The 57,671-nt window shown below is 49.5% G+C and carries 52 protein-coding genes and 1 pseudogene (2 of these 53 cut by a window edge); 24 read left to right on the top strand and 29 right to left on the bottom strand.

The window, feature by feature from the left end:
• The 3 genes from N5E87_RS19675 to speF form a co-directional block, all read right to left on the bottom strand.
• Positions 1-27, bottom strand: the 5' end (the start) of a protein-coding gene (locus N5E87_RS19675) for a porin (RefSeq protein WP_011624392.1). It extends 1,128 nt beyond the left edge of the window; the window shows 27 of its 1,155 coding nt (coding positions 1-27); its start codon is at positions 25-27; the stop codon falls past the left edge of the window.
• 124 nt (positions 28-151) lie between these two features.
• Entirely contained in the window at positions 152-1,471 is a 1,320-nt protein-coding gene (gene potE / locus N5E87_RS19670) for a putrescine-ornithine antiporter (protein ID WP_086904100.1), read from the bottom strand.
• An 85-nt stretch (positions 1,472-1,556) separates the two neighbouring features.
• Positions 1,557-3,719: an ornithine decarboxylase SpeF gene (speF, locus tag N5E87_RS19665; protein ID WP_279775773.1), complete on the bottom strand. Its 2,163-nt coding sequence runs from the start codon at positions 3,717-3,719 to the stop codon at positions 1,557-1,559.
• 897 nt (positions 3,720-4,616) lie between these two features.
• Here speF and N5E87_RS19660 point away from each other — a divergent pair.
• From N5E87_RS19660 to N5E87_RS19635, 6 genes are all read left to right on the top strand, one after another.
• A complete protein-coding gene (locus N5E87_RS19660) occupies positions 4,617-5,165 on the top strand; it encodes a YbhB/YbcL family Raf kinase inhibitor-like protein (protein ID WP_086903014.1) in 549 nt (182 codons plus the stop codon).
• Positions 5,166-5,182: 17 nt separating this feature from the next.
• A complete protein-coding gene (locus N5E87_RS19655; RefSeq protein ID WP_086903015.1) occupies positions 5,183-5,941 on the top strand; it encodes an AraC family transcriptional regulator in 759 nt (252 codons plus the stop codon).
• Between the two features lie 31 nt (positions 5,942-5,972).
• Positions 5,973-6,323, top strand: a complete 351-nt coding sequence (locus N5E87_RS19650; RefSeq protein ID WP_011718601.1) for a YkvA family protein — start codon at positions 5,973-5,975, stop codon at positions 6,321-6,323.
• A 178-nt stretch (positions 6,324-6,501) separates the two neighbouring features.
• Positions 6,502-7,899: a hypothetical protein gene (locus tag N5E87_RS19645; RefSeq protein WP_086903016.1), complete on the top strand. Its 1,398-nt coding sequence runs from the start codon at positions 6,502-6,504 to the stop codon at positions 7,897-7,899.
• 1 nt (position 7,900) lies between these two features.
• Complete coding sequence (locus N5E87_RS19640; RefSeq protein WP_086903017.1) at positions 7,901-8,938, top strand: acyltransferase; 1,038 nt, start codon at positions 7,901-7,903, stop codon at positions 8,936-8,938.
• Between the two features lie 74 nt (positions 8,939-9,012).
• Complete coding sequence (locus N5E87_RS19635) at positions 9,013-9,627, top strand: hypothetical protein (protein ID WP_176370302.1); 615 nt, start codon at positions 9,013-9,015, stop codon at positions 9,625-9,627.
• Between the two features lie 77 nt (positions 9,628-9,704).
• Here the strand turns inward: N5E87_RS19635 and N5E87_RS19630 are convergent, their stop codons facing one another.
• From N5E87_RS19630 to N5E87_RS19615, 4 genes are all read right to left on the bottom strand, one after another.
• The gene (locus N5E87_RS19630) at positions 9,705-10,286 is read right to left on the bottom strand and encodes a lipid-binding SYLF domain-containing protein (protein WP_086903019.1); all 582 of its coding nucleotides are present in this window, start codon (positions 10,284-10,286) and stop codon (positions 9,705-9,707) included.
• Between the two features lie 138 nt (positions 10,287-10,424).
• Complete coding sequence (locus N5E87_RS19625) at positions 10,425-11,357, bottom strand: hypothetical protein (protein ID WP_086903020.1); 933 nt, start codon at positions 11,355-11,357, stop codon at positions 10,425-10,427.
• A gap of 55 nt (positions 11,358-11,412) precedes the next feature.
• Entirely contained in the window at positions 11,413-11,814 is a 402-nt protein-coding gene (locus N5E87_RS19620) for a nitrous oxide-stimulated promoter family protein (RefSeq protein WP_011718580.1), read from the bottom strand.
• Between the two features lie 104 nt (positions 11,815-11,918).
• A complete protein-coding gene (locus N5E87_RS19615; protein WP_086903021.1) occupies positions 11,919-12,278 on the bottom strand; it encodes a DsrE family protein in 360 nt (119 codons plus the stop codon).
• Positions 12,279-12,530: 252 nt separating this feature from the next.
• On the opposite strand from N5E87_RS19615, the gene N5E87_RS19610 reads away from it, so the two are divergent.
• The 7 genes from N5E87_RS19610 (at position 12,531) to N5E87_RS19580 (ending at position 18,210) form a co-directional block, all read left to right on the top strand.
• Positions 12,531-13,448 (top strand): hypothetical protein, encoded by a 918-nt coding sequence (locus N5E87_RS19610; RefSeq protein WP_086903022.1) that lies wholly within the window; start codon positions 12,531-12,533, stop codon positions 13,446-13,448.
• Positions 13,449-13,665: 217 nt separating this feature from the next.
• The gene (locus N5E87_RS19605; protein WP_176370303.1) at positions 13,666-13,977 is read left to right on the top strand and encodes a hypothetical protein; all 312 of its coding nucleotides are present in this window, start codon (positions 13,666-13,668) and stop codon (positions 13,975-13,977) included.
• An 11-nt stretch (positions 13,978-13,988) separates the two neighbouring features.
• Positions 13,989-15,443: a protein adenylyltransferase SelO gene (locus N5E87_RS19600; RefSeq protein WP_086903024.1), complete on the top strand. Its 1,455-nt coding sequence runs from the start codon at positions 13,989-13,991 to the stop codon at positions 15,441-15,443.
• An 11-nt stretch (positions 15,444-15,454) separates the two neighbouring features.
• A complete protein-coding gene (locus N5E87_RS19595; RefSeq protein WP_086903025.1) occupies positions 15,455-15,748 on the top strand; it encodes a DUF3630 family protein in 294 nt (97 codons plus the stop codon).
• Positions 15,749-15,758: 10 nt separating this feature from the next.
• Entirely contained in the window at positions 15,759-16,796 is a 1,038-nt protein-coding gene (locus N5E87_RS19590) for a serine/threonine protein kinase (RefSeq protein WP_086903026.1), read from the top strand.
• Between the two features lie 127 nt (positions 16,797-16,923).
• Positions 16,924-17,535, top strand: coding sequence for a thiol:disulfide interchange protein DsbA/DsbL (locus N5E87_RS19585; RefSeq protein ID WP_086903027.1), 612 nt, complete (start codon positions 16,924-16,926; stop codon positions 17,533-17,535).
• A 462-nt stretch (positions 17,536-17,997) separates the two neighbouring features.
• Positions 17,998-18,210 carry a DUF1107 domain-containing protein gene (locus N5E87_RS19580; protein ID WP_011624366.1) on the top strand — a complete coding sequence of 71 codons (213 nt, stop codon included), beginning with the start codon at positions 17,998-18,000 and terminating at the stop codon, positions 18,208-18,210.
• Here N5E87_RS19580 and N5E87_RS19575 read toward each other — a convergent pair.
• The gene (locus N5E87_RS19575) at positions 18,207-18,428 is read right to left on the bottom strand and encodes a cell division protein ZapB (RefSeq protein ID WP_086903028.1); all 222 of its coding nucleotides are present in this window, start codon (positions 18,426-18,428) and stop codon (positions 18,207-18,209) included. The genes N5E87_RS19580 and N5E87_RS19575 overlap by 4 nt on opposite strands.
• Positions 18,429-18,607: 179 nt before the next feature.
• Between N5E87_RS19575 and N5E87_RS19570 the strand changes: the two genes are divergently transcribed.
• Both N5E87_RS19570 and N5E87_RS19565 read left to right on the top strand, forming a co-directional pair.
• Positions 18,608-20,113, top strand: a complete 1,506-nt coding sequence (locus N5E87_RS19570; RefSeq protein ID WP_279775771.1) for a Na+/H+ antiporter NhaC family protein — start codon at positions 18,608-18,610, stop codon at positions 20,111-20,113.
• Positions 20,114-20,169: 56 nt separating this feature from the next.
• Entirely contained in the window at positions 20,170-20,526 is a 357-nt protein-coding gene (locus tag N5E87_RS19565; RefSeq protein WP_220054082.1) for a RidA family protein, read from the top strand.
• Positions 20,527-20,686: 160 nt separating this feature from the next.
• On the opposite strand, the gene N5E87_RS19560 is transcribed toward N5E87_RS19565, so the two are convergent.
• Together N5E87_RS19560 and N5E87_RS19555 are read right to left on the bottom strand one after the other, a co-directional pair.
• Positions 20,687-21,022 (bottom strand): hypothetical protein, encoded by a 336-nt coding sequence (locus tag N5E87_RS19560; RefSeq protein ID WP_279775770.1) that lies wholly within the window; start codon positions 21,020-21,022, stop codon positions 20,687-20,689.
• A gap of 17 nt (positions 21,023-21,039) precedes the next feature.
• Positions 21,040-21,295 (bottom strand): annotated as a pseudogene (locus N5E87_RS19555) (Rho-binding antiterminator).
• A gap of 70 nt (positions 21,296-21,365) precedes the next feature.
• Between N5E87_RS19555 and N5E87_RS19550 the strand changes: the two are divergent.
• The gene (locus tag N5E87_RS19550) at positions 21,366-22,181 is read left to right on the top strand and encodes a DUF1223 domain-containing protein (RefSeq protein ID WP_279775769.1); all 816 of its coding nucleotides are present in this window, start codon (positions 21,366-21,368) and stop codon (positions 22,179-22,181) included.
• 156 nt (positions 22,182-22,337) lie between these two features.
• A complete protein-coding gene (locus N5E87_RS19545) occupies positions 22,338-23,429 on the top strand; it encodes a branched-chain amino acid aminotransferase (RefSeq protein ID WP_088212265.1) in 1,092 nt (363 codons plus the stop codon).
• 58 nt (positions 23,430-23,487) lie between these two features.
• Here N5E87_RS19545 and N5E87_RS19540 read toward each other — a convergent pair whose 3' ends face one another.
• The 6 genes from N5E87_RS19540 to N5E87_RS19515 all read right to left on the bottom strand — a co-directional run bounded on the left by N5E87_RS19540 (position 23,488) and on the right by N5E87_RS19515 (position 35,435).
• Positions 23,488-28,005 carry an EAL domain-containing protein gene (locus N5E87_RS19540; protein WP_279775768.1) on the bottom strand — a complete coding sequence of 1,506 codons (4,518 nt, stop codon included), beginning with the start codon at positions 28,003-28,005 and terminating at the stop codon, positions 23,488-23,490.
• A gap of 287 nt (positions 28,006-28,292) precedes the next feature.
• A complete protein-coding gene (prpF, locus tag N5E87_RS19535; protein ID WP_279775767.1) occupies positions 28,293-29,486 on the bottom strand; it encodes a 2-methylaconitate cis-trans isomerase PrpF in 1,194 nt (397 codons plus the stop codon).
• Positions 29,487-29,615: 129 nt separating this feature from the next.
• A complete protein-coding gene (acnD, locus tag N5E87_RS19530) occupies positions 29,616-32,219 on the bottom strand; it encodes a Fe/S-dependent 2-methylisocitrate dehydratase AcnD (RefSeq protein ID WP_279775765.1) in 2,604 nt (867 codons plus the stop codon).
• A gap of 121 nt (positions 32,220-32,340) precedes the next feature.
• Positions 32,341-33,468, bottom strand: coding sequence for a 2-methylcitrate synthase (prpC, locus tag N5E87_RS19525; RefSeq protein ID WP_249556381.1), 1,128 nt, complete (start codon positions 33,466-33,468; stop codon positions 32,341-32,343).
• Between the two features lie 233 nt (positions 33,469-33,701).
• A complete protein-coding gene (gene prpB / locus N5E87_RS19520; protein WP_086903080.1) occupies positions 33,702-34,580 on the bottom strand; it encodes a methylisocitrate lyase in 879 nt (292 codons plus the stop codon).
• A 66-nt stretch (positions 34,581-34,646) separates the two neighbouring features.
• Complete coding sequence (locus tag N5E87_RS19515; protein ID WP_086903037.1) at positions 34,647-35,435, bottom strand: GntR family transcriptional regulator; 789 nt, start codon at positions 35,433-35,435, stop codon at positions 34,647-34,649.
• Between the two features lie 349 nt (positions 35,436-35,784).
• On the opposite strand from N5E87_RS19515, the gene N5E87_RS19510 reads away from it, so the two are divergent.
• Positions 35,785-36,258, top strand: a complete 474-nt coding sequence (locus N5E87_RS19510) for a DUF523 domain-containing protein (protein ID WP_086903038.1) — start codon at positions 35,785-35,787, stop codon at positions 36,256-36,258.
• A 60-nt stretch (positions 36,259-36,318) separates the two neighbouring features.
• On the opposite strand, the gene N5E87_RS19505 is transcribed toward N5E87_RS19510, so the two are convergent.
• The 3 genes from N5E87_RS19505 to N5E87_RS19495 all read right to left on the bottom strand — a co-directional run bounded on the left by N5E87_RS19505 (position 36,319) and on the right by N5E87_RS19495 (position 39,797).
• Positions 36,319-37,260 (bottom strand): acyltransferase, encoded by a 942-nt coding sequence (locus tag N5E87_RS19505; protein WP_086903039.1) that lies wholly within the window; start codon positions 37,258-37,260, stop codon positions 36,319-36,321.
• A gap of 7 nt (positions 37,261-37,267) precedes the next feature.
• Positions 37,268-38,170, bottom strand: coding sequence for an acyltransferase (locus N5E87_RS19500; RefSeq protein WP_086903040.1), 903 nt, complete (start codon positions 38,168-38,170; stop codon positions 37,268-37,270).
• Positions 38,171-38,270: 100 nt separating this feature from the next.
• Positions 38,271-39,797 carry a YifB family Mg chelatase-like AAA ATPase gene (locus N5E87_RS19495; RefSeq protein ID WP_086903041.1) on the bottom strand — a complete coding sequence of 509 codons (1,527 nt, stop codon included), beginning with the start codon at positions 39,795-39,797 and terminating at the stop codon, positions 38,271-38,273.
• A 216-nt stretch (positions 39,798-40,013) separates the two neighbouring features.
• Between N5E87_RS19495 and N5E87_RS19490 the strand changes: the two genes are divergently transcribed.
• On the top strand, positions 40,014-41,132 hold the full coding sequence (locus N5E87_RS19490; protein ID WP_279775763.1) for a DUF1963 domain-containing protein: 1,119 nt from the start codon (positions 40,014-40,016) through the stop codon (positions 41,130-41,132).
• Between the two features lie 5 nt (positions 41,133-41,137).
• Here the strand turns inward: N5E87_RS19490 and N5E87_RS19485 are convergent, their stop codons facing one another.
• The 9 genes from N5E87_RS19485 to gmk all read right to left on the bottom strand — a co-directional run bounded on the left by N5E87_RS19485 (position 41,138) and on the right by gmk (position 50,310).
• A complete protein-coding gene (locus tag N5E87_RS19485) occupies positions 41,138-41,734 on the bottom strand; it encodes a response regulator transcription factor (RefSeq protein WP_086903043.1) in 597 nt (198 codons plus the stop codon).
• A complete protein-coding gene (locus N5E87_RS19480) occupies positions 41,734-42,813 on the bottom strand; it encodes a sensor histidine kinase (protein ID WP_086903044.1) in 1,080 nt (359 codons plus the stop codon). Before N5E87_RS19480 ends, N5E87_RS19485 begins: the two co-directional genes overlap by 1 nt.
• 83 nt (positions 42,814-42,896) lie before the next feature.
• The gene (locus tag N5E87_RS19475; protein WP_086903045.1) at positions 42,897-43,601 is read right to left on the bottom strand and encodes a hypothetical protein; all 705 of its coding nucleotides are present in this window, start codon (positions 43,599-43,601) and stop codon (positions 42,897-42,899) included.
• A gap of 178 nt (positions 43,602-43,779) precedes the next feature.
• Positions 43,780-44,730, bottom strand: coding sequence for a calcium/sodium antiporter (locus N5E87_RS19470; RefSeq protein WP_086903046.1), 951 nt, complete (start codon positions 44,728-44,730; stop codon positions 43,780-43,782).
• A gap of 170 nt (positions 44,731-44,900) precedes the next feature.
• Positions 44,901-46,565, bottom strand: a complete 1,665-nt coding sequence (locus N5E87_RS19465) for an AMP-binding protein (protein ID WP_086903047.1) — start codon at positions 46,563-46,565, stop codon at positions 44,901-44,903.
• A 232-nt stretch (positions 46,566-46,797) separates the two neighbouring features.
• Positions 46,798-47,181, bottom strand: a complete 384-nt coding sequence (locus tag N5E87_RS19460; RefSeq protein WP_011624341.1) for a RidA family protein — start codon at positions 47,179-47,181, stop codon at positions 46,798-46,800.
• A gap of 22 nt (positions 47,182-47,203) precedes the next feature.
• Positions 47,204-49,306 (bottom strand): bifunctional GTP diphosphokinase/guanosine-3',5'-bis pyrophosphate 3'-pyrophosphohydrolase, encoded by a 2,103-nt coding sequence (spoT, locus tag N5E87_RS19455; protein WP_011624879.1) that lies wholly within the window; start codon positions 49,304-49,306, stop codon positions 47,204-47,206.
• 43 nt (positions 49,307-49,349) lie between these two features.
• Positions 49,350-49,628, bottom strand: coding sequence for a DNA-directed RNA polymerase subunit omega (gene rpoZ / locus N5E87_RS19450; RefSeq protein ID WP_011624339.1), 279 nt, complete (start codon positions 49,626-49,628; stop codon positions 49,350-49,352).
• 58 nt (positions 49,629-49,686) lie between these two features.
• Positions 49,687-50,310, bottom strand: a complete 624-nt coding sequence (gene gmk / locus N5E87_RS19445) for a guanylate kinase (RefSeq protein ID WP_086903081.1) — start codon at positions 50,308-50,310, stop codon at positions 49,687-49,689.
• A 375-nt stretch (positions 50,311-50,685) separates the two neighbouring features.
• Between gmk and N5E87_RS19440 the strand changes: the two genes are divergently transcribed.
• From N5E87_RS19440 to N5E87_RS19425, 4 genes are all read left to right on the top strand, one after another.
• Complete coding sequence (locus N5E87_RS19440) at positions 50,686-52,182, top strand: hypothetical protein (RefSeq protein ID WP_086903048.1); 1,497 nt, start codon at positions 50,686-50,688, stop codon at positions 52,180-52,182.
• A 145-nt stretch (positions 52,183-52,327) separates the two neighbouring features.
• Positions 52,328-53,209 (top strand): NTP transferase domain-containing protein, encoded by an 882-nt coding sequence (locus N5E87_RS19435; protein WP_279775759.1) that lies wholly within the window; start codon positions 52,328-52,330, stop codon positions 53,207-53,209.
• The gene (locus tag N5E87_RS19430) at positions 53,193-54,257 is read left to right on the top strand and encodes an aminoglycoside phosphotransferase family protein (protein ID WP_279775758.1); all 1,065 of its coding nucleotides are present in this window, start codon (positions 53,193-53,195) and stop codon (positions 54,255-54,257) included. The genes N5E87_RS19435 and N5E87_RS19430 overlap by 17 nt, the downstream gene beginning before the upstream one ends.
• A 115-nt stretch (positions 54,258-54,372) precedes the next feature.
• Positions 54,373-55,797 carry an MFS transporter gene (locus N5E87_RS19425; protein WP_279775757.1) on the top strand — a complete coding sequence of 475 codons (1,425 nt, stop codon included), beginning with the start codon at positions 54,373-54,375 and terminating at the stop codon, positions 55,795-55,797.
• A gap of 20 nt (positions 55,798-55,817) precedes the next feature.
• On the opposite strand, the gene N5E87_RS19420 is transcribed toward N5E87_RS19425, so the two are convergent.
• Positions 55,818-56,636, bottom strand: a complete 819-nt coding sequence (locus N5E87_RS19420; protein WP_279775756.1) for a sulfotransferase — start codon at positions 56,634-56,636, stop codon at positions 55,818-55,820.
• A gap of 304 nt (positions 56,637-56,940) precedes the next feature.
• On the opposite strand from N5E87_RS19420, the gene N5E87_RS19415 reads away from it, so the two are divergent.
• Positions 56,941-57,671, top strand: the 5' portion of a protein-coding gene (locus N5E87_RS19415) for a Fic family protein (RefSeq protein WP_279775755.1). Its footprint extends 385 nt past the window's final position; the window shows 731 of its 1,116 coding nt (coding positions 1-731); the start codon lies at positions 56,941-56,943; its stop codon lies beyond the right edge, outside the window.

Below are 57,671 nucleotides of genomic sequence, written 5' to 3'. Positions count from 1 at the left end.
CATTAACGCGATGCATGTTTTTTTCATAGTTCCACCGAAAATAGGCAAGTTTTGTCTGGGGACCTTAAGCACTGTGGCTTAAGGTCCCTGAAGACGGATTGGTTTTATGTTTCTTATCTAGTAATGGGTGAGAATCGCAGGGGAGACGTGCTCACGCTGCTTTGATCTCAGCTGTTGGTGTTTTATTGGAAATCACCCCGTAGATGGTCCAGCCGAAGAAGGTCGCGATAGCGCCTAACATCACTGCGGTTTCACCAGAGCTATAGAGGGCGTAGAAGCTATACAGGGCGCCGATAACCGCAATCACGTTGGCAACACGGGCCTTGTTCGCTGGTACTTTGAGTTGTTTTTGCATCACACCTAGGGCTGCCATCGATAGTATGTAAGGCACAATGTTAGTCACCACGGCGAGGTTAACGAGGGCTTCAAACTGTTTGCTCAGTGATGGGCTAATAGTCATCAGAGACAGCAGGGTTTGAATCGAAACGATGATGGTCATACCCCAAATTGGTGCATCGGCTTTACTGACCTTAGAGAACACTTTAGGGAAGAAACCTTCATCGGCAGAGGCTTTAAACACCTGCGCGATAGTGAACTGCCAACCCAGCAGTGAGCCAGTACAAGAGATAATGGCGCAGGCCATCACGATTTTACCGACCACAGGGTTAAACATTTGCGCGAAGGCTAGACCGAAAGGTGCGTTTGAGTTGGCAAGGTCGGCGTTAGGCACAATACCGGCAATCACGTTGGTTGAAACGATATAGATAAGCGCTGCACCTAAGGTACCGCCCATTACGGCGATAGGAACGTTTTTCTCTGGGTTATCAACTGTCTCCGAGTTAGCACAAGCTGATTCTAAGCCAAGGAATGCCCATAAAGTCATCGCGATTGAACCGCCTAAGGCTTTAAAGAAAGGCAGTTCGTGTGGGTTCCAAGCACCTTTGTAGAGGTCGATATCGAACCAGAACCAACCGATTAACGACACACCAATCACGGGCAGAATAATCCCCCACACGGTGACGCTACTCACGCGACCCGTAATGCGGGCGCCACCAAAGTTAGCCACTGTCGCTAACCAAAGTACGCCAATGGTGGCAAGACAGATAGCCATTGGGCTTAAGTTCACTTCGAGTAGCACCGCGGCATAACCCACGGCAGAGATAGCGATGGCGACGTTCGCGATTAAAAGCGATACCGCATAGGTGTAGTTCGCCATAAAGTTACCGCTGCGACCGAAGGCATATTCGGCGTAACCGCCCATACCACCTGATTTTTTACTGAACATACCGCATTTGGCAAAGGCATAGGCAAGCGCCGTAGAACCCGCCGCCGTCACTAACCAAGAAAGGATAGAAATAGTACCGACTTGGGCTAATTGGGTAGGCAACATGATAATACCTGAACCCATCATGTTGACTATGGTGATAATAGTTAATTGGACGACACCAATTTTATTTGCTGATTTACTCATAATAATGACCTAATAATGTTATTCATTATAGAAGTTTGAAATTGACTGCAGAGCGGGGTTAATTAACTCTGCAGCCGGGTTTCAATTATTTATTTAATACATAACCTAGGGCTTGAATTTTTCCGTCTGGGGTGTTTTCGAGGTAAACACCTTGTAATTCAGGGGAGAATCCGGGTAATAAGTTGATGCCTTCTTCAAGGGCTAAGAAATAACGTTGTACCGCGCCGCCCCATATTTCACCTGGTACCACACATAACACCCCAGGTGGATAAGGCAATGCACCTTCTGCGGCAATGCGTCCCTCAATTTGTGACAGTGGCACTAACTCCACTTTGCCACGGATAAACTCGAGGTTGGCTTCCTGTGGATCCATCACTTTTGTTGGGAAATGCGCTTGGCGGAACATTTCTTTTTGCAGTTGTTTTACGTCATGGCTGACATAAAGGTTGTGCATTTCTTGGCAGAGTTGGCGAATGGTATAGTCTTTATAACGGGCTTTATTGGCGTTATAGACGTTAGGTAATACTTCAGATAATGGCGCATCTTCATCGACTAATTTTTCGAAGCGAGATATTTGCGACACTAAGTGTTGCATCTTCGCCATATCTTCCGCAGGCGTCATCAGGAATAAAATCGAATTTAAGTCGCACTTCTCGGGAATAATGTTATTTTCACGTAAGAAGTTAGCCAGAATAGTTGCTGGAATACCAAACTCAGTATATTTACCGGTTTCGGCATCGATACCTGGCGTGGTTAATAGGAACTTACAAGGGTCTACGAAATATTGGCCTTTTTCGTAACCGTCGAAGGAGTGCCATTTTTGTCCGGGTTCAAACTCGAAGAAACGTAAATCATCGGCCATTTGTTCGGTTGGATAATCCTGCCATGGGCGTCCCTCGATCATGCTTGGGATAAATGGCTTGATATATTTACATTTTTTGAGCAGTAACTTGCGAGCTTCAATACCGGCTTTAACCGCCTCACGCCACAGATAACGGCCGCTGGCGCCTTCGTGCATCTTAGCGTTCACATCCAATGCGGCAAACAGCGGATAGAAGGGGCTGGTAGAGGCGTGCATCATAAAGGCGTTGTTGAAGCGTTTATGGTTGCAGTATCTGGCTTGGCCTTTGATATGTGAGTCTTTTTTGTGAATTTGCGAGGTTTGTGAGAAGCCTGCCTGCTGTTTGTGCACTGACTGAGTCACGATAATACCGGGATCTTCAGGCGTCAGTTCGAGCAGCAGAGGTGAGCAGTCATTCATCATAGGAATAAATTGCTCATAGCCAACCCAAGCTGAGTCAAACAGGATGTAATCACATAGATGTCCAATACGATCAACTACTTGGCGAGCATTGTAGATAGTGCCATCGTAGGTACCTAGCTGGATAATGGCTAAACGGAATGGACGTTGTTCATCGGCACGCTCAGGCGCAACCGCGCGGATCTGCTCCCTTAAATAAGACTCTTGGAAACAGTGGGCGTCAATACCGCCAATAAAGCCGAAGGGGTTACGGGCGGTTTCTAAATAAATCGGTGTCGCACCAGCTTGAATTAACGCGCCATGGTGGTTGGATTTATGGTTGTTACGGTCGAATAATACCAGGTCACCCTTCGCCAGCAGTGCGTTGGTCGCCACTTTATTTGAAGAAGAAGTTCCGTTAAGCACAAAGTAGGTTTTATCGGCGTTAAAGACCTTAGCCGCGTATTTTTGTGCATCCAGTGGCGCGCCTTCATGGATTAACAGATCGCCGAGTTTAACGTCGGCATTACACATATCTGAGCGGAAAATGGTTTCGCCAAAGAAATCGAAAAATTGGCGACCCACAGGATGTTTACGGAAGAATTGACCACCCTGATGGCCTGGACAGGCGAAGGTGGAGTTGCCCATTTCCACGTATTTTTTCAGTGTGCCAAAGAACGGCGGTAATAGGGCTTGCTCATATTTTTGGACGGCGGTTTCGACTTGTTTACCATAGAAATCGGTATTGCTACCGCAGAGTTCAAATACCCCAGTAATAGAAGAGCAAATATCATCTGGGAAGGTTTCTTCACAACAAACGGATACGAAAATAGGCAGTTTTAATCCGGTATTTTTAATTTTTTCAACAATACCATTTTTAACATCATCAACAGAGACTACAGCCGCGCCCACATCGCAAAAATCTGTGGTTAATACATTGACGACTTCTCTGTCTATTTCAAAACATGATCTAACAGATAAGCTAGCGGCAACTTTTAATGATTTCATCGTTAATTTCCCTTTTACTTTAAAAAGTTTTGGATACAACTTTGCCTATACCTAATTAAAAAATATTAATGGCATTAAATTAGATATGGCTATTCCGTGTGCAGATATGATGAGGCTATAAATCGTCCAAGAATAAAATAGATAGATTTATTCCGAGAGAATTATTTGGCCGCAGCTTGGCTGCACTGACTAAAGAATGCTTTGATTTAGATGCGAGATAATAAACCTGCAAAAACAGTACGATAAGTGTATGCACTTACAAGGGCAATACCACTTTAGACCTGTTAATTGGCCTACTACCTACGCGAAGATTAGCGAAGGAAGATGTATGAATGGTCGAAATAGTTGCGTTGGCTAGGCATCATGATATGTCTAGTGCGCCGGATATGTGCCATGATTTTTGATTTCCTCTTCATATACAACTCCATTATGAGATTAGAGAAAATGATTGATACGTTTTATTACGGTATGGAGTTTATCTATGTGTTATCAATAAAAATATGATCTGTGTCTTATTTTTAATTAACTGTAATTATTTATTTCACTATTTTCTATCTATTTAAATACAGTCAATCATCCTTAAGTATCATTATCTAAATAACGAAAGTAAATATTGTCAAATTAATTTAAAAATCAAAAACTGCATAAATTAATAAAGGATAAATATCTAATTTCGCTCTAATCACTGTATTAATTCATTTGGTGTTTTATAAAGTACGGCATATTTGAATAAAAATGCAGATAAAGTCTTTACAAAATCACTTGAGTGCTTAAAGATGACAAAAAGTCGACACTTTTTCTCAATTTTGAGCATTTAGGGAAGAAACTTGGCGTTTTGAGGCAGGTTTGTCACTTAAGACTGACGTAAATTAATCCTGTTACCTAAAGGAGATAAAGATGATGCATTTACATAAGTGGATAGTCGGAGTTGGCTTATTAACGGCGGCATTCGGCTCGGCGCAGGCCATGACCTTATCGAGTAAAGATATTGGTGAAGGTCAGCAATTATCGAATCAATTTGTTTTTAATGGGTTTGGCTGTAATGGTGAGAATCTTTCTCCCGAACTCACTTGGAGCGACGCCCCCAAGGGCACAAAAGCCTATGCGGTGACGGCTTATGATCCCGATGCGCCTACAGGCAGTGGTTGGTGGCACTGGGCCGTTTACAATATTAACGGCGATCAACAACAGCTAGCCCAAGGTGCGGGCTCTAAAGCCAATGCCTTACCTAAAGGAGCGATTGCGCTAAAGAATGACTTTGGCACCACCGACTTTGGTGGCGCTTGCCCGCCGCAGGGGCATGGCATGCACAGATATATATTTACTGTGTGGGCGCTAGCCTCGCCATTAGCGTTACCAAAAGAGGCTTCTCCTGCGCTATTAGGCTTTATGCTCAATGCACAGGCCCTAGGCAGCGCTAAGCTGACCGCTGTGTATCAGCGTTAATAGTGCAGGGCTGATGCATGATCCGCATGTTTGAATACGACTCTAAACTGGCGCAGTCACTTTCGCGGGTGCCAGTGCATCAGCCCTCGATTATCCGTGTGATCCAAGGGGAGAAGTCGCTGCTCTGGCAAGATGATGCTCTCGCCGTGAATGCCGAGCAGCTATTACTGTTACCCGCCGGAAGTCATATCAGCTTCATCAATCGGCCGATGAGTGGACGCTACCGAGCGGTGCAACTCCTCTTGCCCTATGAGTTGCCCTCGGGCGTTATGCTGGCGGCGACCGACAGGGTGATACCTAAACCCACGCAAACGATTTCACGCTCGGTCGATTTTGCCTGGAATGCGCTATTGCACAGCCTGACCTTGGCGCTACCCATGTCGGTGCAGATGCATTATTTAGCCGCCTTGCTGCTCAGTCTGCCGCAGCAAGCGAGCGTCAATTGGCTTTACAGTCATAAACCTGCGAATGTGAGCCAAGCTGTGCTGGGCTTATTGGGACAACATCCTTCAGCCCCATGGCAGCAAGAGGAAATCGCCGACAAATTGCATATGAGCACTGCCAGTTTAAGACGTAAACTGGCGCAGGAAGACACTAGCTTTAGGCAATTGCTCGCCGAAGTGCGTTTGTGTCAGGGCTTAACGCTGTTGCAAAACTCTACGGATTCCGTGCTGCAAATCGCACTGGCCTGCGGCTATTTATCGGCAGAAAAATTCTCGGCACGCTTTAAACAGGCCTTTGGCCTGACACCCGCCGCGTATCGCCGTACACTGTGAGCTACGTTAACCGTCATTACAAGGAGTCGACATGGCAGAAGAACAATTCACTGAGACTGGTTTTTGGAACAAAATCAAACTGTTTGGTCGCCAAGCTGGGCGTGAAGTGGTTGAGCGTGCCCTGTGGCTTTACTATGCGGCGCAAAAGCCCAATACGCCTAAGTGGGCCAAGTCGGTGATTTTTGGGGCCTTGGCTTACTTTATCTCGCCCTTGGATGCGATCCCGGATTTGACACCTTTAGTGGGCTTTACCGATGACTTGGGCGCCTTAGCGGCGGCGCTCACTATGGTTATGCTCTATATTGATGATGAGGTGAAATCCCAAGCGGCGGATAAGTTGGCGCTGTGGTTTGGCGATGAGCCCGCGGAGCCTAAGCCTTAGTCGCGAAAATGGTGGCATCTTTTAGGCTAAAAATATGATTTTATTAATGGTTAATGAATAGGCTTTACCCACGTTTTTTAAGGGTAAAAATATTTTTTGTGAAACGTTTCACTATTGGTTAATTGCGCTATATGCTAGCGCTGTTTTGTGAATCCATTGTGTGTGTTTAGGCAATTAAATGAAAAATATTATGGCGGTGATCCTGTGGTTTTTAGGAGTCTCTGCCGCCACCCCCGTGTTCGCCGATAAGGCCTCGCCAGAACAACTCGCCCGCCTGTACCTCGATTTTATGGCTCAGACCAGTCGCCAGAGTGAAGCCCTGTGGCCAGGATTTCGTCTCGACGATAAAGTGCATCTCTTCAGCTATGCAGGCAACGTTTGGTTGCGCCAACCCGGCGGTGAAATTATCCAAGACAACAGCGTGTTAGAGTCGGTTAACTTGCACTCTGGGCTGTCAATTAACTTTGGTTTTCCCCAATATCAAGGGCAAGCGGGTGTGCTTATCCAGCTCGAGTCGCCGACGATTCAATTCGATAGTACGACTAAAACCGCCGATTTACCTTTTGTGATTTGGGCTGGCAACAGTGTGCACGAAGCATTTCATTTTTATGCCCAATCCGAGTGGCGGGTGTTAGAGGATGCGCGTCGATATGAAGGCGAAGTTTATCCACTTAACCTCGATGCTCGCTATTACCGTTTACAACTGTTTAATGCCTTGATGGCGGCCTTAAAACAACCCGAGCAGCAGGCGCAGTATTTAGGCTATGCCGCTTACTGGCTACAAGTGTGGCGGCAAACGGCGCCTAACGAAGATAAAGTCAGTTATGTGAATGACTTAGTCGAAGGCAGCGCCAGATATGTCGAGTTAATCGCGGGGGCGCGCTTCTTAAGTCAAAACCAGTCCTATCTCGGCTATCAGCAAATCCTGCTGCAGTACGTGCAGGATTATTATCAACAGCAGCAAATGCTTGGCGGCTGGACCGCCGAGGCTGAGAATATTGGCGCGCTGGCTGGCATATTGCTCGATAGCACTCAAGATGCCTATGTGTGGAAGGAGTCAGTGATGTCGGGCATGTTGCCCGTGGATTTACTGCTGAGCCGAATCAAGCCGATTACTCCGCCCGTTGCCCAGAATATGGCGCAGAAGAAACGGCTGCAGGACATGCTGGCCTACTATCCGGCGACGGAGCAAAAACTGACCCAGTTACTTAAGGATGTGCAGGACCCGAAAGTACCGTTATTGGTGATGCCGAGTGTGAGCGATAGCAGCAGTTTTATCGACGTGGGTGAGGTGCGCTCCGGGTTTTATGTGGTGCCCTATCAAGAAGACATGACCCAAGCCTATTTAGGTATGAGTTCACAATTCAGTAACTTAAATGTGAGTGGCAGTCCGTTGCTGGATGTGCCCTTACAGAATTATTGTGAGGGCATTGAAGCCGCAACTCTGTTACCTTTGGGGTTCACCTTTCAGCGCGAAGGTCAGTATTTGGTGTTCAATGAGCCGGAAATCCATGGCACCATCCGGGTTTCTGCAAGTGTTGTTGAGGGAAGAACCCTCTACTGTGCGATGAATTAATATGAGAAAAAATCAGCTCGAATTTACCTACATGCGCGGCATCGCGATTATTTTTATCGTGCTTGGCCACAGTATTTATAACTCTGGGGAAGGGTTTCCTTTATTGCTGGAAAATTTACTCAGGGGGGGCACGGCGTTGTTCGTGTTTATCTCTGGCTATTTTTTCCATCGGATTTTTTATAAGGACTTCGATTACGGCAAGTTTATGAAGAATAAAGTGCAAAACGTACTTTATCCTTTCTTGATCGTCTCTGCCGTTGGCTTGTTCTTCTTGTGTTTACGTTGGTTTTTCTTGGAACATCAGTCGCTTGATAAGCTACTGTTGAGCGTTTTCTATACCGTGCGTAACGGCTATATCCTGTATCCGCACTGGTATATCCCTTTTATCATGGCGGTGTTTTTATTCTCGCCAGTGTTTTTGTGGTTTATCCGCTGCTCGCAGCAGATGCGTTGGACCCTATTCGTGCTGAGTTGTGTGGTGGCGATTCTGCTCCACCGACCCATAGGTAACGTCAACTTTATCCACTCGGTGGTGTATTTTATGCCTTTCTATTTGATTGGTATTTTATATTCCCAAGATGAACATATTGTGACGCGCTATGGCTCGATTTTCAGTGCGTTAGCAGTGATCTTCCTGATTGTGAGTCTGGTCGAGCAAAGCTACATAGTGCAGCACATTGGTAACTACCATAAGGCGCCGTTTGAATATAACGGTATCGACTGGCAGTTTATCCAAAAGCTGAGTCTGTGTGTGCTAGTGCTTAACTTCTGTGATTGGTTGTCGAAACGCAGCCGCATCCCTTGGTTAGTGGAAACCGCCGAGATGAGCTTTGCAATTTTCTTCATCCACCCGTTATTCGACATGTTGTTTAATACGGTCGCCACTGTGTTGCGTTATCGCTTACCGCCAGGGTCTTGGGTCACTAGCATCCTGTTCTCGGCGGCGATTTTTACCTTCCTGATGGTGGGCAGTATTATCACGGCTCGCTTTATCAAAAAACGTTTAGGCAACCGTTCACGTCTGTATATCGGTTGGTAACGCCTCTAAGCTAAACAGGGGAATTAAGTTTAAATTTATTCCCCTGTGTTAGCGTGTTTTTCATCGAATTTTCCATGGAAAACATAATGAAAACTATCACCCTACCACGCCTTGGAATCGTCGGCCTTATGATGGCGACGCCGGCATTTGCCTATGCGGCGACCGAACCAGCACTTACCATAGCGCAAGAGACTTTCTTCAATCAATTAGCATCCCATTGCGGTAAAGCCTTTGCGGGTAAAGTAGTGTCAACGGACAGTGCCGATGCGGCTTTTCGTGATAAAGCGCTGGTGATGCATGTGCGCGAATGCAGTGACACTGAGCTGAAAATCCCCTTTCATGTGGGTGATGACCACTCCCGTACTTGGGTGATCACGAAAACGGCTCAGGGCTTAAGGTTAAAGCATGATCACCGCCATCAAGACGGGACGGAAGATAAAGTGACTATGTATGGCGGCGATACGGCGAGTGTCGGCAGCAGCCAAAAGCAGTCATTCCCCATCGATCAGGCATCGATTGATAACTTTATGCAAAACGGCCTGGCTCAGTCAGTTACCAATGTGTGGCATATGGAGGTTACGCCAAGTACCTTCAGCTACCTGCTGACCCGCGAGAATCGACATTTCCAAGTGGATTTTGATTTGAGCCAACCGCAACCTTTACCGCCAGCCCCTTGGGGACATGAGTAAGCACCATCGAGGATAAAAGAAAACCTCCTAACCCTGTGGGATAGGAGGTTTTTTTATGGGGACGACACGACTAAAGCTTAGTTGCCTCTGGGCTCGAAGGAGAAGGATTGTCCCGCCAGTGCGGCTTCAAACATTAATCCTCCCTTGGCAACGGTAAATACCGCCATACCATTGATATAGGCAGCAGTTGCCGATTGATTGCCACCCGCTTGGCCTGCGCCTGCCGAGTTACCTGTGGTGCCCGCTTTAGCGTTAGCGCCCATGTTAATCGCAACGGCCGAGGCTTGGGCATCGAACTCAAAACTGCCACTGGTGAACTCGTTGTAGGATTTGGCATCCTTAAAGAAGATGATTTCACTGTAGGCTTGTCCGCCTAGCTGAAAACCAATGGAGAGCTGGGTCAGGCTAGAGTCTCCCATATATTGACCCGCTTGAAAGACGCGACCTTTGCCGTAGGCGGCGCCAATACCAATTCCGCCTTTACCGACCGTAGGGAAGAGGGCATAACCATAGGCGGTATCAAAAAATTTGCGGGTTTCCTTTGCTTGGTGAAAATTATTTAAAGCCTCGGTGTAGCTATCGTCGGCCTGCGCTACGGGTGCCATAAAGCTGGCAATCAGGCAGGTTGATGCGGCGATAAGGGATAAAAATGATTTCATGGCGTTCCTCCTTCATTCTTCGGTTCCATCAGACTACCCTTTGTTTTAACAAATGACAGCCTAAAGCTGCATTTGTGTCAGCTCGGGTTCAGTTTATTCAGTGTGGCATATTGCCAGTTTTGATTACCAAGTGCTGATTTAGTTCTGTGGCTTTGGGGGCGTATCGGTCGATTTTTCTTTGTGATCGGTCGATTCCTGCTGCAGTTGTTGCAGGAATTCAAACTCTTCTGGCGTGAGTATCTCAGAAGATTGAGGCTCTGCCTTTGGCTGCGGGGCCGACATATGTCCCCTGAGATAGGCGGTGCGGGTGATCTGCTTGAGGCCATAAGCCGCCAGCAGGTAAAAGCTTAGCAGCAGGCTTAAGCGTGGCAGCGCATGGGATAGGGTCGAGAGTGAATCCCCAAGATAAAAGGGGAGCACTACCACAAATACCCTTAACAACCAGTTAAATAGCATGGCTAAGGTCAGGCCGAACAACCAGCGGAAACGGATCAGCTTTAAGGTTTGCTGCGGTGCATCGTTATTCTGTTGCTGGCGCAGTTTATGCCGTTGGAACAGTCGCCAAAGCGCAACAAAATAGGTTGCCGTTTGGATAAACAGCAGTAGCGGTAAGGCGAGGCTCCAATGGCTGAAATCGATATCTTGCCGATATTTAAAGAATTCCGCCTGAAACCAAATCGCATTTTTGTGTAGATTCAACCGCACCGCGATATCAATCATGGCCAAGCATAGGGTGAGTAGTGCTGGCCAATAATGCCGCGAAAAGCCAATGGGTGAGGTGTTTTGCTCTAGACTGCGTTTGCAGTAGAGGTAGAGCAGCGGCATGAGTAAGAAGTAAATCGGGGTGATCAGGTTAAATAACACATGGATAGGGATAGGCGTGTTATCGCGGTTGAGCATGCCCGTCAGGAAGTACAAGCCGATAAGACTCAAGAAGCCAGCAAGCAGTTTTTGGTTATTGTTTGAGTGGTAGAAGTAGCGAATATAAATAGCTAGCGCGAGGCAATGTAAGCCACCAAATAGGGATAACCACCAATAGGCTTGAGCAAAAAACGTATTAAATTCGTTCATTTTAAGCACCTCGACGCCTTGTTATAACAGGGAATTTCGAGGTGCAAAAGTGTTACTAAAGGTTTTTCTGTGAAATTGCGATGCGTTGATGGCGATTAGATGCCGCCTCAGGTACAGATGCGGGTACTGGCTGACGCTCTGCCAGTAAGTGTTTGATTGCGCGAATGGGATGCGGTAACAGCATTCGTGGGCCAGCGAAAATCATGATCTCTTTGACCTGCGCCTTTTGCGCCGGTTTATAGCAGTGCACAGGGCACTTATTGCAGGTGGGTTTATCTTGTCCGTAGGGGCAGCGATCGAGGCGAACGGCGGCATACTCTAGCAGCGCTAAACATTCTTCACACAGGCCGGATGCCGTTTGGCCTTGGTGCTTAGCTTTGCAATAGATCTTCGCCATCGCGCTAATGGTTTCATGTTCGTAGCGCAGTTTACCTGTGAGTAGTGCCGCTGAGTCCATGGGAATACCTTAGTCTGTTACTCGGATAATCCCATCATAAGCAGCGGCGCGGGCTTGTTCAAAATTGAAGTGTCAATTTATGAAGGTGCGCACAAAATGAGACTTTAAATATGCATCACCTTATCGGCGGCCAGCGTCCAGCGAGTGAGATCCTGTAAAGTGCCAATTTCGGCACCTTCGAGCAACATCTCGGGGTTAACACCCCGCGCTTGGGCGCAGGTTTTACAGAGTAAAATCGGGACTTGCTGAGCGCTTAGGATCTCAAACATCTGTTGTAGGTTGTAACTGAGGTCTGGAGTCGTTTGATGCTTAAGGGCGCCAAACACCGCATCTGACATTAAAAAGATTTTTAAATCAACTTGTTGCTCGGTTTGGTCCTTCAGCGCCAACGCGATACGTAGGCTATTGAAGAGCTTTTCAGTGCCATAGGGGCTGGCGTGGGCAACGATCAGAATGTTTTGCATTAGGCTTTCCTTAATTTTTGCAAATGGTCATAAACCCTAACAGTCTAGCCGAATTGCGCCTATCGATTTGCGTGCAAGATCGGATAAAACGGCATAAATACTTGATTTACACAGACACTATGGACTTTAATAGCGGTTAATCTCTGCTCAACTTTTGGACAGAATCCCTTGCCAGCTTCAGGTTATTGAGTCGCCCTGGCAAGCCAACTGCAATCGCTTCTGATGGGAAGCAGCCATTAAAGGTGAAGAAGAATGAAGGTCGTTGTCGTTTTTATACTGATCGCTATCGGAGTGTTTTTATTTCGTCGTGCCCAGCGCTTGGCGAAGGAAGAACAAGAAGCAATGATGGCGAAGAAATCAACCGAAAAGACAAGGGATACAAGCGCTTCGCCCGATGAGGCTGAACCTACGCCTGACATTGCTCCTGCTGCGGCGAACGAGTCAGCAGCTGCTTCTGAGGCTAAAGCACCCGAAGTTGAATTAATGCCAAGGGACGTTGAGCCGGCGAGTCGGGTCGAGATAAGCGAAGATATTATCGATGTCGACCTCCCAGCCGCTAGTAATGAAAAGAGTGTGATTATCCTTGCCGATGTCCATTCTGCCGATGCCGATAAAGACTCTGCAATCCCTAAGGATGAAGCTCCGGTCACCCAGGCGAGTGAGGCCCAAGAAGAGCCGGTAGTCGTCGACACCCCAGTTAAGGCTAAAGAAAGCGCCGAGAGTTCGCCTGAGGTGGCAAGCACTCGTTTGGCAAAAGACGAACCACTTGCAGCACTAAGTTCATGGGCGAATGTGACCCTGCAACGCGCAGTAGAAGAATACCAAAGTGCAGAGACGGCGCAGGCGCGCTATAACGCGTTACAAAACGTGATTGCCGAGTGCTACAAGCAGCGAAAATCGCCCGAATATTTAACCTATGGTGCAGCGCTGCATGGGTTGTATCTTGCGTTATTCCACAGTGTGAATGCCGAAAAGTCCAAAGATCTTGAGCTTAAAACCCCTGGTTTTATGCAGCTTGCGACCTTGTTAAACGATACCCAAGACTTTGATAAAGCGATTGCACTCTGCCAAGAGGCGATCAAATTTGGTTTAACCGATGGCACAGTCACGGGATTTGAAGGGCGAATTAGCCGTATAGAGAAGGCGCAGGCGAAAGCGGCAACGGCCTAAGGTCGTTGTCTGCTTGCGATTGTAGGATTCTAGCCTTTGGCGCTCCAACGCGATTAACACTGCGCTTGAGATACCCTTAGCCGAAAAGCGGTTATTTAACCGAGTAAAGCCGTGTAGAATCTTGATACTTACCGCGCAAAAGGCGAACTAAGGTTCGCTTTTTTTATGGGCTATTTTTATGAAGTGTGTTGCGAGCTGTTTTAACCGAATCGGCAAAATGAAATTATCCTTGGCCATCTTGTTTGCCAGCCTCAGCCTTGGCTTGAGTGGTTGCACTAAAACCCCAGAATGGACGTTATTCTATTATCCTACGGCGACCTCACTGCCAACGACGCCATTACAAACCGATGATATCAATGGTTATTACGACACTCTCGAACAATGCCAACGCAAAGCCCAAGGGTTACAACGCTTAACGGGATCGGGAGTGAGCGGCTTCGAGGCCAGCGGCGCCGGCGTCTATCAATGCGGCCTGCAGTGCGAGTTTAACGACAAGTCCGTGCTCATGTGTAAGCAGCTCGTTCAATAGGGAAAGCATTGATGAAGTTTAAACAGGATTTTTTTACCCAGTTGCCTGAGTTTTACGCTCAAGTCTATCCACAGGGGATAAGCAATCCCCATTGGCTGGCGTGGAGCGAGGATGCCGCCAAGTTAATCGACTTACAGCAGCCGACGGATGCCTTATTGCAGGGATTATCGGGTAACGCGGCCGTTGAGGGCGCAAGTTATTATGCGCAGGTGTACAGTGGCCATCAGTTTGGTGGCTATACGCCTAGATTAGGCGATGGTCGCTCGATTATTTTGGGTGAGGCATTAGGTCCCCAAGGCGCTTGGGATGTAGCACTCAAAGGCGGCGGGCCGACGCCCTATTCTCGCCATGGCGATGGCAGAGCCGTGATGCGCTCTGCGGTGCGGGAGTTCCTTGTCTCCGAAGCACTGCATCATTTAGGTGTGCCGACGACTCGAGCCCTGGCGGTAATCGGCTCTGATATGCCCGTCTGGCGTGAGAGCCAAGAAACCGCAGCCATTACCGTACGTTTGGCGCGCAGCCATATCCGTTTTGGTCATTTCGAATTTTTCTGCCATAGCGAGCGTGGCCAAGCCGATAAGCTCACGCAGTTACTCAACTTTACCTTGAGGCAGCATTATCCACATTTGAGCTGCGATCTGGCGGGCTATAAAGCCTGGTTTTTGCAGGTGGTGCAAGATACCGCTAAGCTCATCGCCCATTGGCAGGCTATCGGCTTTGCCCACGGGGTGATGAATACCGACAATATGTCGATTCTGGGAGACAGTTTCGATTTTGGCCCGTTTGCCTTCCTCGATACCTTTCAAGAAGACTTTATTTGCAATCATTCCGATCCAGAAGGGCGTTACGCCTTTGGTCAGCAGCCCGGCATTGGCCTGTGGAACCTGCAACGTTTAGCGCAGGCGTTGACGCCTGTGATCCCATCCGATGATCTAATTGCCGCCTTGAATCAATATCAACATGCTCTAGTGCAGCATTATTTGATGCTGATGCGCGCTAAGTTAGGGCTCGCTGCACGAGCGGATTCGACAGCCGAGCAGGATCAGCTGGACTTAGAACTGATTGGCCGCTTTACCGTGCTGATGGAGAAAAATCAGCTGGATTACAGCAACACCTGGCGCCGCTTCGGTCAGCTTGACCCTAGCAGTGTGCACTCTTCGCTGCGGGATGATTTTATCGACCTCAAGGACTTTGATGCTTGGTATCAGACCTATCAGGCGCGGCTGGGTAAAGTTGCCGATGTTGAGGCATGGCAACAGGCGCGTAATAGCGTCAATCCCAAGTACATTCTGCGCAACTATTTGGCTCAAGAGGCCATTATTGCCGTGGAGGAGGGAAATCTTTCGCCGCTAGAGCGTTTGCATCAAGTATTGCGCCAGCCGTTTGCCGAACAAGTTGAGCATGAAGATCTGGCCAAACGTCCACCCGATTGGGGACAAGGGCTGATTATGTCGTGCAGCAGTTGATGGAAGTAAAGATGAAATTAGACGCCATTCAGTTAGATAGAGCCGCGTTAAGCTTAAGTGTGAGCGGCGATATCGATTTTGACCATTTCGAGGCCTTTGCCGAACCATTAGCCCATGCCTTAGACTGCCGAGTGCGCGAGCGCCAATGGGGCGCGGATCGCCATCAATGGCTATTGGAGTTTGAGGGCACCTCGCTTTGGCTCAATTATGAGTTTTACGGCAATATCTGTTGGCTGAGTGTGGAACGTGAGGCCGATTTTGAGGTGCTGGAATACCTTGCCACACTGTTAAAGTCCTATGTATGAGAGAGTCGCAATGAGCCAAGATAAGTTAGCCCCATCTCAGGGTGTCGTTGATGATGCGCATTCGGGCGCAGCCTTTGACTTTCAAGCTTTAACGCCGGATTTGATTTTAGATGCGATCGAGAGTCTTGGGGTGTATCCAGAGACAGGCCTACTCGCGCTCAATAGCTACGAAAACCGCGTGTATCAATTTCGCAGCGATGAAGGGCAACGCTATGTGGTGAAGTTTTATCGCCCCGATCGTTGGACCGATGCGCAGATCCAAGAAGAACACAACTATGCCATCGCGCTTGCCGAGCAGGAAATCCCAATGGCGGTGCCCGCATCTGTGCAAGGGCAGACCTTACATCATTTCCATGGCTTTCGGTTTGCACTGTTTCCCTCCATCGGCGGTCGTCCCTTCGAGGTGGATAATTTAGAGCAGTTGGAATTTGTCGGGCGTTTTATCGGTCGTATACACCAGTACGGTGTTCAGTCGACGTTTAAGGCCCGTGAGCCACTGAATCCCCAGATCTTAGGCGATGAACCTTTAGCTTGGTTAAAGCAGTCAGATCTCGTACCAAACACACTGCGCCCCGCGTTTTTTACCGTGGTAGAGCAAGTGCTGGCGAAGGTGAATCAGCTTTGGGCGCAACAATCCTTTACGCCTATTCGTCTGCATGGGGATTTACACCCGGGGAATATTCTTTGGACACCCGATGGGCCTGGGTTTGTGGATTTAGACGATGCCCGCATGGGACCGGCTATTCAAGATTTATGGATGATGCTGACGGGCGATAGAGCGCAGCAGCAACTGCAACTCGAGGTATTACTCGAGGCCTATGAAGAGTTTTGTGAGTTCGATACTCGGCAGTTGGCGTTGATTGAACCCTTACGCGCATTACGGATGGTGCACTATAACGCTTGGATTGGCAGGCGTTGGCAGGATCCTGCTTTCCCTATGCATTTCCCCTGGTTTGGGGATGAAAAGTATTGGGAGCAGCAGATCTTGGCTTTTAAGGAGCAACTCGCGGCACTCGATGAACCGCCGCTGAGCCTGATCCCCTACTAAATGTGTGAACAGGGTGGAATTACGCACCTCTTAGCCCAAACCGATTGAACTCTCGGCTTGAGTTACACTCAAAAAATGAAATATGTTAGGCTCCAGCTAGTTTTGAAAATTGATTTAAGGAAAATTCATGAAAAAAGCATTACTTATGGTGGCAGCGCTGTTATTGGCTCCATTAACTGTATCGGCAGTTGAGTACAAAGAAGGCGTACACTACACAGTGATTAACGACGGCCCAGCGACAGCTAAGCCTGAAATCACCGAGTTTTTCTCTTTCTATTGCCCACATTGCTTCAACTTCTCTAAAACTGTGGTGCCTAAAATTTTGGCTGAGAAGCCAGAAGGTGTGGCATTCAACCAAGCCCACGTTGACTTTATCGGTAAGGAAATGGGCGTAGAAATGTCACGCGCCTTTGCCGTTGCACACCAATTGAACGTGGACGAGAAAATGGATGCGGCTCTATTTTCTGCCATCCATGAGAAGAAACAGCACTTCACTAACCGTGATGACGTGCGCGCCTTGTTCGTGGCTAACGGCGTAGACGGCAAGGCCTTCGATGCGGCCGCTGACTCTTTTATGGTGAAAGCGCAGATGGCGAAGATGAAGCGTGATACCGAAAACGCGAAGATTTCTGGTGTGCCTGCCTTGGTGGTGAATGGCAAGTACCGCGTCGAAACCGGTGCAATCAAGTCTTACGATGAACTGTTAGATATCGCTTACTACTTAGCCAAGAAACAGTAATGATCACCAGATTGCCGTCGTTTTATCATCATTTTGTAATCTAACTGATTGATACTGCGAGCATAAAATTAAAGGAGCCTAGCGCTCCTTTTTTATTGGCTGAAGCTCGAGCCCTTGGGTGTGACAGTTAAACTCGCCGCTTGCGGACTTAGGTGTTTGGCAAAAAAAGAGTAAAAAAAACCGTACTTCCGATAATCGGAAAGTACGGACTTGAGCCAGAGGGCTCATTTTTACCCTGAGTAACCTAGCTAATTTAACGGCGCGTCAAAATAATGTCAATGGTCAATTTTTTGACGTTTGTTTATTGTAAAATAAACTGAACTGATTATTTAATTAAATCATTTGGTTAAGCTGTTTGGATTGTAAATCTTGAAAAAAATCTATCAGAGATGAAACTCAATAGGTAATGCTTCTGTCAAACAACTGTAATCAATAACAACAAGAATGCATGTAGGGGGTTGTATGAGAGTTTTCCCTGTATACGCACCGAAGCTTATTGCAAAGCATGCGCGTATTTTTCTCACTGGCGTGATATGGGTTAAAGATCTTGGTCGATTAGAATTTGAAAAGGGGCGTTTTTTATTGCCAAGAAAAAGCCTGCCAAAAGTGAAGCAGGCTATCTTAGAGCTGAACGAACTGATTGAATCGCAGAATCATCAAACTAAAACAGCTTAGATTTCACTATTGAGCAGGCCAACAAGTCCAGTGACTTTGTCGTTCCAAGAAGCGAGTTCTTGTTGCAGTTGTTGGTTTTGCTCAGATAATTGTTGATTTTGCTCATTCAAGGTCGACGTCTTTTGCTTCTCTTCCTCTAGCTCCATTTTTAGAAGCTCGATGGTTTCGAGTGTAGCCTGGATCTTGGTTTCCAGTTTGGACAGTAATTCAAGGCTCATCTGGAGAGTCCTATAGTTTCTGGATGGGACTGTGATTCTAGCAGTGCCAAGAGCATAAGGAATAGCAGTCTTTTTCGTTTGGTTAAAAAATGCCCGATAACCGCGTGCGAATTTAAGTTTTTTTGCATTTGTTACTAACTCGTTAGTATTCTTGGGTTTATTTATTATCGGAAAGGCCCATGTCGCCGAATCTGCTTGCGATACTTCCCCTGTTATTAACCCTAGTGTTAGCCCTTTGGCTGCGGCGTACCTTAGTGGCGCTAGGTGTCGGTATCCTCTCGGGCGCCTTAATCATTGCCCAGTTCGATATAGTGCAAAGCTTGGGCTATCTGCTGGAGATAGGCGCTAAGCAGTTTTACAACCAAGGCGCTTGGCAGTGGTGGCATTTAAACGTGCTAATGGCCATGTTACTGCTGGGCAGCATGACGCAGCTCCTCGCCAGAAGCGGTGCGGTAGAGCAATTTGGTGATTGGCTATATCGACGTATTCGCACGGGACGACAGGCGCGTATTGGGGTGGTGCTGTTGGGTTGGCTGGTCTTTATCGACGGTATTTTTAGTTGCCTCGCCGTGGGGCATGTGTGCCAACCTTTGAGCCAGCGTTATGGCATCCGGCAGACACAGCTGGCCTATTTAGTCGACTCTAATGCGTCGCCGCTATGTTCACTCTTGCCTTTTTCTAGCTGGGGGCCCTATGTGATGGCGCTGCTGGCGGGACTCAGCTTTTTACCCGTATCCGCCCTTGAAGCCTTTATCGACGTCGCCTTATCCAATTTTTATGCGATAACCACCTTAGGCTTGTCGCTGATTGTTGCTTGGTTTGGGATGGGGTTTCACCCCATCGAGAAGGCGCTATTGGCGGCTGAACCCGTTGAGCCAAGTTTATCGCCTTCAAAGGGGAATCCTTGGCTGCTTGCGATCCCTATGCTGACCTTACTGGGCGCCTCAGTCGGTTTAACTCTCTGGTCTGGCGCGCAGCAGGTGCCATCATGGGATATTTCGGCCTGGTTAGCCAAGGCCGATATTGGCGCTGCGATGCGTGATGCCTGTCTGTTATCGACCTTAGTGACTCTAGTGTTGTTGGTGTTGCCGGGCCGAAGCATAGGGAAACTGCTGGCGGATTTGGCGCATGGGGTGAGGATGATTGCCTTTGCCATCGCGATTTTACTCTGTACTTGGATGATAGGCGCGGTGATCCAAGATCTGGGCGTGGCGAGTTTGTTGGCGAGTTGGGCTAAATTGTATTTATCCCCGAGTCTGCTGGTGGCGGGGATGTTCCTGCTCTGCGCTATCATGGCCTTTGCTACCGGCTCAAGCTGGGGCACCTTTGCGATTATGATCCCCATCGGCGGGGAAATTGCCCATAATATGGATGCTAGCTTGCTGTTACCTGCATTGAGTGCGGTGATGGCGGGCTCGGTGTTTGGCGATCATTGCTCACCGATTTCCGATACTAGCGTGTTGAGCGCGACGAGCTCAGGCTGCTTACCCCATGACCATGTGGTGACTCAACTGCCCTTTGCGTTAATCGGGGCGGGTGCGGCATTAGTGGGATTTCAGTTAGTCAACTTATCCGTTGCAACCCTATTCGTGTGGTGCGGGGTCATAGGTACTGCGCTTGGGTTATTGGCCTTAATGACACGCTTTTATCCACCTTGGGTGAGCGCACGTTCGCAGACAAACTGAGCCTTTCGGGTTAGAATGCCCGCAGAATTAACCATTTGATTTAAGAGATTATCCCTATGAGCATTACCCGTTTAGATGTTGGTACACGTATGAGCAGCATAGTGATCCACCAAGGCACAGTGTACTTATGTGGCCAAGTGGCAAAGGACAAGTATCAAAACATCACCGAACAAACGACGACTATGCTAGAGGAAGTCGACACCCTGTTAGCGCAGGCGGGCAGTTCTCGGGAGCACTTGTTGTCAGCCACTATCTATTTAAAAGATATGAATGACTACGATGCCATGAATGCCGTTTGGGATGCTTGGGTGCCACAGGGTCATGCGCCAGCCCGTGCCTGTGTGCAGGCGGCGATTGCCGAGCCAGAATACCTGGTTGAAATTTCTGTGATTGCCGCAGTCGCTAAGGCGTAACTCGCTATCTTATCTCAGTAAGTAGTAAAGCTAAGTTGAACTTGGCTTTACTCGTCCTCAACCATTGCAGCCTCAAATGATGCTGCACATCTATCGTGACAAAGTGACGCAACGCAACCTTCAATTAGAACGCGATCTTTAGTTATAACAATCGCTTCAGTTAGAAATAGCGGGCTAAGTTTGCCGGAATATTGGGGCTGTGCGAGGGATACTGCGCCAGCAAGCCTTGGAAAATGGCCTCAATATCCAGCGTTGGTAAACTTTGCTCTATGATGCTCGCAGTCCAAGGTGCGTGGAGCTTGAGTTGATGATAATCCTCAGTTTCGACAAACCGTGCCAACGAATAACGGCTGCCGCCTAATCCGTGTCCCCAACCTTCGCTGACGTCAAAGGGGGAATCGAGCCGCTTGCTATCAAACTCCACCAAGTAGGGGGACTGACCGTGGTGACCTCCAGCCCAATCGCCTAATTCCAGTAACAGTATCATCCTTGTCATTTATTTATGCTCCTTTACTACCAGCTCGCAATCATAACACGGCCAAAACTGGCATGGGGATCCGTGGGCGTGATGGCGATAATGCTATCTAGCCGCAGTGTTTGCTGGCCAGCTTGATGTTCGACGACCAGCCATTCGGTCTTATCGGCGTGGGTCTGGGTCGTAATTGCCCGTGCTTGGCATAGGCTGCCGTCCTGCAGCTCAATGTCGAGGCGATAGCCGTGCATACAAGCTAGCTCAAGGTAGTCGTAGTGGGATTTTGTAGTCAGACATCATCTTTCCTCTGGTGTGAATGATTTGGATGCGATTCAAGGTCTTCTTCTCTATTGAGGGAGGAGAAATTATGAAACGCATCCTATTAGCGAGTATTTTTTTCTGGCAGCTGTTGCAACCCGTGCTTGCTCAAACCTTGGCACCTTTTGAAGCGCAGAGTACCGTGGCTCGCCCCTATATTATCGAACTTTATACGTCACAGGGCTGCAGTAGTTGCCCGCCCGCTGAAGCTTGGTTAGCTGAGCAATTTAATAAGACCGACCTATGGCAGAAATATTTTCCGTTAGCCTTTCATGTGACCTATTGGGATTACCTCGGGTGGAAGGATATTTTTGGCCAAAGGGCTTTCAGTGAGCGCCAATATCAGCATTTAAACCAAAAGCATACGCGGCAAGTGTATACGCCACAGTTTGTGATTAATGCTAAGGAGTGGCGTGGTTGGTTCTCGGGTGAGTTAAACGGGATATTTGCTATGCCTCAGCCTGAGGTCGGTGTGCTTAAGGTGCGCATCGCCAATCAGCAACTTGAGGCGAGTTTTGCACCGCAGCCCAGTTGGGCGCAGGATAAAGACTTACATCAAGCGCGTTTGCACTTGGCCTTGGTCGGTTCGGGGTTCACGACTGAGATAAAGCGCGGCGAGAATCGCCATAAACAATTACCCCATGATTTTGTGGTGCTGAGTTTGCAATCTTTGCCCGCAAGTACTGTGCTTACGGGGGGCACAGACCCCGCGCTGCAGTTTACCCAACCCCTCAATGCCATTCCCGCATCAGCGTTTAACGCGCCCCGTCTGGCGTGGGTGGTCTGGTTAACGCTAAATGAAGAACCCATACAAGCCGTGGGCGGTTGGCTTGAGGCGCTGCGGGGTGAAATCCAAAGTCAATAAGGGGAGGTGAATGAGGCGATTTACCCTAACGGCAAGTTGTTAAGACATCTTTTTAACAGCTTATTTTATCGGCTAAGACTTTTAGATGAATCTCACCTATTGACTTTATTCCTGCCGCTACCTAGTCTGCTTGTTCAGTAATCAAGGTGGTATGCGATGGAAATAAAATACGATTTAAAACCTGCGTCCGAACGCCGTACTGAGCAATTCAAGCCCGAAGGAAATGTGGGCTTCGGTAGCCTCAGAACCGATCATATGTTTTTAATGGATTATCGCGATGGTGAATGGCGCGATCCACGTATTGTGCCCTACGGTCCGTTTGAAATGGCACCGGGTGCGATGGCCCTGCATTATGGTCAGTCAATCTTCGAAGGCGCCAAGGCCTTTATGCATGAAGATGGCGAAATTTACACTTTCCGTATCAACAAAAACGCTGAGCGTATGAATCGCTCTGCGGATATTGTCTGTATTCCTAATATCGATGAGCAGATGCAAATCGATGCGATCAACGCCTTGATCGACGTAGACCGTCTCTGGTTCCCAATGCAAGAAGGTGCCTGTTTATACATTCGCCCCTTTATTTTTGCGACCGAAGATCGTCTGTCTGTGAGTCCTAGTACGCGCTACACCTTCTGCGTGGTGTTAAGCCCAAGTGGTGCTTACTACGCGGCGGGTGTGAATAAAGGCATTCGTCTGCTGATCAGCAAGACTTACCATCGCGCCGTGTCGGGTGGTACTGGTGCCTCTAAAGCGGCGGGTAACTATGCCGCCTCATTACGTGCTGGTAAGGCTGCCGCGCAGTTTGGTGCATCACAGGTGTTGTATTTAGATGCGAACAATCAACAGATTGAAGAAGCGGGCGCCATGAACCACTTCCACATTCTGAAAGACGGCACAGTGATTATTCCAACCTTCACCGATACCATCTTAAAATCCATTACCTCGCAATCCATTATGGAGCTGGGTGAGTTACTCGGCTGCGAAGTGCGCCAAGAGACTGTTATGCTGGATAAGTTTATCGCCGATATCGAATCCGGTGAGATTATCGAAGCGGGTGGTTTTGGTACGGCTGCCGTAGTGTCTGCTGTCGGTTCCTATATTTTTGAAGATGGCCGAGTGGTGACCGTGGGCAACGGTGAGGTGGGTGAGCATATTCAGCGCATCTACAAGCTCTATACCGATATCCAGAAAGGCCATGTTCAAGGCCCTGATGGTTGGGTGAAACGTGTTGAGCGTGTAGCACCTTAATCGTGAAATGATTCAATGAAATAAGGCTCCTTTAGGGAGCCTTATTTTTTATCTGGTTTTATTTTATCCGTTGTTGCAACAGCGCTAAGCAATCTTGGGCACTGAGCGGTTTACTCAGCAGGAAGCCCTGTACCTGATCGCAACCTTGTAGCGCTAAGAAGTTTAGCTGCTCTTGGGTTTCTACCCCTTCCGCCACCACATTTAACTCTAGGCTGTGGGCGAGGGCGATAATCGCACTGGTAATGGCCGCATCGTCGGGGTCATTGGTAATGTCGCGCACAAACTCACGGTCAATCTTTAAGGTATCGATGGGGAAACGTTTTAGATAACTCAAGCTTGAGTAACCAGTACCGAAATCATCCACTGCGATGGTTAAACCCAACGCCTTGAGTTTCGAGAGGATATTTACCGATTCTTGCGGATTACCCATGATCATCGACTCGGTTAATTCCAGCTCGAGCGCCTTGGCGGGCAGGCCCGATACCGCAAGAGCGACTTCGATGGTCGAGATAATATCGGCCTTCAATTGCCGCGCAGACAGGTTCACTGCCATGCTGATATCGCCAAAACCTAACTCACTCCACTCGGCAAGCTGTTGGCAGGCGTGGTTGATCACCCAATGGCCAATCTGGTTAATAATGCCGGTTTCCTCCGCCAGCGGAATAAATTCGGCGGGCGAGATCGGGCCTAATTCGGAATGGTGCCAGCGTAGCAGCGCCTCGAGTCCGGTCAGAGAACCTTTGCGCAGGCAGAATTTGGGCTGATACACCAAACTTAACTCGTTGCGAGAAATGGCCTGCTTAAGCCCCGCCTCGAGTTGCACATGGCGTGTTGCCATCTCATTGAGTTTATTAGTGTAAAACTGGAAGTTATTCCGCCCGAGTGCCTTAGCATGGTACATGGCGGTGTCGGCAAACTTAATCAGCGAATCCACGTCCTCTGCATCGTTGGGATAGAGGCTGATACCAATCGAGGTTGAAATGGTCAGTGACTTATCATCGAGTAAGAAGGGCGCCTGAAAGGCCTTGAGCACTTTTTCGGAGATCAGCGTCGCCGCTTTGGTTTTCGCCACCCCTTCCAAAATAATGGTAAATTCATCGCCACCCAAGCGGGCCACAGTGTCCCCTTCGCGGACGGCATTTTGCAGTCTGTGGGCCACGGCTTTGAGGAGCAGGTCGCCAATATGGTGCCCCATGGAGTCATTGATATGCTTAAAGCGGTCGAGATCTAAAAACAGCAGTGCGACGATATTATTCGACCTATGGGCTTGAGATATGGCGTGGTTGAGCCTGTCCTGGAATAAGGTGCGATTCGGCAGTCCAGTCAAGGTGTCGAAACTGGCGAGGAAGCGAAGATCCTCTTCGGCCTTTTTACGCTCTGTGATATCGGTAAATACCGCCACGAAGTGGCTAGTTTCGCCTTTTACATCGATCACTTGGTTGATCTCAAGCCACACCAGAATCGCCTTACGCGCCCTGTTGCGGATCCAAATTTCACCCGCCCAATGTTTATGGCGTAGCAGTTGCTGCTCAATACTGTTGAACAGATCTCGCTGCTGCCGACTGTAGGCTAAGTGAATTAAATATTTATCACTGATTTGCCGCTCCGAATATCCGGTAATCGCACTAAAGGCGGGGTTTACCGAACGAATACGGTAGTCTAAACCTGCTACCACAACGGCTTCGTTCATGCTGTTAAGCACTTGGGAGGAGAGCACCAGCTCATTCTCGATCAGCTTGCGGGAGGTGATATTACGGGTGGTGCCCGTCATCCGCATGGGCTGTTCCTGGTTATTGGTCTCAACCACTTTGCCGCGCTCGAGGATCCACAGCCAGTTGCCCGGTGAGTGCTCGATGCGATATTCCATTTCAAAAAACGGTGTGCGCCCTTGTAAATGGTCGGTCAAGACTTGTTTAAATCGCTCTCTATCCTCTGGGTGGGCATTGTCGTGCAGCAGCGTGTGGCTGCTCCACTGGGAAACCGGAATATCCGTATGAGTACGATAGACCTGCTGTTCTTGGATATTCCAGTCCCACATGCCATCGCCCGAGGCCCACAGTGCCAGTTTGAGTCGTTCTTCAGAGGCACGGATGCTGGTTTCAAACTCTTGTTGCTGTTCGCGCTTCTGTTTACGCCACAACACTATCCAGCCCAGTAGACCAAGTGCTAGCAGGACATAGAGTGCATAGGCAATTTGCGAGCGATAGAAGGGCGCTTTGACCGTTAAATCGACCAGCAGCGCATAGCTGCCCTCGCTGTTGTACTCCAAAGAATGGCGAACATGGAGCACATAGTGGCCGGGATTGATATTGGTAAAGGTGATTTCATTCCCCGAGGGCAGATCATGCCATTGGTTATCAAACCCTTCGAGATAATAACTAAAGCGATTTTTCCCCGTGTAACTGAAATCGAGGGAAGTGACCTCAAAGCTGACGAGCTGGTCGTCATAGTTCATCAGGATTTTAGGCGGATGGCTAAGATCGAGGATAGTGTGCCTCTTACCCGCAATTTTATAGGCCGTTAGGGCGACTTTGGCTTCGCTTCTTTGGTCGGGTATCGCCTTAGGATTAAAGCGGTTGATGCCGTTAATGCCACCAAACCAGAGGTCGCCATCGCTGTCTTTGAGTTTGACGCCGCCGTTAAACTCCAACGCCTGCAAACCTTCTTGCTCGTTGAAGTTGATGATTTTGCCATTGCTCGGATTCAACTTGCCGATGCCCGCATTGCTGCTGAACCAAATATGGTGCTCATCGTCTTCGAGCAGGGCGTAAATCGTGTCGCTCGGCAGGCCTTGTTCACGGGTGTAATCCCTAAAAACCATATCCTCGGCTTGAGCCGATAGCCTGCTAATACCGCCGTGGGTCGCGAACCAGACGTCGCCATTGCTTGCGACTAAAACGTCTCGAATCCGATTGTTAATAATGGTGTTTTTATTTTCGGGGTCATGGTAAAAGGCTTGGCCTTGACCCGTTTGCATATCGAGTTTAACTAAACCATTGAGTGAACCAATCCACAGAGTATTGCCGTCGGCTCTGAGCATCAGCAGCAGGTTTTGTGTGGGATGAAAATTCTCAATATCTGTGAGTGGAACAGAGGTAAACTCATCCTTTTCAAGCGCTTTTCGATACAAGGCGTGGGAGGTCGCTACCCAGAGTTGGCCCTGAGCATCTAGCTCTAAGCTACGAATATAGTTCGCTTCTGAGGCCGGATCTTGGCTTTGAGTAAGCTTAAGCAGAGTAAATTCACCGCTCGGAGTTAAGCGCCCTAAGCCATAATTGCTGGCAAACCAGAGCACGCCTTGCCTGTCTTGGGTGATCGCACGCAGGACAAGATTTAAATGGCGCGTTTCTTTACCGAGTGCCTTAGCAAAAGCCGAAGTGTAATGTTCATATTGTTTAGCATTGAAGGCTAAGCGCTTGAGGCCCGCGCCCTCGGTACCTATCCACAGTGCTTTATCCTGACTACGAAAAATGGTGCGGATATTATTGCTCTGCTGAGGTAATTCGGTTGTATATTCAAATAGATGTTGGAAGTACTGTCGGCGGGTGTTGATCTTATTCAAGCCAGAATAACTTCCCCCGAGCCAGAGATTGCCGAAGGTGTCTTGCAATAAACAGAGGATATTATTGTCGCTGATACTGTTGGGACGCTGCATATCGTATTTATGGTAAGCCGCAACGAAACGCCCCGCCTCACGCTCTAGCTGGATAAGACCCGCTTCGGGACCGACCACCCAAAACTGTCCTTGGGGTGTTTGAATAAAATCCTTGAGGTAAGGAATATCGTCCTCTGCTTGCCAGAGAATACTTCCTTGGTGTGAAATCAAATCGTAATGCCATAGTTGATTACCCAGCGCTAAGGTGATGGCGCGAGTCGAATTCGCTTTAATCTGGTAGGCGGTTAGATCCTGCGGCACATTCAGCCTAGTGATGGCATTTGAACTCAGCGCAAAGGTGCCGCTGGCCCTTGTTCCCGCAAGGAGATAAGTGTTTTCAACATTGGCGAGGCTAGTGATATGCGGCTCGACGCTGTTGCCGAGGGAGACTTGGGTGATCCGCTGAGTTTTAATTGACAGTGAAAACAACCCGCCTTGGGTGCCAATCCACAACGTATTGCCGACAATATTGAGTTTGGTCACTCTAGGATCGGTTAGACCCTGTTCAAGGCCAAAGCGCTCAAAGGTCCCCGTATTGAGATCGAGCCGATTAACCCCTTGGCTAAAGGTGCCAATCCACAGATAACCTTCAGCATCTTGAATAATGTCGGAAATAAAGCTTTCTGAAATGCTGCTGGGATTATTCGGCGAATGAATAAAGAGATTGAAATTATAGCCATTGTAACTATGTAGGCCGTCCTGAGTCCCAATCCAAAGCATACCCGCACTGTCCATAAACAGGCTGGTAATTGTATTCTGATTTAAGCCTTCTTCGCTGCGGATATGTTCAAATTTCAGCTGTGTGTTAGCCGCATTTAAAGGTAATGCTGAGCCTGTGAGCGGCGCCCCGCACCAGCTTAGTAAGCAGAGCGCGCCGAAGAAAAGTTTAAGGACTGGATGGCTCAAAGTTACCCCTATCAAAACCCATTAACCCATTAACCCATTACTGGGAGGTATTATGCATTTACCTTGGGGATGCCGCGTGTAGTGCAACGAAAGACGCAGCTCAGTTAAAAGTTCAAAATTAATAATCAGTATATTCACGGATTTATAGGACGCAAAATGCTTGTTGTTATTATTTGCTGTCGGGGGGATTTTAGCAGTTTTTACCGTATGTCGACACAAGCTGGTAACACGATGAGACAAATAAAAAAAGACCTTGCCGGAAGGGGGAGAAGCAAGGTCTTTGGTTGAACTCTTTTCTTGGCTTAAGCCGAAGGTACGCGCACAAAGCCTTCCATTAGCACGCGGGCGCTACGGCTCATAATGGCTTTAACGACTGTCCATTCGCCGTTTACTTGCATGGCCTGAGCGCCAACGCGAAGGGTGCCTGAAGGGTGGCCAAAGCGTACAGCCTCCTTCTCGCCACCGCCTGCCGCGAGATTCACTAAAGTGCCAGGAATGGCCGCTGCTGTACCAATTGCAACGGCGGCGGTGCCCATCATCGCATGGTGTAATTTACTCATGGAAAGGGCGCGAACTAGCAGGTCGATTTCCTCTGCCGCTACCGTTTTACCACTCGATGACACATAGCTGCTGGGTTTCGCCACAAAGGCCACCTTAGGCGTATGTTGGCGTGATGCGGCTTCATCAATATGTTTGATCAGCCCCATACGCACTGCGCCATGGGCGCGAATGGTTTCAAACTTGGCAAGGGCGGCGTTATCGCTGTTGATATCGTCTTGTAGCTCAGTGCCCGTGTAACCTAAGTCTTCGGCATTGATAAAGATGGTCGGGATGCCCGCATTAATCATGGTTGCATTAAAGCTGCCAACGCCCGGTACTTCGAGCACATCCACTAAGTTACCCGTGGGGAACATGCTGCCCCCGTCTCCATCTTCATCGGCGGCGGGATTCATAAATTCGATTTGCACTTCGGCGGCGGGGAAGGTCACACCATCGAGCTCAAAATCACCTGTCTCCTGCACTTCACCATTGGTGATAGGCACGTGGGCAATAATGGTTTTAGCGATATTGGCCTGCCAAATACGCACAGTGCAGATACCGTTTTGCGGGATGCGCTCGGCTTCAATCAGCCCATTGCTAATGGCAAAGGCGCCGACGGCGGCGGTTAAGTTGCCACAATTTCCGCTCCAATCCACAAAGGGTTTGTCGATCGACACTTGGCCGAACAGATAGTCAACATCGTGGTCGGCTTGGGTACTCTTAGACAGGATCACGGTTTTGCTGGTGCTTGAGGTAGCGCCGCCCATGCCATCAATTTGCTTACCGTAGGGGTCTGGGCTGCCGATGGCTCTAAGGAGCAGCGCATCTCGCGCAGGGCCTGGTACTTGGGCTGCTTCGGGTAAATCCAATAGATTGAAAAACACCCCTTTACTGGTGCCGCCGCGCATATAGGTGGCGGCTACTTTAATCTGGGGCGGGAAAAGATGATTACTCATGCTATTAACTCCAAGGGGAATAGCGATTTGTTAAACGTTGCGTTAGTCGCAAAGCGCGGCGTCTCAGTGTCGAGTTGCCGCCCCTTGTGCGATGTTAGTTGTTTTGCGGGTGTTATTTGTTTGCGAAAGTTACTTCAGGTTTGACTCTAAAAAGTCCTGCGCAAAACGCTGTAGCACGCCGCCAGCCGAGTAGATAGACACTTCTTCTGCGGTATCTAAACGACAGGTCACAGGCACTTCGACGCGCTCACCGTTTTTACGGGTGATGATAACGGTCAGATCTGCCCGTGGCGCGATGTCACCATAAACGTCAAACACCTCGGTACCATCGATGCCGTAGGTGGCGCGATTTTCGCCCGCTTTAAATTCAAGCGGTAATACACCCATACCCACTAGGTTAGTGCGGTGAATACGCTCGAAGCCTTCGGCAACAATCGCCTCAACACCCGCTAAGCGCACACCTTTTGCCGCCCAGTCACGGGATGAGCCCTGACCGTAGTCAGCGCCGGCGATAATGATCAGCGGCTGCTTGCGATCCATATAGGTTTCAATGGCTTCCCACATGCGAGTCACTTGGCCTTCTGGTTCGATACGCGCCAGTGAGCCCTGTTTCACCTTACCATCGACAATCGCCATCTCGTTTTTAAGTTTAGGGTTGGCAAAGGTCGCACGTTGGGCGGTTAAGTGGTCGCCCCTGTGGGTGGCATAGGAGTTAAAGTCTTCCTCTGGCAGGCCCATCTTATGCAGATATTCGCCCGCCGCGCTGTCCATCATGATCGCGTTCGATGGCGATAAATGGTCGGTGGTGATGTTGTCGCCTAATACCGCGAGTGGACGCATACCCTTGAGGGTACGCTCGCCCGCTAATGCGCCTTCCCAGTAGGGTGGGCGGCGGATATAGGTCGATTGTGGGCGCCAGTCGTAAAGCGGAGTGACCTTATCGCCGTAGTCGACGCTTAAATCAAACATCGGCTCGTAGACTTTACGGAACTGCTCCGGCTTAACGCTTTTCGCAATCACAGTATCGATTTCGGCATCGCTTGGCCAAATGTCGATGAGGCGAACTGGGTTGCCGTCTTTATCGTGGCCTAACACATCCTTCTCGATATCGAAGCGGATGGTACCTGCGATCGCATAGGCCACCACTAATGGCGGTGATGCGAGGAAGGCTTGCTTAGCATAAGGGTGAATACGGCCATCGAAGTTACGGTTACCGGATAACACGGCGGTGGCGTACAGGTCGCGGTCGATCACTTCCTGTTGGATAACGGGATCTAATGCGCCGCTCATGCCGTTACAGGTTGTACAGGCAAAACCGACGATACCGAAGCCTAGGGATTCAAGCTCAGGTAACAGATTGGCTTCTTCTAAATACAGTTGCACAGCCTTAGAGCCGGGAGCTAAAGAGCTCTTTACCCAAGGTTTACGGCTTAAGCCCTTGGCATTAGCGTTACGTGCCAGTAGGCCAGCCGCAATCACGTTGCGCGGGTTACTGGTGTTGGTGCAACTAGTGATAGCGGCAATAATCACTGCCCCATCTGGCATTAGGCCAGGCTCGTTTTCAACCACACCGCTGATGCCGCGCGCGGCTAACTCAGAGGTTGGAACGCGGGCGTGTGGGTTAGACGGACCCGCGATAGTGCGCACAACCGATGACAGATCAAAGTGCAGGGTACGTGGGTACTCGGCATGTTTAAGGTCATCGCTCCACAAACCTGTGGTCTTGGCATAGGTTTCAACCAGCTTAACTTGCTCGTCGCTACGGCCCGTGAGGGTTAAGTAGTCCAGCGTTTGTTGGTCGATATAGAACATGGCGGCGGTGGCACCAAATTCTGGGGTCATGTTAGAGATGGTTGCACGATCGCCAAGAGTTAAGGCCTCAGCGCCTTCACCGAAGAACTCTAAGTAGGATGAAACCACTTTTTCCTTACGCAGGAACTCGGTCAGGGCTAAAACGATATCGGTGGCGGTAATGCCAGGCTGCGGTTTGCCCGTTAACTCAACGCCGATAATGTCTGGCAGACGCATATAAGATGCGCGGCCTAGCATCACGCTTTCGGCCTCAAGACCGCCCACACCAATGGCGATAACGCCGAGTGCATCTACGTGTGGCGTGTGACTGTCGGTGCCCACTAAGGTATCTGGGAAGGCAACGCCGTCGCGTGCATGAACCACGGGTGACATACGCTCCAGGTTGATCTGGTGCATGATGCCGTTACCCTGCGGGATAACATCAATGTTTTTAAAGGCTTTTTGCGTCCAATTGATAAAGTGGAATCTGTCTTCGTTACGTCTGTCTTCGATGGCGCGGTTTTTCGCAAAAGCGTCCTTATCGAAGCCGCCGTATTCCACCGCCAGTGAGTGGTCAACAATCAGCTGGGTTGGCACCACTGGGTTAACTTGCGCAGGATCGCCACCTTTAGCGGCAATCGCATCACGCAGACCAGCTAAGTCAACCAGCGCGGTTTGGCCCAAAATATCGTGGCACACGACGCGGGCTGGGAACCAAGGGAAATCCAGTTCCTGTTTTGATTCAATAATTTGTTTTAGCGAGGCGGTGAGCGCCTCTGGCTCGCAGCGACGGACTAAGTTTTCAGCTAGTACACGAGATGTGTAGGGCAGTTTCGCGTAGGCGCCGGGGCTGATGGCTTCAACGGCTTCGTGGGTATCGAAATAGTCGAGTGCAGTGCCCGGTAAGGGCTTGCGATATAAGGTATTCATGGCTGTGGTCATAACCTATTCTTATTACATCAGTTCTCATTACATCAGTGCATAAACATTTGAGTTTGCACATTATTCACACTGGGTTCTGTTGGCGAAACTGACGCCTAAGCGCCAGTTTCTGTTGTGTCGATTAACGGTCAGAAATCGGCACGACTTTACGTAAAGCCACACCCACATAATCAGCACTTGGACGAATAATGCGGTTGTTTGAACGTTGTTCCATCACGTGTGCCGTCCAACCTGTTACCCGTGAACATACGAAGATTGGGGTAAATAGCTTGGTTGGAATGCCCATGAAGTGGTAAGCACTGGCGTGGAAGAAGTCGGCGTTACAGAAGAGTTTCTTCTGTTCCCACATCAGGGCTTCACAGGCGACCGATACGCGGTAGAGGCGATCATCGCCGTAATCGGCGGCCAGCTTTTCAGACCATTCTTTGATGATGGCGTTACGTGGGTCTGACTCACGGTAGATGGCGTGACCAAAGCCCATGATCTTCTCTTTACGCTCGAGTTTACCCATCAGCACATCGCGGGCATCGGCTTCGTCTTTCATATCTTGGATCAGTTCCATCGCCGCTTCGTTAGCGCCGCCGTGTAGCGGACCACGCAGTGAGCCGATAGCACCAGTCACGCAGGAATGCATGTCCGACAGGGTCGATGCACACACGCGGGCGGTAAAGGTTGAAGCGTTAAACTCATGCTCTGCATACAGAATTAAGGATACGTCCATTACCTTAGCGTGCAGCGCTGATGGGGCTTTGCCGTGCAGCAGGTGCAGGAAGTGGGCACCGATTTGCTCATCGTTGGTTTCGGTTTCGATGCGCACGCCATCGTGGCTAAAGCGATACCAGTAGCAGATGATCGATGGGAAGGCCGCCAGTAAACGGTCGGCAATTTGGCTTTGCTCGCTAAAGCTGTGCTCGGCTTCGAGGTTACCCAGCATCGAACAACCAGTACGCATCACATCCATTGGATGGGCGTCGGCAGGGATGCGCTCTAACACTTCTTTTAATGCCTGTGGTAGGCCACGCATGCCTTTAAGTTTGGTCTTGTAGGCTTCGAGTTGTGCTGTGGTTGGCAGTTCACCGTAAAGGATGAGGTGAGCGACTTCTTCAAAAGTCGCGTTTTCGGCCAGATCCTTCACATCGTAACCGCGGTAGGTCAGGCCGCTGCCCGATACACCTACGGTACTTAATGCGGTTTCACCCGCGCTCTGGCCACGTAATCCAGCACCACTTAATTTTTTTGCGTCTGACATAATCCTTCCCTTCCGTTAACGCTATGGTTATTGCAGACAGGCTCAAAATTGGCCGTCTACCTTTTTGGTTAAAGCTGCATAATGTTGGCGAAATACTCGTTTCGGCCTTATGTAGGGTTGCAGCGTGTCGGTGATGCATGAGCCGTTATTTGAGGTCGCGGCTCACGCATCTGGGTATCAGTAACAACGCGAAGCCAAAGCTTCTACTGACGTCCATGGTCTGTACTTATCTTCTACTTATCTTGGCTAAACAATTGATCTAACTTGTCTTCAAAGGCGTGGTAGCCCAAGTACTTATACAGATCCGCTCGGGTCTGCATAGTGTCTAAGACATTGCGTTGATGACCATCATTCATCAGTGCTTGCATCACTTTCAGTGCAGCTTGGTTAGCGGCGCGGAAAGTGCCGAGTGGGTAAAGCACCATATCGGCACCCGCTTCGGTAAGTTCTTCTTTATTGAACAATTGGGTTTGGCCAAATTCGGTCATGTTCGCCAGGATTGGCGCGTTAACCTGCGCCTTGAAGTGGCGATATTGGTCGAGCTCAGTTAAGGCTTCGGCGAAAATCATGTCGGCACCGGCGGCGATATAGGCTTTTGCACGTTCGATACCCGCTTCTAAACCTTCAACGGCAACCGCATCGGTACGCGCCATGATCACAAAGTTAGGATCGGTGCGGGCATCGACGGCGGCCTTGATACGGTCAACCATTTCCTCTGTGCTCACCACTGCTTTGTTGGGTCTGTGGCCACAACGTTTTTGCGATACTTGGTCTTCCATGTGCACGGCGGCCACACCGGCTTTTTCAAATTCTTTAATGGTGCGGGCGATGTTAAAGGCGCCGCCCCAACCTGTGTCGATATCGACCAGCAGTGGCAGTTTGGTTGCCGAGGTGATACGACCGGCATCGATCAGCACGTCGTTCATCGAGGTCATGCCTAAATCCGGTAAACCGTAGGAGGCATTCGCTACACCCGCGCCCGACAGATACAGGGCTTGAAAACCCGTTTGCTCCGCCATCAGGGCGAAATAGGCATTGGTGGTGCCGACGATTTGCAGCGGTTTTGAGTTAGCAAGAGCTTGGCGAAAACGTAATCCTGCGCTTTGGGTCATGGTCTTGTCCTTATCCTGTTTAGGGTACTGAGTGTTCAGCATTGGATGCTTATGGGCCGCAACGCCTTAGTTAATATTGGCTAAGGTTTCTTTCGCGGCGGCGTTAGCTTGTAATTCAATCAAGCGTAATTCGGTATTTTTACGGCCATGCTCAATATGTCGACGCATCAACAGGCTGGCGAGTTCGCCATCACGCTGGGCGATGGCCTCGACGATACGTCTATGTTCGGCAATGGCTTTTACTGGGCGGTTCTTATTGGTGCACTGATAGCGATACATCCGCAGCAGGTGGTAAAGCCCACCAATTAAGGTTTCTTGCAGATGCTTATTGCCGCTGGCTTGGATGATTTGGTAGTGGAAGTCGACATCGCCTTCCTCTTGAAAATAGGTATCGCCATTGGCCAGCGCGGTTTCTTGCACGGCGAGCAGGTCTTCTAACTTGGCTAGCTGCTCTGGGGTAATACGGCTGGCGGCAAGTTCGCAGGCCATGCCTTCTAGCACGCTACGTAATTGATATAAATCGTTTAACTCGCTCACAGTCAGTTGAGCAACACGGGCACCGACATGGGGGGCGCGGACAACGAGACGTTGTCTTTCTAAGGTTTGCAGCGCCTCACGGGTCGGGCCACGGCTGATGCCATATTTTTCGGCGAGGGCTTGTTCGTTGATCTTACTGCCCGCAGGCAGTTCACCCTTGATGATGCTGGTTTGTATTTGCACCAAAATTTGATCGGCTAAGGTGGTCGACGATTTTTCGCTGGCGAGGGATTTCACCTTATTCGTTGGGCTCGTCGCGGCATGAGCCACTGAGCTTGGGGTGTCATCTGTGGGGAATATGGTCTCTTGCTTCAACATACTTCGCATCACTCGTTGATTGCTGGATTGTCGACAATGGGTAAAAAATAGTCCCGACAAAGGTTATTGTCAACAATATGTTTACTTAGACGTAAGTCTATATGTCTGGGTTTATTAATATTAATTATTGTATTTATTGGTTGTTTTGTGTGTTTGTTGATTTTGGTTATTTTATCTTCTCTATTTTGTAATTAATAATTGTCGACAATTTAGCGTTTGGAGTGTGAGCTGATAGTGCGATAAAACGCAGCTTTTACCCCATTGCGACTTATTGAGTACAATGCTGAGAAGGTATTGGTTAGCACTCACAGGGTTAAGGCTCTCGGGGTTAAGGCATTAGGGGGACAGAATGGAAAAAATCCTCATTAGCAGTTGTTTGCTCGGGCAGGCGGTACGTTATGACGGCGGTCATAATCTGCTGCAAGATGAGTGGATACAGCGATGGCAGCGAGAAGGCCGCATAGTGGCGTTTTGTCCTGAATGTGCGGGCGGATTACCCACACCAAGGCCTGCGGCCGAACGTGTCGGCGAGCTAGTACTAACGACGCAGGGTGAAGATGTAACAGCGGCCTTTAGGCTGGGAGCACAAAAGGCACTTGTTCTAGTTCAGGAGCAGGGCATTAAGGTGGCGATTTTAAAGGCGCGTAGTCCTTCCTGTGGCAATCAACATATTTATGATGGCACTTTCAGTAAACGTTTAATCGCAGGACAGGGAATGACGGCGGAATTACTGCAGGCGGCGGGTGTGAGCGTATTTAATGAAACCGAATTAGCGCAAGCGGCAACGAGGCTGGCACAGCTTGAGGCGGAATCAGCGGGCTAGGTAAGCCTAACCCGCTATCGACTCACTGTACGTCAGTGAAGCTGTATTCGTAAATCTGTATTAGTGAAGCTGTGTATGGGTGCTGGTGGCGCTATCCGTGAGCTGTCGATGTTGCAGTAATAGCGCATCGATTTGCTCGTCCTTCTCGACCCAAATTTGGTTTAACCAACGCTGAAACTCGACGCGATACTCGGATTCGGCAAAGTAGCGAGTCGCATCGACTTGCGGCACTGGTAAGGCGCGAACTCGCACCACAATCTTACGCACTTTGCCGTTCATCACACCGAATAACACATCATCCGGGGCATCGGGATACACTAAGGTTACATCCAACAAATTGGTAAATTGCTCACCCATGGCTGACAGGGTAAAGGCAATACCGCCCGCCTTAGGACGGAGTAAATGGCGGTAAGGTGAATCCTGACGCTTGCGCTTGTCTTCGGTAAAGCGGCTGCCCTCAACATAGTTGATGATCGAGGTGGGCATATTTTTAAACTTCTCACAGGCGCGGCGAGTCGTGGCTAAATCTTTACCCTTAAGCTTTGGATTTTTCTTGAGTTTTGCCGGACTGGTTCTGTCCATAAAGGGCATGTCGAGCGCCCAGCAACCTAGGCCCATAATGGGGACATAGATCAGCTCTTTCTTGAGGAAGAACTTCAGCATAGGGATGTGGTTACGCAGCAAGTAGGTCTGCGCAGCAATATCAAAGCCACTGAGGTGGTTACTGATCAACAAGTACCAACCGTTTTTATCCAGTCCTTCGAGCCCTTGGACATCCCACTCGATTTTGGCAATCAAATACAAAATGCCACCATTGCAGCTCGCCCATGCCCACATAAAACGGTTCATCAGTGCGGTCACGGCGTTGCGAGCACTTGGGACAGGCATCAGCATTTTCACTACACCACCGAGGCAAACCAAGGTTCCCCAAAGGGCGGTGTTAATGATCAGCAGGCTCAGACTGAGAATAAACAGCACTGGGCCGGGAAGGAAATTCAACATAGAGGTTTTACCTTACTTCTTGGTCCGCTTGGTCAGCCAGTTGGCTGAGCACTTGGTCTTTAGCGAGCCAAATGTCGTTCAATTGTTCTTGGAAGCCAATTTTGAAATCACGGTCATTCATGTAGTCGCCACGCATGTCCGGCGCGATATCACTCACTTTGATGTGTACTTTAACCTTTGGCAGCTTGCCTGTCAGGTAGTCCCAAAAGCTAGGGACTGGGCCCGGGTAGTAAATCGCAACATCCACTAACTTGTGGATCTGTTCTCCCATCGCCGATAGCGCGAAGGCCATGCCACCCGCTTTGGGTTTTAACAGATGTTGGAACTGTGAGTTTTGCTTTTTATGTTTAGCCTTAGTGAAGCGCGTACCCTCGACAAAGTTCATCACACTGACGGGTTTTGTCTTAAATTTCGCGCAGGCTTTACGTGTAATTTCAATATCTTTACCCTTGAGCTTTGGATTTTTTTTCAGCTGTGCCGTGCTATAGCGGCGCATAAAGGGAAAATCTAATGCCCACCATGCCAGTCCTAATACTGGTACATAAAGTAGTTCCTGTTTGAGGAAGAACTTCAGGAAGGGAATGCGGTGGTTAAACACCCGTTGTAGGATTAAAATATCTACCCATGACTGATGGTTAGCAATCACCATATACCATTCTTTGGTCGAGAATTGGGTGTCTCCCGTGAGTTCGACGTCGACTGGGTGCAGCACTCGTTCAATCACGCCATTGACGCTGATCCAGGCACTCGCGCAAAAGTCGAGAAAGTAGCTGATGGCCGTTCTCAGTGGCGGCAGAGGGATAAGCTTTATCAGGCTGCCGAGCACTATAGGTATCACCCAAAACAAGGTATTCACGACATAGCCTAAGAAGGCAATGCAGCCTTTTAATTGTGAAAACAGCGTCCCCATTAGTGCCTCCTGATAAAAATTGGAGGCCTATGTTACTCGGTGTCGGCGTTTGGCTCAATCTTACGGCAGCTGGTCGGGGCATTTGTTAACATTTTGAGCCTCAATACTGCTGGGATAAGCGAGCTAATAGTTTGTCCATGGCGCGATAACCTAAGGCTTGGGCGAGGTGGCGCCGTTCGGTATTGGGGGCTTGCTCCAGATCGGCAATGGTGCGGGCAACACGTTGAATGCGGTGGAAACTGCGAACGGATAACCCAAGCTTGACGACACTCTGTTCTAAAAAGCCTAGGTCGGCGTCGCTGAGGCCGCCGAATTGTTTTAGCTGTTTTCCCGATAGTTCACTGTTGAGCACGCCAGCTCGCGCCAGTTGGTTATCGCGGGCACGTTTGACTCGCTTGGCGATTTCATCACTGGTTTCGCTGCTCGTTGTTGGTTGCGTGAGTGTGCCCGCGGGGAGTTTAGGGACTTCGATGGTGAGGTCGAACCTATCTAAGAAAGGCCCAGACAGTCTGGCGAGATAGCGCTGAACCTGATCGGGTGTGGCGCGGTTCGCCCCTTCAATATCGCCGCTGGGACTGGGATTCATGGCGGCGATCAACTGAAAGCGGCTCAAAAAGGTTAACTTAGCGGCGGCGCGGGAGATCACTACTTCGCCCGTTTCCATGGGTTCACGCAGGCAATCGAGCACCTTACGGGGGAACTCGGCGACTTCATCCAAAAACAACACCCCGCGATGGGCGAGGGAGATTTCCCCAGGTTTAGGAATGCTGCCACCGCCGACCAAGGAGATGGACGAACTGGTATGGTGCGGCGCGCGAAATGGCCGCTTCAAAAAATCCTGCGGTTTGATATTAATGCCCGCCACCGAATGAATGGCGGCGACCTCTAATGCCTCTTCGTAATTGAGTATGGGCAATAAGGCCATAATTCGGCTGGCTAACATGGTTTTGCCTGTGCCCGGCGGGCCGAGCATCAGTAAGTTATGGTTTCCGGCCGCAGCGATTTCGAGGGCTTGTTTGGCTTGATACTGGCCTATGACGTCGCTTAGACAAGGCTGGGTGGTTGGCGCCTCGTCGCTAATCCACTCGAGCTGTTGCTCGAGCATAGGCAGTGGCGCCTGTCCGTGGAGAAACGCGGCTAAGCTTTGCAGATGGGAAGCAAAATAGACGCTGTGATAGCCCACAAGCTCGGCATCGTGACGATTCTCTAAGGGAAGAATTAGCTGATTGTTATGACGTTTAGCCGCAATGATGGCGGGCAGCAACCCTTGGCAATGGCGTATCTGCCCGGAGAGCGCGAGCTCACCGACAAATTCGGTATTTTTAAGGCTACTGGCGGGGATTTGCTCCGAAGCCGCCAGAATGCCTATGGCGATGGGCAAATCGTAACGGCCCCCTTGTTTAGGCAAGTCCGCCGGCGCGAGATTAACCGTTATCCTGCGCATGGGGAATTCAAATCCCGCATTAATCAAGGCGCTGCGTACGCGCTCGCGCGCTTCTTTGACCGAGGCTTCGGGTAAGCCCACCAGATTAAAGGCGGGTAGACCATTACTGAGATGCACTTCCACTATGACTTCTGGAGCCTCAACACCGCTACTGGCTCGGGTATGCACGCAGGCTATCGCCATAAACAAATCCTTTTGTTGATCTTTTTGCGCAGAATTTGAGTGTAGCAGTAATTCGCCTAAGGGTTTTCAATTCACTTAGGCGCTGTCCGCCTCTGGCGCAAGCGGCTGACTCAGGCGGTAGCGTTAGCGTGACAGCATTGGCAGCTTGAACGGTTAAGCGATAGCAAATATTTGATAGAAATGATAAAAAGCCAATATTGGAGCAGTGAGGTAAATATGGATATGTTGTTAGCAGAAAATTCCCCCATTCGTCAGCAGCTACTCGAGCAAAAGCTGGCACAGTTTAAAGACCCCAACCTTGCCAACGTCCTTTCGGCGTTTATTCGCAGTAGTGTCGACCTCTATCCCTACGCAAACGAAGACTATGCCCAGTTAGGTAACAGCCGACTAGGTGGATTGCCGGATTTGCCTGTTGGCATGGATTATCCGGTGACTTTGGTCGGACGGGAGGAGATGTTGGATGCTTACGCTGAGGAATTCGACCACACTCGCGAGTATGTCGAGGAGCATTATTGTTGGTCGCAAGATTGGGACTGGGACGAGTCAGCGCAGGCCTTCCGTGTGCCCATGCAATTTATCGCACAGCTCAACTGTAGCGACCTGAAGGCGTTTCAATCTTATTTGCCCCGAGAAGGGCGATTGTTGTTCTTCTTGGAGCGCTGGCGATTCTCGGAAATGCTTCGCGGCCATGTCTATTATGTCGCTGAAGATCAGCAGCTTATTAACTCTGGGAAAGCGATTGCTGAACTTAAGTTCGACGATGCTGTCTGTGCAAACTATGAGTATGAGGCGGCTTATCAACTTCAGGGGATTGCCAGCATTAAGATGATAGCCCCTGACATGATTAATAGTGACAACCCGCATTTAGTAAAGATAGCCAAGGCACGTTTACAAGCGCTACCAGAACCGCAACAAGCCATGGTGCTGGAGGCCCTAGCGGTTGTAGATGATGAATTGGTACCAGAGTGGCAAGATCAGCTCAAGGGCTATGAGCTGATACAATTGAATGAGCACGGGTTTATCCCTGGTCAGATTCTCACTCAATCGCAATGGGCTAATACCAACTGGCAGTCATCCAACTTGCAGGCATTGCTCGTCCCCAAGCAGCCGCTGCCGTATTACAATGGTATCGCCAGCATTAATGGTCATGGTGATAGCCGCTATAAAGCCCCGGAGCTCCACGCCGCGGCTGAATTAGGCGGCAATGCTGAAGATTATCTGGTGCTGTTCAAAGCCGTCTATAGTGAGCACTCAATGCAGTTGAATTTTATTATCCATCGGGATGATTTAGCCTTAGGAAAATTCGACCGCATTTACTGCATTTATGACAACTAGCAGAGCTATAACCAACCTTTTTGCTTGGCGATACGGGCGGCATCGATTCGGTTGCTCGCATTGAGTTTGGCAATGGCTTCGGATAGATAGTTACGTACCGTGCCTTCGGCAATAAACAGCATCTCGGCTATCTCGGCGGTGGATTTGCCTTCACTGGCAAAACGTAGGGCGCGGCGCTCTTTATCATTGAGGGGATCGATATCGCCAATCGCCATGATTACCAGCTCAGGATCGATAACCCGCTTGCCCGCGATCACCTGTTGGATGGCGTTGACTAAGGTTTCCGAGGGCGCATCCTTCAGTAAAAAACCACCCACGCCCGCTTCAATGGCGCGTTTGATGTAACCTGCGCGGCCAAAGGTAGTGATAACCACGACCTTGGTATGGCTATGTTGTTCTTTCAACCAAGACGCTAATTCTAGGCCGGTGCGACCTGGCATTTCGATATCCGTCAATAGCAGATCGAAATGTTGTTGTTTCAGCAGGCTTAAGGCTTCATCGCCATTGCTGGCTTGGGTGATGGTAAAACCGCCAGCTAGGGTTAACAGTGCTGCGAGCGCGCCGCGCACCATGGCCTGATCTTCCGCGAGAAGAATGTGCATTAATCTGTTGCTCCCTGCAAAGGTAAACTGACGCTAAAGGCGTATCCCTGTTCAAGATCATAGTTTAAATGTCCCCCAAGGCTAGCGAGCCGCTCGCGGATCCCTGTTAGGCCGTTACCCTCGATAATAGGGCTTGTTGGGGCGTTATCTTGCACATCGACGATAAGGCTATCGGCCTGCTCGCGAAACTGAATGCGGCATTGGCTGGCACTGCTGTGGCGCAGAATATTATTAACGAGCTCAGTGAGCACTAAACCGAGTTGACTCTCTGCTCTGGCGGATAATTTGGGCAACTCGCCTAGTAGCTCCACCGCGATGCCCTTGTCCCTTAGGGTGTTACATAACTGGGTGACGCAGCTGGCCAACCCTTTATGTTTATAATCTGAGACCGTATGCCTTATTTGGCTCAAGCTCTCCCGGGCAATTTGTCCTAGCTCTTGCAGCTGAGTGGTCGCTAATTGATATTCTTGTTTGGCGAGCAGTTTTTCGGCCAGTTCAGCTTTTAGGGCAATCGATGACAGACTGTGCCCCATGATATCGTGCAAGTCTCTGGCGATACGCTCCCGTTCAACCATGGTCGCTAAGGTGCTGATCTCCTGCGCGCTTTGTCGCTCCTTCAATCTATGCTGATAACGTTTTTGCTCGGCTATCCCCAGCATGCCAACCCCGAAAACTAACGCCGAGCCATACACTGGGAAATACAAGCTGTTGAATTGGCTAAAGTGGTTGAGTAGGAACAGTAAAACCAAAATCCCAAACCAACTTAATAGGCTGACTCTGAGCGGATAGAAGAAGCCAATAAAGAAGCTGGCAAAGGTAAAGAGAGAAATAGAGCCAGGATTGATGGGGGTGATGGCAATCGCCAACAATAGCATGACGCTGATGGGTCGATAAGCCACTCGAGTATGGCAGCGATAGGCCCAAAAGTAGCTGTAAATAAAGGGAATAAGTATGGCTAAAATGAGTCCTATCTGCCAGCTCGGATAGGGCGTGACAAACAGCGGGATCAGATAAAACGCCAAATTTATCAGGTAAACCCATGCGATTTTTTGTTCTATTTGCACTGAGTGTTGAGTCATAACGCTTCGCATAATGCCAATAGCTGGCTACCGATGGCAGGATTGGCCGCAAACGTCAGCCAATCCTTTTGCCTGTTCTGGGATTATTTTGCACTTATTTGCTGATTTTGTTGAAGTAAAAACTTAGCCCAACCATAATCTTTTTCCACTTGCAGTGCCTGCTGCCAATCTTCGATCGCCCCTTGGGCGTCACCTAACTCCTGTTTTGCGAGTCCGCGCCAAGTGTAAGCCTCTGCCTCACCCCAGCAAATGTCCTCGCAAGGTTGATTAAACCGCTCAATGGCGCTGCTGGCGAGTGTCTTGGCAACTTGCATGCTGCCACCAAACATGGCGGGCGTATTATAGGCGGCAATTGCTTTCACTAATGCCACCCGCGGGTTAAGCGGTGCCAGCTGTTCGGCTTGGGCGATGGCATTGGCGGATTTAATCCCAAGCTCAGCGCCTTTACTGTTGTCCAAGGCGATTTGCATGCCATACACGGATGATAATAGCGCGAGGGATTCGGCATCGGCTTGGGTATTATTGAGGGTTTCTAAGCTGGTTTGAGCTGAGGCTAAGGCCTGAGCTGCTAAGGTTTTTTGTCCCATTACATTGGCGCTGATGGCTAAGCGGTAGTTGGCATAAGCCGCTTCGTAATCCTGCGTTGTCGTGCTGAGCTGTTGTAATTTTTCGATATTCAAGGTACTTGCGGCTTTGTCGACTTCTGCGATATTGAGACTCGAGTTGGAAGCCGCGAATACCGGCGTGCAGGCGAGGGCAAGGCTCGATAATAGTAAGAGTGTTTTCATGGTATTTCCTTATTGAAGTGATAACCCATTGCTTGGGAACGGCTTCATTATCAGAAATACCTTGACCTGAGTGCAGGCACAAAGGTCATCAATTGGGCATGACAAATGTCATGTCTTAGGCCTAAAAGCAAAACACCGGAGAGGCTCCGGTGTTTTTTGTAAGATGAGGCGCAGCGGGTTATACGACCGCTTGGGTGCTGGCTTGGTTGACGAGGTACACCATGTAACCTAAGTAAGCGACAAGCAGTGTGGCACCTTCACGGCGACCGATACGCAGTCCTGACCAAGCGAAGGGTAAAATCACCACGGCTAAGGCGAGCATCACGATAAAGTCGAAGGATTGGAAACCTAGGGCCGATACTGGGTGCACAATCGCAGTTACACCTAAAATACCTAAAATGTTGAATAGGTTAGAGCCAACCACGTTACCGATAGCGATATCGCTTTCACCTTTGAGCGCCGCTAAAACAGAGGTCACTAACTCTGGCATACTGGTGCCGATAGCGACAATGGTTAAGCCGATAATGACTTCGCTCACGCCAAATACCTTGGCTAAATCGACAGCGCCATTCACAAATAAAATCCCGCCACCGACTAACATGCCGATGCCTACAACAATAAATGCCACTGAGAGTAATGGGTTTTTAGGGCCTTCTTCGATGATTTCGCCGTCGGCATCTGTGGTATTTTTCGAGCTGAAATAGCTGAATACTAGGTAGCCAACAAGCAGTGATAATAAAATCACGCCGTCAATCAGGCTGAGTTCGCCATCCAATAACAATCCCCAAAACAGCATAGAGGCGAGGATCATCAAGGGGATATCCCGTCTTACCATTTGTGACTGTACTTGAATCGGGCGAATAAGCGCCGTTATCGCCAAAATCAAACCAATGTTGGCAATGTTAGAGCCGATCACGTTACCCAGTGCAATGCCGCTATTGCCCGCCAGTGCTGACTTAACACTCACCGCAAGTTCGGGCGCGCTGGTACCAAAGGCCACAATGGTTAAGCCGATGATGAGGGGCGTGATGCCAAGACGTAGGGCGATCGAGCTCGCGCCACGGACTAAGGCTTCTGCGCCTAAGGTTAAAATGATAAAGCCGCCGATAATTGAAAGTGCAATGAGCATTTTAGACTCTGTTAAACCTGATTGAGTGAATTGATTTAAGGTGTATCAGCTTATGCTGACAGGCGCACATGATACGTGTTTTTCAACCGTTTTGACAGAATATGTCATAAAAAAGCACACCAAAAAGGTGTGCTTTAGAGGTGAGTGTCATTACTTCAAGATTCGATAGGTTATTTTGCAGATAACTCATCTTCCCAGCGCACTTGCGCACCGCGAATACCGTCGACACGTTCGCTAAACGCCTTCTCGAGCACATGACGTTTGATCTTCAGTGTCGGGGTTAACACATCGTTTTCGATGGTCCAAGGCTCGTTCACAACCACAATCGCATCCACATGTTCATGGGACTCTAAATGTGGGTTCACGCTATCGAGTGTCGCTTTTAAGGATGCGCGAACTTCTTCGCGGGCTTGTAAGGTTGCGCCCTCGGAAAGTTGCACTAACGCGACGGGATGCGGCAGGCCGGAACCAATGACGCAAATCAGCTCCACATGGGGATCCTGCGCGAGCTTACGTTCAATGGGTACTGGAGCGACGTATTTACCCTTAGCGGTTTTAAAGTTGTCCTTCACGCGGCCAGTAATAGTCACGCAACCATCGGCGTCGATAGAGCAGAGATCGCCAGTATGGAAGAAACCATCGGGATCGAAGGCCGCCGCTGTCGCTTCGGGTTGCAGATAATAGGCCGTCATCAGGCCGGGACTCTTCAGCAGCAGTTCGCCATCTTCACCCTGGCGGATTTGGCAATCCTGCACGGGTTTACCCACAGTGCCGATTTTACGGGCATCGAAGGGGTAGTTGATGATGGAGTAAGCACAGTTTTCCGTCATGCCCCAGGCTTCACAAATATCCAAGCCAATGCTGTGATACCAGTGAATGAGTGAAGGCGGAATAGGCGCCGAGCCAGAGCCGAGTAAGCGGCAATGGTTAAGTCCTAACCCTTTGTGGATCTTGTGTTTTACTAGGCTGCTAATCAGTGGGATCTTAAGCAGTAGATTGAGTTTGCCAACACCAATCTTGTCGATAATGTTCTTCTGGAACAGGCTCCACAGGCGCGGAACCGAGAAAAATACCGTTGGTTTAGCGCGCTGAACATCGGCAACGAAGGAGTCTAAGCTTTCGACGAAGGCGACGGTGCTGCCGGAATAGAAAGACGAGCCTTCGATCGCCACGCGCTCGGTAATATGCGCTAAAGGTAAGTAGGACAATAATCTGTCGTTACCATTGGTACGCAGATCGCGCACCACGGCTTGGCAAGTCCAGCCATAGCTGGCAAACGTCTGAATCGCGCCCTTAGGTTGGCCCGTGGAGCCCGAGGTGTAAATCAGGGTCATGGTCTGATCTGGCTCAGGTAACGGCGCTTCAATCAAAGGGTTGCCCATCTTGAGCAGTTGTTCCCATTGATATTGAGCCGGCATGGTTTCATAGGGCATGGCAAGGCGGAGTAATTCGCCGCCGACGCCGGCTTCTTGATCGGCCCAGTGGTCGAGCTTGCCGAGGAAAATTGCTTTGGCACCACTATGTTGAAGCACATAGCGGATAGTATCTGTATTGGCGGTTGGGTAGATGGGAACGCTGATATAGCCGCCGTGCATCAGGGCGAGGTCGGTAATAAACCATTCGGCGCAGTTTTTAGAAAGCACGGCAATCTTATCGCCCGGCTCTAGGCCTAAATGGCGCAGTGCACCCGCGAGTTGCTGCACTTTTTCTTGCACTTCATTCCACGTGAAATCAAGGTATTGACCCTTGATGGGCTGGCGCAAATAGATTTCATCCCCACGTGTATTCGCCCAGTGCGCCAACATTTCGATTGGCGTCTTAATCGCATTATCCATAGGCAATTCCCTGTTCTTTATTGTTATTTTAACCCCAACATAGGTGCCCAGTATGGCGAGTTTTGTGAGGCCACGCAAATAGTTTGCAAGATTGTAAAATCTTAAAATTGGCGGACTAGCCTATCGTTTGAGTATGAAATGAAAATGAACTTAATCACAGGTCAGAGCAGGAGTCGCGGGCGCATTAGGCAATAAAAAAGGCGCCTAAGCGCCTCGTAAAATCGGTGGAAGCTTACAGCTCCATCACGCCGTCCATTTCGACTTGCGCATCCTTAGGCAGTTGCTTCACACCGATAGCGGCGCGAGCAGGGTAAGGTTGGCTAAAGTAACGGCTCATGATTTCATTCACTTTGGCGAAGTGGCTTAAGTCCGTCAGGAAGATATTGAGCTTAACGATATCGTTGATCGTGCCGCCAGCTGCGGTACAAACGGCGGTTAAGTTTTCAAACACTTGCACTACCTGCGCCTCAAAATCATCGCTCACGATTTGCATTGTGCTTGGCACCAGTGGGATTTGGCCGGATAAATACACTGTATTGCCGACTTTAACCGCTTGAGAATAAGTGCCAATTGCCGCTGGGGCGTTTTCGGTCGCGATAATGATTTTTTCTGCCATGACGCTCTCTCTAAAGTAATGATTAACGATTACGGGATGTACGTAATACCTCGGGCAGTACCCGGATACGGCGCATCACGTTAGCTAAATGAATCCTGTCCTTCACCGAAATCCGCAGGTTAATCAAGTAAACGCGGCCATCGCGTTCTTCGGTGCTAAGGTTATGAATATTCGAGCCTTCGGCGGCGATAATCGAGGTGATCTTCGCCAGCGCGCCCTGGTGGTTAACAATTTCCACCCGCAGATTGGCTTGATACTCGACGCCTTCGACATTGTCCCACTGTACGGGAATGTATTTATCGGGTTCGCCTTGGTAACCGCGAATGTTAGCGCAGTTTTCCATGTGGACGACTAAGCCTTTACCTTGGCTCACGTGGGCAATCACCGCATCACCTGGAATAGGGCGACAACAGTTGGCGAAGGTTACTAACATGCCTTCGGCACCACGGATTGGCATCAGGTGAGAATCGCGGCTCTCCTGATTCTCTAAATTATCGCCAATCAAACGTTGGGCGATGACTATGCTCATGGCATTGCCAAGGCCAATGTCGGCGAGTAAGGAATTTAAATTGGCGTGCTTGGTATCGCGCACGACTTTATCAATCTGCTCGGCAGGGATGCTATCGAGTTTGGTTTTACCCAGCGCATGGTTAAGCAAGCGGCGGCCAAGAGCGATAGCATCATCTGCTTTTAGGCTCTTGAGCACTTGGCGGATTTTGGCGCGGGCTTTACCCGTCACCACAAAGTTAAGCCAAGCGGCATTCGGACGCGCGCCTTTGGCGGTAATGATCTCAACGGTTTGACCGGAGATTAATGGCTGGCTTAACGGATAAGCTTGGCGGTTAACACGGGCGCCGACACAGGTATTGCCCACATCGGTGTGGACTTCATAGGCAAAGTCGACGGCGGTGGCGTTAACCGGTAATTCTAAAATGCGACCTTCGGGGGTAAAGACGTAAATCTCTTCGGGGAAGAGTTCAGTTTTAACGTTCTCCACGAATTCGAAGGAGGTGCTGGCGCTCTGTTGTAGTTCCAGCAAGCTTTGCATCCACTTGCGAGCACGCACTTGCGTGGTAGTGCCTTGACCATCGGCGCCGCCTTTATAAGCCCAGTGGGCCGCAACCCCTTTGTCGGCCATTTGATCCATATCTTCGGTACGAATTTGGATCTCGACGGGCACGCCGTGTGGGCCGAATAACGAGGTATGTAACGACTGATAGCCGTTGGCTTTTGGGATAGCGATATAATCTTTAAAGCGACCCGGACGCGGTTTATACAGGCCGTGCATGGCACCGAGCACGCGGTAGCAAGTATCGATGGAGTCGACGATGACGCGAAAGGCGTAGATATCCATCACCTCTTGGAACTGCAGTTCCTTGCTCTGCATCTTGTTATAGATGGAGTAGAGGTTTTTCTCGCGACCTTTAACTTTGCCTTTAATGCCCGCATCGTTTAGGCGGGTGAGTACCGCAGCCTCAATGCCTTGAATGAGCTCTTTACGGTTGCCTCGGGCAGCTTTAACCACTTCCTTCAACACCCGATAGCGCATCGGATAATAGGCCTGGAAGCCTAAATCCTCTAACTCGGTCTTGATATTGTGAATACCGAGTCGGTTGGCTATCGGCGCGTAAATCTCTAAGGTTTCGCGGGCAATGCGGCGGCGTTTGTCAGGACGCAACGCACCTAAGGTACGCATGTTGTGGGTGCGGTCGGCAAGCTTGATGAGAATAACGCGGATATCCTGCGTCATCGCCATCATCATTTTGCGAAAGTTTTCCGCTTGGGCTTCTTTTTTATCGCGAAATTTCAGCTTGTCGAGCTTAGACACCCCTTCAACCAGCTCAGCCACGGCTTCGCCAAATTGTTCGGCCAAGTCCTCTTTGGTGACATAGGTATCTTCGATGGTGTCGTGCAGCAAAGCAGCCATCAGCGTCTCGTGATCGAGACGCATCTCGGCGAGGATGCGGGCAACCGCAACCGGATGGGTAATATAAGGTTCGCCGCTGGTGCGCATTTGCCCTTCATGGGCATCACGCGCAACTTGGTACGCCTGCTTGAGCAATTCTACCTGTTCGGGTTCTAAGTAACCGGAAGCAGACTCCTTTAGACCTTCAAACAGATACAAGTGGCAGCTCTCCTTTACCCAAACAGGTGTGACTCAATTAGACTTATAGTGAACGACCTTCAGCGATGGCGGCAACAGCTGCGATTTCAGCTGCTTCACGCTCACGCACTGATTGACGCTCGTCAGCATCTAAAGTGTGAGCATTCACTAAACCTAGTTCGATTTCACGCAGGGCGATAACCGTTGGCTTGTCGTTCATCTCTTCAACCATAGGGTCTTTACCCTGCACGGCGATTTGGCGAGCACGACGCGCCGCAACCAGGATCATATCAAAACGGTTGCCGATTTGTTCTACGGCGTCTTCTACAGTTACGCGAGCCATGTGTTGAAACTCCAGTTTATCTAGGGAAAAAATGACGCAAAATTGTACACTAAGGCAGTTAGCCTGCCAACAGATCGTTAAGCATATCATTTTGCGCGTGGATCTGACTAGCACCCGTTAAGCGTTGGCTGCGAATGATCGCCCGCAGATCGGCCAGTGCTGTGTCAAAATCGTCATTGACGATAATAAAATCATATTCTTTATAGTGCGACATTTCAGAAACCGCCTGTGCCATACGGCTAGCGATCACATCAGCACTGTCTTGGCCGCGGCCGGTGAGACGTCGTTCTAGCTCATCCCTTGAGGGCGGTAGAATAAACACGCCCACGGCCTCAGGCATTACGGCTTTAACCTGCTGGGCACCTTGCCAGTCGATATCGAGGAAAACATCGATACCTTGGGTCAAAGTGTGCTCAATGACGTGGCGTGACGTGCCATAGTAGTTACCGAACACTTCAGCCCACTCGAAAAAGGCATTTTGCGCGATCAGTGCTTTAAATTCTTCAACATTAACAAAATGGTAGTGCTGACCATTCACTTCGCCGGGGCGAGGCGCACGGGTAGTGTGCGACACTGAAACCTGCATGTCGGCGGGTTTGTCTTTCAGCAGCGCCGAAATCAGCGAGGATTTACCAGCACCACTCGGGGCTGAAACAATAAATAAATTTCCGCGTGCGGTCATGAGCAAAATATCCAGTTGGTTAACGCAAGAAGGGCCCAGAAAGCCGAGCATTATACAGATTTTGACCTTAAAAACGCTAGGGCTAGTTAGTCGGCAATTGTAGTCTATGACGGTTTTTATTGAAGGACGTTGTCCCGATTGGCGAATTTACTCTTCACCGTTACTGCGTGGGCCAAGGTTTGAAATCGCAGTGCTTAGACACATAGCCGTTGACCCGAGATTTAAGCCTGATTTAGTTTTAGATAGATATTATCGGCATTTTTATCCGTCTAGCGCCTTATTGCACTGACAATTGCGGCTAAATTCGTTACGCTCGTGCCTATGCGACATTGAGAGTCGTGTGCGCTAGGATAATTTCACTATAAAGGAAGGGTCGTGCTGTTAAAATCTCTTTTCTGCCTTCATGGGCGTGATTCCCGTCCCCGCTTTGTGGCCATCAGTGTTGGTGTGTATTTGGGCATTTCACTGGCTGTCGCCGCATTTGGGCCGAACTTTTTAATGTATCTTTTAGCACTAGTGGGCTTACCTTTGCTCGCCCTTACGGCGCTGCGCCGTTTAAATGATGCGGCTAAGCCTAAGGCCTTGGTTGCGGTATTTATTCTGCCGCTACTGATTTTACTGGCGCTGTATATAGTGGCTGCGCCGCCCGTAGTTGCCATTCTAGGGCTGGTTTTGGGCGCTGGTGCGACCTTTTGGGGCACGCGTTTAACCTCTCCTACGTTAGTGGAATACCGTTTGGGCTATTATGGCCCAGCATTAGATACCCCTACCTCGCAGGCTATTCCCCGTCGCCGAGTCGAGCCCGTATTAACACCAAAGGCTGCTGCGGCACAGAATGCCACCGTCTCCCATGCTGCGCCGGATATTCCGGTATCGACAGCGGCCGAAACCTATTCTCATACTGAGCCTACAAGTGCTGCCCCCGTTGTGGACGCCGAGTTGGATGCCTTGCGCCAAGATGAGCTACGTTTCGATGCGTTAACGAAAATGACGCAAAATCCAGCTGACTTTGTCGTGCAAGATGCGTTACTCGAGAGCCACGCCGATTTTCGTCCTGCTAATCAGAGCCGAGTCGAACAAACTCGTATCGACATCGCCGATGTGGATTTAGCCCAAGTCGATTTACAGGGCGCGGAGTTTAAGCGGGCACCGCTCGACCCTGCCGAGCACAGTGATGAGCCAGTATGGCGTTTCGATCCCGATGAAGATACCGCAGCCTTTAACGATACAGAGCATGCTGAAGAAGTGCGTCGTCGCCGCGCCGAGGCGAAAGAGTCGGGCTCGATGACAGAGCTGTTTAGAGGTGTGGCTGAGTTTTTTGCCCCCTATAGACGTTTTATTAAGTTGCCTTCTTTACCCAAGCTTGAGCGCCGTTATTGGCTGCCCGTCGGCGGTGGTGTGGGGGCGGTATTGTTAGTGCTGTTAGTGTGGGGATTATGGCCCAATAGTGATGAGTCACAGGCTGAAGAGGTTGTTCCTGTCGTGCCCTCGGCGCCTATTGCCGCAAGCGATCGTGTGACCTTAGATATGCCCGATGGTTTTTCGGTGGCGTTAGAGCAAGATGTGTTAATTATTCGCTGGTTAGGCGAACGTGGTAAGCCGCAAAACCTGTGGTCTATTGCCACGGCCAAGGGCGATAAGAGTTGTAGTGCGCTGGTGTTTAATAATGGCACTGAGTATCGCACTATCAGCGTAGACTTGCTGGACGATTCGGCAACGGAGGCGCGTTTCACGCCGCTGGATACCGCCAGTATTATCACTGATTTGGCCCGTCGTGGCAGCATTGGTTTGTGTGGTTACAAGTTCAGCCTCAAGGGCAGCCAAGCGGTTTTAGAGCCTAATCGCAATTTTGGTAATTATTTAGCCCGTTAAATCGATAAAATTCTAGTCAGGACTAGAGGGGTAGATTACACTTTTGCTCCTCTTTTTCTCCAATCTTGTTTTAAATGTGCTCGCAAAGCCGATTGCGGCGAGGTTCGGGAAAATATCTTTAATACGAACTGAACATTAATCCCACATGAATACAGATTTGACCTTAGTCATTATGGCGGCAGGGCTAGGTAGTCGTTTTGGCGGCGATAAGCAATTGGTCTCCCTCGGTCCTGCGGGCGAACCCATGTTGGTGTTATCGATACAGTCGGCGATCCGCAGCGGATTTAAGCGTGCCGTGCTGGTGATCCGCCCCGAATTAGAAGCGGAACTCCACGAACTGTTGATACGCTTTTTACCAGCTCACTTTGAGTATCACTTTTGTTATCAGTCGCTCACCGATTTGCCTAACGACACGCAGCTTGCGGATGTAAGCCATCGTTTAAAGCCCTGGGGGACTGCTCATGCCCTGTGGTGCGCCCGTGATAGTGTCAATGGGCCTATGGCGGTGATCAATGCCGATGATTTTTACGGCGACAGCGCCTTTGCTTCTTTAGCGAAGGGATTAACCGCCAGACCTAACGATTGGATGATGGTGGCTTATCCGATTGAGCTGACGTTATCTGAGCACGGTGGCGTGAATCGTGGCTTATGCCAAGTGGAGCAGGGGCAACTGCGCTCAGTCGCTGAATGGTTGAATATTCAAGCCCAAGATCATGGTTTTATCGGCGAAGGCCCTGAGGGATTGGCACCGCTTCCTTCACAGTCGCTGGTCTCAATGACTTGTTGGGGCTTCTCGCCAAGCATATTTGATGTTATTAAACGTGAATTAATCGAGTTTATCGAACAACAAGGCCAATTGCCTAAATCTGAATGCTATTTGCCCGCCGTGGTTCAGGCGGGAATTGAGCAAGGTGTGCCCGTATTTGTCGATGTGGCCAGCGAACCTTGGCTCGGTGTGACCTATCCGCAGGATACTGTCTGGGTAAAGCAAAAATTAATGGAGTTATTGAGTGATAAAACTCATTAGGCAGTCAGTGTTGCCTCATTTTGGAATTGAAGCTGACGAAGCAAAAATCTCAGCGTTAGGGAATGGTCATATTAACGATACCTTGTTAGTGCGTTGGCCTTCGGGTGAATTAGTGCTGCAACGTATTAACACCCAAGTGTTTAAGACGCCGCAGGCATTGGTAAGTAATGCGGATAAGATAAGCCATCATTTATGCGCCAAGGCATTACAACAGCAATATGGTCTTCAAGTGGTGAGTCCATGCCTTACTCAAGAGGGTGAGCTGGCGATCGACTTGGGTGAGCAGGGATTTTGGCGCGCCATCAGTTATTTGCCCCACAGTCTAAGTATCGAAGTGGTCAAGTCTGAAGCCGAAGCCGAAATGGCCGCTAAAGCTTTTGGTCATTTTGCCTGTGCCTTGAGTGATTTCGACGCCACTCAGCTTGAGGATGTGATCCCGCAGTTCCACCATTTGCCGGGACGGATGGAAATGCTGCGCCAAGCGGTGCAACAGGATAAAACTAAGCGGTTAGACTCATGCCGTAACTGGGTCGATTACGCCCTGTCACAGCAGAGTTTATTAGATGAGCTCGCCGAGATTTCGCCACAGCTCCCGCTGCGTATTTGCCATAACGACACTAAAATCAACAACATGCTGTTTGATAAGCGCGACATGTCGAGTATGGCAATTATCGATCTCGATACCTGCATGAAAGGGCATCTGATGTATGACTTTGGCGATATGGTGCGTACCTTCTGCTCGCCTGAAGCCGAAGATTCGACCGCCCTTGAGAATGTTAAAGTGCGCCAATCCATCTTTGCCGCCATTTGCCGTGGTTATTTAAGTGAGCTGGGTGAAGTGTTAACTGAGGTCGAAAAACGTAGCCTCTGGCTCGGGGCGCGAGTGATTTGCTTGATGATTGGCGTGCGTTTTTTAACGGACTATCTGAATGGTGACGTGTATTTCCATGTGCACCGTGAGGGCCATAATTTGGATAGGGCTGCGAATCAATTTACCTTGTATCAAAGCCTGTTAGATCAAGAAGCCGAGTTACAGGCTTACTTCTAACCCTGAAACGTCAACACGTCCTAATCAAACGCCCCATTTGGGGCGTTTTGTTTTTGGCTTATATACGACATAATTGCAACATTAAAACCCTAGTCTCATATGGATTTGGCTTGGAATGGGCACCCTCGAAGCTCCCACTGTATTAACGTGTTCGCGCCGTAGCGCTAGAAATCTCTGGTTAAGATGCACTCTGCGCCGCTCGCAGCAGGAAGCCGTGGCTTCGTCGATGATGACGGCGACGAGTGATAACTTTTTCAATGCTTACGCAATTTTTCTCGGTGCCAGTCTTGCACAAATGGGCTTTGTTACTGGTTTACCGCAGCTTTTTGGGGCGATGTCGCAGCTGGTTTCTGTATGGTTAGCGAGTCACTTTTCCCGCCGTAGTTTTATCGTTTACTGCGCGGCTTTGCAGGCGTTGGTGGTATTGGGCATGGGCGCGTTAGCGGCCTTTCGTCCCGATAACTCAGTGTGGATATTTATCGGGCTCGCCGTGGGATACCACGGATTTATTAATCTTATCCAACCCCATTGGCGTGCGTGGATGGGGTCTATTGTGCCCGAGCGTCGTCGTGGTGCCTTTTTTGCGGCGCGCACTCGCTTAACCATGGGCGCATCCTTAAGCGTATTTTTTATTGGAGGTGGGATTCTTACCTTTACCGATTCGCTTCAAATGGCCTGGTTAGGCTTTACTTTACTGTTTTCGATAGCGGCCATGGGGCGTTTTGTCTCGGCTTGGTTGTTATTGCAAATGCACGACCCGGATCCGCGCGAAGCCAAGCTGCGGGGCGTATTTATTCAAACCATCCGCAATTTTCGCGGAGCATGGAAGGATAAAACTTTCCGCCAATACAGCCTATTTGTGGCCAGTATGCAGGCGATGGTGGCCATCTCTGCACCGTTTTTCGCCGTGTATATGCTGGAAGACTTGAAGTTTAGCTACATCGAATTTGTGCTAGCCAGCGTGGCCTCTATAGCGACTCAGTTTGTGACGCTGAAGTTTTGGGGGCGATTTAGCGATCAATTTGGTAATCGTTTGGTGATGATTATCACCAGCTGCATGATCCCAAGCTTGCCGCTGCTGTGGCTGTTCTCGGATAACTATCTGTATATTCTCATCATTCAGGCATTTTCGGGCCTAGCGTGGAGCGGCTTTACCCTGAGCACCGCTAATTATCTTTATGATATTCGTCCCTTTCGCAGTGATTTTGCCACCTATGCGGCACTGCAGGCGTCACTGAGTGCGGGATTGGTGTTTGTGGGAGCTATGGTCGGTGGCACGATAGCTTCCCATGCGGCAGACTTTTTAGTCTGGTCAGGTTGGAATACTTGGATCAGTAGCCCGATTTTTGTGGTGTTTTTAGTGTCGACCATACTGCGCGCATTTGTGACACTATGGTTTATTCCGCGCTCGGTCGAACCGAAAGTCAGGCCTCGGCCGCAGTTACTGCAACTTATCTTCCGTATCCGCGGGTTTAATGCGATCTCGGGCGTGAGTCTCGACTGGTTAACTGTGGTAAAACGCCGAAATACCCCTGATTAGCTTTACTATCCGTTAGGGTGTTAAAGCTTATAATCGAAGAACTTACGTTTGTCTGGCCCCGAGGCATTAGCGCTGATCTTATTCGGGTGTTTATATTCATCCCAACTGGCGACATTGCGGCCGACATTGAGTTTAGGAAAGTTCTGTTGGTTTGCGGCGCTGGCTAATCCCATGAATGCTAATAGCTGGCCGAGGGCGCCTTGGCGGCTGACATCTATAGTGAGGAAGTCGTGTCTACCCGCAAAGTAGTCCAACACCTCTGTTTTATGGCGCTGATAGCAATCGATAAGATGTTGTTCATCTTGCGGGTTTTCAACCAAACCGACACCAAAGCTATGGCGAAAACTGCGCTTCATGATTGGGTGGAATCGACCGGTTTGGGCATCCAAATGTGGTAGCATTCGGCTGAGTAACATCTGCATCGACGGCACCCAAACGCTTAACTCACGGTCAAGATAAACAAACTTGGTCTCGGGGAATAATCCATCCAATTGTTTGAAATCGCTAAAACAAGGCGCATCGGAAATCGCATCCGCCTGCATAAAGGCTTCTTTTGTAAACGCCATATGCGCCACTTTTAAGCCTTGCTCCAATAACGCCACACTTACGCTCGTCGTCCCAGTGCGGGGCAAACCGATAAAAATAAGCTTATGTTTTTGCTTGGCAATCACCGACTCATGCTTAATTGCACTCGGCTTGGTTGCATTTGGCTCGATTGTACTTGGCCTGGTGTAATTTGATTTAGTCGAATCGCACTGTAGCTGATTGAGTCGTATATCTGCGCGATAGTCACGCCCTTGAGAATCGGGAAGGGTGGCAATAGTTGGGTTATCAGGCATGGATTGGGCTCTGCATTCTTGTCAGCGTGGTCGCGATGGGTGTGTAAATGGGGTTTTAACATTAGTGTTTTATCAACGTTGGCAGTATATCGCAGTGAGTCGGTTTTGGCTGCGCAAAGCTGGCGTTGCGTCGGTATTGCTTTGTAGAGGCAATCAACAGCATAAATCCCTTTATGCTAGAAGCATTTGGGCAAGATGAGGCGATTACTTGTATTATTTGCCTCGTCTTGTGAGGCAAATAGGTTTGTTAATTGACTCATTGTGTGAGTAGAATAGGCTTATTATTTGACTCATGGGGTAGGATATGTGGATTTGGCAGCAAGCCGATTGGCCTAAATTTCATTGGAATATCAGCAGAGTTGATGCCCTGCTACGTCAGGTATATTTCAATCAGGGCCAACTGCTCGGCAAGCAAATGCTAAGTCACGACGACAGCCAGTTAACCTCAGCGGCGGCACTCGACACCTTACTCGCTAATATTATCCACTCCAGTGCCATTGAAGGTGAAAAGCTCAATGCAGCTTCGGTGCGCTCATCCTTGGCTAAAAAACTCGGTGTGTCCGAAGACAAACCGTATCCGACCACTGCGCAAACCGATGGTTTGGCTGACATTATGCTCGATGCCTTAAAAAATTTAGATACAGAGTTAACCCTTGAGCGGATATTAGGTTGGCATAAACAGTTATTTCCCCAGGGTTATACGCTGTTTAACCCCGTTATTGGTGGAGTGCTACGTGGCGATACGCCTATGCAGGTTGTCTCAGGCCGGATTGATAAACCAACGGTACATTTTGAGGCACCCTCTCGAGCGACTTTGGACGCTGAACTCTCGCAGTTTATTGAATGGTTTAATGCATCAAGGCAAGATCTGGGTTTAGATCCGCTTATCCGCGCGGCGATAACTCACCTTTGGTTTGTGACTCTACACCCCCTTGATGATGGAAATGGGCGCATCACGCGTTTATTGACCGATTTAGCTTTGGCGCAAGCGGAAAAACGCTCAATTCGCTTTTACGCTATGTCGGTCAGTATTCT

The sequence above is a fragment of the Shewanella sp. GD03713 genome (genome assembly GCF_029843705.1).
In the GTDB taxonomy this organism is placed as follows: Bacteria; Pseudomonadota; Gammaproteobacteria; order Enterobacterales; family Shewanellaceae; genus Shewanella.
The sequence above is the reverse complement of the archived record's forward strand: the minus strand, read 5'-3'. Positions and strand labels throughout refer to the sequence as shown.

Excerpts from the sequence above, each read along its gene's own strand:
- potE (WP_086904100.1), bottom strand. The coding sequence starts at position 1,471 with ATGAGTAAATCAGCAAATAAAATTGGTGTCGTCCAATTAACTATTATC.
- speF (WP_279775773.1), bottom strand. The coding sequence starts at position 3,719 with ATGAAATCATTAAAAGTTGCCGCTAGCTTATCTGTTAGATCATGTTTT.
- N5E87_RS19660 (WP_086903014.1), top strand. The coding sequence starts at position 4,617 with ATGATGCATTTACATAAGTGGATAGTCGGAGTTGGCTTATTAACGGCG.
- N5E87_RS19655 (WP_086903015.1), top strand. The coding sequence starts at position 5,183 with ATGATCCGCATGTTTGAATACGACTCTAAACTGGCGCAGTCACTTTCG.
- N5E87_RS19650 (WP_011718601.1), top strand. The coding sequence starts at position 5,973 with ATGGCAGAAGAACAATTCACTGAGACTGGTTTTTGGAACAAAATCAAA.
- N5E87_RS19645 (WP_086903016.1), top strand. The coding sequence starts at position 6,502 with ATGAAAAATATTATGGCGGTGATCCTGTGGTTTTTAGGAGTCTCTGCC.
- N5E87_RS19640 (WP_086903017.1), top strand. The coding sequence starts at position 7,901 with ATGAGAAAAAATCAGCTCGAATTTACCTACATGCGCGGCATCGCGATT.
- N5E87_RS19635 (WP_176370302.1), top strand. The coding sequence starts at position 9,013 with ATGGAAAACATAATGAAAACTATCACCCTACCACGCCTTGGAATCGTC.
- N5E87_RS19630 (WP_086903019.1), bottom strand. The coding sequence starts at position 10,286 with ATGAAATCATTTTTATCCCTTATCGCCGCATCAACCTGCCTGATTGCC.
- N5E87_RS19625 (WP_086903020.1), bottom strand. The coding sequence starts at position 11,357 with ATGAACGAATTTAATACGTTTTTTGCTCAAGCCTATTGGTGGTTATCC.
- N5E87_RS19620 (WP_011718580.1), bottom strand. The coding sequence starts at position 11,814 with ATGGACTCAGCGGCACTACTCACAGGTAAACTGCGCTACGAACATGAA.
- N5E87_RS19615 (WP_086903021.1), bottom strand. The coding sequence starts at position 12,278 with ATGCAAAACATTCTGATCGTTGCCCACGCCAGCCCCTATGGCACTGAA.
- N5E87_RS19610 (WP_086903022.1), top strand. The coding sequence starts at position 12,531 with ATGAAGGTCGTTGTCGTTTTTATACTGATCGCTATCGGAGTGTTTTTA.
- N5E87_RS19605 (WP_176370303.1), top strand. The coding sequence starts at position 13,666 with ATGAAATTATCCTTGGCCATCTTGTTTGCCAGCCTCAGCCTTGGCTTG.
- N5E87_RS19600 (WP_086903024.1), top strand. The coding sequence starts at position 13,989 with ATGAAGTTTAAACAGGATTTTTTTACCCAGTTGCCTGAGTTTTACGCT.
- N5E87_RS19595 (WP_086903025.1), top strand. The coding sequence starts at position 15,455 with ATGAAATTAGACGCCATTCAGTTAGATAGAGCCGCGTTAAGCTTAAGT.
- N5E87_RS19590 (WP_086903026.1), top strand. The coding sequence starts at position 15,759 with ATGAGCCAAGATAAGTTAGCCCCATCTCAGGGTGTCGTTGATGATGCG.
- N5E87_RS19585 (WP_086903027.1), top strand. The coding sequence starts at position 16,924 with ATGAAAAAAGCATTACTTATGGTGGCAGCGCTGTTATTGGCTCCATTA.
- N5E87_RS19580 (WP_011624366.1), top strand. The coding sequence starts at position 17,998 with ATGAGAGTTTTCCCTGTATACGCACCGAAGCTTATTGCAAAGCATGCG.
- N5E87_RS19575 (WP_086903028.1), bottom strand. The coding sequence starts at position 18,428 with ATGAGCCTTGAATTACTGTCCAAACTGGAAACCAAGATCCAGGCTACA.
- N5E87_RS19570 (WP_279775771.1), top strand. The coding sequence starts at position 18,608 with ATGTCGCCGAATCTGCTTGCGATACTTCCCCTGTTATTAACCCTAGTG.
- N5E87_RS19565 (WP_220054082.1), top strand. The coding sequence starts at position 20,170 with ATGAGCATTACCCGTTTAGATGTTGGTACACGTATGAGCAGCATAGTG.
- N5E87_RS19560 (WP_279775770.1), bottom strand. The coding sequence starts at position 21,022 with ATGACAAGGATGATACTGTTACTGGAATTAGGCGATTGGGCTGGAGGT.
- N5E87_RS19550 (WP_279775769.1), top strand. The coding sequence starts at position 21,366 with ATGAAACGCATCCTATTAGCGAGTATTTTTTTCTGGCAGCTGTTGCAA.
- N5E87_RS19545 (WP_088212265.1), top strand. The coding sequence starts at position 22,338 with ATGGAAATAAAATACGATTTAAAACCTGCGTCCGAACGCCGTACTGAG.
- prpF (WP_279775767.1), bottom strand. The coding sequence starts at position 29,486 with ATGAGTAATCATCTTTTCCCGCCCCAGATTAAAGTAGCCGCCACCTAT.
- acnD (WP_279775765.1), bottom strand. The coding sequence starts at position 32,219 with ATGACCACAGCCATGAATACCTTATATCGCAAGCCCTTACCGGGCACT.
- prpC (WP_249556381.1), bottom strand. The coding sequence starts at position 33,468 with ATGTCAGACGCAAAAAAATTAAGTGGTGCTGGATTACGTGGCCAGAGC.
- prpB (WP_086903080.1), bottom strand. The coding sequence starts at position 34,580 with ATGACCCAAAGCGCAGGATTACGTTTTCGCCAAGCTCTTGCTAACTCA.
- N5E87_RS19515 (WP_086903037.1), bottom strand. The coding sequence starts at position 35,435 with ATGTTGAAGCAAGAGACCATATTCCCCACAGATGACACCCCAAGCTCA.
- N5E87_RS19510 (WP_086903038.1), top strand. The coding sequence starts at position 35,785 with ATGGAAAAAATCCTCATTAGCAGTTGTTTGCTCGGGCAGGCGGTACGT.
- N5E87_RS19505 (WP_086903039.1), bottom strand. The coding sequence starts at position 37,260 with ATGTTGAATTTCCTTCCCGGCCCAGTGCTGTTTATTCTCAGTCTGAGC.
- N5E87_RS19500 (WP_086903040.1), bottom strand. The coding sequence starts at position 38,170 with ATGGGGACGCTGTTTTCACAATTAAAAGGCTGCATTGCCTTCTTAGGC.
- N5E87_RS19495 (WP_086903041.1), bottom strand. The coding sequence starts at position 39,797 with ATGGCGATAGCCTGCGTGCATACCCGAGCCAGTAGCGGTGTTGAGGCT.
- N5E87_RS19490 (WP_279775763.1), top strand. The coding sequence starts at position 40,014 with ATGGATATGTTGTTAGCAGAAAATTCCCCCATTCGTCAGCAGCTACTC.
- N5E87_RS19485 (WP_086903043.1), bottom strand. The coding sequence starts at position 41,734 with ATGCACATTCTTCTCGCGGAAGATCAGGCCATGGTGCGCGGCGCGCTC.
- N5E87_RS19480 (WP_086903044.1), bottom strand. The coding sequence starts at position 42,813 with ATGACTCAACACTCAGTGCAAATAGAACAAAAAATCGCATGGGTTTAC.
- N5E87_RS19475 (WP_086903045.1), bottom strand. The coding sequence starts at position 43,601 with ATGAAAACACTCTTACTATTATCGAGCCTTGCCCTCGCCTGCACGCCG.
- N5E87_RS19470 (WP_086903046.1), bottom strand. The coding sequence starts at position 44,730 with ATGCTCATTGCACTTTCAATTATCGGCGGCTTTATCATTTTAACCTTA.
- N5E87_RS19465 (WP_086903047.1), bottom strand. The coding sequence starts at position 46,565 with ATGGATAATGCGATTAAGACGCCAATCGAAATGTTGGCGCACTGGGCG.
- N5E87_RS19460 (WP_011624341.1), bottom strand. The coding sequence starts at position 47,181 with ATGGCAGAAAAAATCATTATCGCGACCGAAAACGCCCCAGCGGCAATT.
- rpoZ (WP_011624339.1), bottom strand. The coding sequence starts at position 49,628 with ATGGCTCGCGTAACTGTAGAAGACGCCGTAGAACAAATCGGCAACCGT.
- gmk (WP_086903081.1), bottom strand. The coding sequence starts at position 50,310 with ATGACCGCACGCGGAAATTTATTTATTGTTTCAGCCCCGAGTGGTGCT.
- N5E87_RS19435 (WP_279775759.1), top strand. The coding sequence starts at position 52,328 with ATGAATACAGATTTGACCTTAGTCATTATGGCGGCAGGGCTAGGTAGT.
- N5E87_RS19425 (WP_279775757.1), top strand. The coding sequence starts at position 54,373 with ATGGGCACCCTCGAAGCTCCCACTGTATTAACGTGTTCGCGCCGTAGC.
- N5E87_RS19420 (WP_279775756.1), bottom strand. The coding sequence starts at position 56,636 with ATGCCTGATAACCCAACTATTGCCACCCTTCCCGATTCTCAAGGGCGT.